This is a genomic window from Cupriavidus sp. 01L415 (genome assembly GCF_056400065.1).
In genome coordinates this window covers 1-56846 of the sequence record NZ_JBFTSP010000025.1, presented here as the reverse complement: position 1 = coordinate 56846, position 56846 = coordinate 1, and the positions used below count along the sequence as shown (strand labels likewise).

At 66.9% G+C, this 56846-nt stretch carries 50 protein-coding genes (1 of these 50 running past the window's edge); 18 read left to right on the top strand and 32 right to left on the bottom strand.

Annotation, left to right across the window (positions count from 1 at the left end; translation table 11 throughout):
* The 4 genes from AC1DOX_RS24915 to AC1DOX_RS24900 all read right to left on the bottom strand — a co-directional run.
* On the bottom strand, positions 1–152 hold the 5' end (the start) of the coding sequence (locus AC1DOX_RS24915) for a lactate permease LctP family transporter (RefSeq protein ID WP_441621787.1). It extends 1549 nt beyond the left edge of the window; only the first 152 of its 1701 coding nucleotides appear in the window; its start codon is at positions 150–152; its stop codon lies off the left edge, out of view.
* 61 nt (positions 153–213) lie between these two features.
* A complete protein-coding gene (locus AC1DOX_RS24910; RefSeq protein WP_441621785.1) occupies positions 214–1659 on the bottom strand; it encodes a LutB/LldF family L-lactate oxidation iron-sulfur protein in 1446 nt (481 codons plus the stop codon).
* Positions 1656–2369: a LutC/YkgG family protein gene (locus AC1DOX_RS24905; protein WP_441621783.1), complete on the bottom strand. Its 714-nt coding sequence runs from the start codon at positions 2367–2369 to the stop codon at positions 1656–1658. The genes AC1DOX_RS24910 and AC1DOX_RS24905 overlap by 4 nt, the downstream gene beginning before the upstream one ends.
* A complete protein-coding gene (locus tag AC1DOX_RS24900; RefSeq protein ID WP_441621781.1) occupies positions 2366–3139 on the bottom strand; it encodes a (Fe-S)-binding protein in 774 nt (257 codons plus the stop codon). The genes AC1DOX_RS24905 and AC1DOX_RS24900 overlap by 4 nt, the downstream gene beginning before the upstream one ends.
* A 146-nt stretch (positions 3140–3285) precedes the next feature.
* Here AC1DOX_RS24900 and AC1DOX_RS24895 point away from each other — a divergent pair, with 146 nt between their 5' ends.
* Complete coding sequence (locus tag AC1DOX_RS24895) at positions 3286–3999, top strand: FadR/GntR family transcriptional regulator (RefSeq protein ID WP_441621815.1); 714 nt, start codon at positions 3286–3288, stop codon at positions 3997–3999.
* A gap of 117 nt (positions 4000–4116) precedes the next feature.
* On the opposite strand, the gene AC1DOX_RS24890 is transcribed toward AC1DOX_RS24895, so the two are convergent.
* Positions 4117–5205 carry an AI-2E family transporter gene (locus AC1DOX_RS24890; protein WP_441621779.1) on the bottom strand — a complete coding sequence of 363 codons (1089 nt, stop codon included), beginning with the start codon at positions 5203–5205 and terminating at the stop codon, positions 4117–4119.
* Between the two features lie 178 nt (positions 5206–5383).
* Between AC1DOX_RS24890 and AC1DOX_RS24885 the strand changes: the two genes are divergently transcribed.
* Both AC1DOX_RS24885 and eutC read left to right on the top strand, forming a co-directional pair.
* Positions 5384–6766: an ethanolamine ammonia-lyase subunit EutB gene (locus AC1DOX_RS24885; protein ID WP_441621777.1), complete on the top strand. Its 1383-nt coding sequence runs from the start codon at positions 5384–5386 to the stop codon at positions 6764–6766.
* 15 nt (positions 6767–6781) lie between these two features.
* Complete coding sequence (eutC, locus tag AC1DOX_RS24880) at positions 6782–7585, top strand: ethanolamine ammonia-lyase subunit EutC (RefSeq protein WP_441621775.1); 804 nt, start codon at positions 6782–6784, stop codon at positions 7583–7585.
* Positions 7586–7638: 53 nt separating this feature from the next.
* Here the strand turns inward: eutC and AC1DOX_RS24875 are convergent, their stop codons facing one another.
* The 3 genes from AC1DOX_RS24875 to AC1DOX_RS24865 all read right to left on the bottom strand — a co-directional run bounded on the left by AC1DOX_RS24875 (position 7639) and on the right by AC1DOX_RS24865 (position 10532).
* Positions 7639–8112 (bottom strand): aminoacyl-tRNA deacylase, encoded by a 474-nt coding sequence (locus AC1DOX_RS24875; protein ID WP_092139273.1) that lies wholly within the window; start codon positions 8110–8112, stop codon positions 7639–7641.
* 30 nt (positions 8113–8142) lie between these two features.
* Positions 8143–9090 (bottom strand): LysR family transcriptional regulator, encoded by a 948-nt coding sequence (locus AC1DOX_RS24870; protein ID WP_441621773.1) that lies wholly within the window; start codon positions 9088–9090, stop codon positions 8143–8145.
* Between the two features lie 113 nt (positions 9091–9203).
* Complete coding sequence (locus AC1DOX_RS24865; RefSeq protein ID WP_441621771.1) at positions 9204–10532, bottom strand: MFS family transporter; 1329 nt, start codon at positions 10530–10532, stop codon at positions 9204–9206.
* Positions 10533–11114: 582 nt separating this feature from the next.
* On the opposite strand from AC1DOX_RS24865, the gene AC1DOX_RS24860 reads away from it, so the two are divergent.
* The 3 genes from AC1DOX_RS24860 to AC1DOX_RS24850 all read left to right on the top strand — a co-directional run bounded on the left by AC1DOX_RS24860 (position 11115) and on the right by AC1DOX_RS24850 (position 13330).
* Positions 11115–11342 carry a hypothetical protein gene (locus AC1DOX_RS24860; RefSeq protein WP_441621769.1) on the top strand — a complete coding sequence of 76 codons (228 nt, stop codon included), beginning with the start codon at positions 11115–11117 and terminating at the stop codon, positions 11340–11342.
* 125 nt (positions 11343–11467) lie between these two features.
* Positions 11468–12625 carry an acyl-CoA dehydrogenase family protein gene (locus AC1DOX_RS24855; protein ID WP_092139265.1) on the top strand — a complete coding sequence of 386 codons (1158 nt, stop codon included), beginning with the start codon at positions 11468–11470 and terminating at the stop codon, positions 12623–12625.
* Positions 12626–12757: 132 nt separating this feature from the next.
* Positions 12758–13330, top strand: coding sequence for a hypothetical protein (locus AC1DOX_RS24850; protein ID WP_441621767.1), 573 nt, complete (start codon positions 12758–12760; stop codon positions 13328–13330).
* A gap of 110 nt (positions 13331–13440) precedes the next feature.
* Here AC1DOX_RS24850 and AC1DOX_RS24845 read toward each other — a convergent pair whose 3' ends face one another.
* A complete protein-coding gene (locus tag AC1DOX_RS24845) occupies positions 13441–13824 on the bottom strand; it encodes a PHA-granule associated protein 4 (RefSeq protein ID WP_092139261.1) in 384 nt (127 codons plus the stop codon).
* A 182-nt stretch (positions 13825–14006) separates the two neighbouring features.
* The gene (locus tag AC1DOX_RS24840) at positions 14007–16841 is read right to left on the bottom strand and encodes a M16 family metallopeptidase (protein WP_477101554.1); all 2835 of its coding nucleotides are present in this window, start codon (positions 16839–16841) and stop codon (positions 14007–14009) included.
* 179 nt (positions 16842–17020) lie between these two features.
* Between AC1DOX_RS24840 and AC1DOX_RS24835 the strand changes: the two genes are divergently transcribed.
* From AC1DOX_RS24835 to thpR, 3 genes are read left to right on the top strand one after another with little or no spacing between them, the layout of a single operon-like run.
* Positions 17021–18523, top strand: a complete 1503-nt coding sequence (locus AC1DOX_RS24835; RefSeq protein ID WP_441621763.1) for an Ada metal-binding domain-containing protein — start codon at positions 17021–17023, stop codon at positions 18521–18523.
* Entirely contained in the window at positions 18520–19056 is a 537-nt protein-coding gene (locus AC1DOX_RS24830) for a methylated-DNA--[protein]-cysteine S-methyltransferase (protein WP_441621761.1), read from the top strand. The genes AC1DOX_RS24835 and AC1DOX_RS24830 overlap by 4 nt, the downstream gene beginning before the upstream one ends.
* 19 nt (positions 19057–19075) lie before the next feature.
* A complete protein-coding gene (gene thpR / locus AC1DOX_RS24825) occupies positions 19076–19630 on the top strand; it encodes an RNA 2',3'-cyclic phosphodiesterase (RefSeq protein WP_441621759.1) in 555 nt (184 codons plus the stop codon).
* Here the strand turns inward: thpR and AC1DOX_RS24820 are convergent.
* A complete protein-coding gene (locus AC1DOX_RS24820; protein WP_441621757.1) occupies positions 19614–20237 on the bottom strand; it encodes a LysE family translocator in 624 nt (207 codons plus the stop codon). The two genes, thpR and AC1DOX_RS24820, sit on opposite strands and share 17 nt — an antisense overlap.
* A gap of 127 nt (positions 20238–20364) precedes the next feature.
* On the opposite strand from AC1DOX_RS24820, the gene AC1DOX_RS24815 reads away from it, so the two are divergent.
* Positions 20365–21225, top strand: a complete 861-nt coding sequence (locus AC1DOX_RS24815) for a LysR substrate-binding domain-containing protein (protein ID WP_441621813.1) — start codon at positions 20365–20367, stop codon at positions 21223–21225.
* A 249-nt stretch (positions 21226–21474) separates the two neighbouring features.
* Positions 21475–22269 carry a flagellar brake protein gene (locus tag AC1DOX_RS24810; RefSeq protein WP_092139250.1) on the top strand — a complete coding sequence of 265 codons (795 nt, stop codon included), beginning with the start codon at positions 21475–21477 and terminating at the stop codon, positions 22267–22269.
* An 83-nt stretch (positions 22270–22352) separates the two neighbouring features.
* Here AC1DOX_RS24810 and AC1DOX_RS24805 read toward each other — a convergent pair whose 3' ends face one another.
* Positions 22353–23201, bottom strand: coding sequence for an IclR family transcriptional regulator domain-containing protein (locus tag AC1DOX_RS24805; protein WP_092139248.1), 849 nt, complete (start codon positions 23199–23201; stop codon positions 22353–22355).
* 241 nt (positions 23202–23442) lie between these two features.
* Complete coding sequence (locus AC1DOX_RS24800; protein ID WP_441621754.1) at positions 23443–25863, bottom strand: patatin-like phospholipase family protein; 2421 nt, start codon at positions 25861–25863, stop codon at positions 23443–23445.
* A gap of 223 nt (positions 25864–26086) precedes the next feature.
* Between AC1DOX_RS24800 and AC1DOX_RS24795 the strand changes: the two genes are divergently transcribed.
* From AC1DOX_RS24795 to AC1DOX_RS24785, 3 genes are all read left to right on the top strand, one after another.
* Positions 26087–26281, top strand: coding sequence for an oxidoreductase-like domain-containing protein (locus AC1DOX_RS24795; protein WP_441621752.1), 195 nt, complete (start codon positions 26087–26089; stop codon positions 26279–26281).
* A gap of 13 nt (positions 26282–26294) precedes the next feature.
* Positions 26295–27119, top strand: coding sequence for an NAD-dependent protein deacetylase (locus AC1DOX_RS24790; protein WP_441621750.1), 825 nt, complete (start codon positions 26295–26297; stop codon positions 27117–27119).
* A 300-nt stretch (positions 27120–27419) separates the two neighbouring features.
* Positions 27420–28346 carry a DMT family transporter gene (locus tag AC1DOX_RS24785; protein ID WP_441621748.1) on the top strand — a complete coding sequence of 309 codons (927 nt, stop codon included), beginning with the start codon at positions 27420–27422 and terminating at the stop codon, positions 28344–28346.
* Here AC1DOX_RS24785 and AC1DOX_RS24780 read toward each other — a convergent pair.
* The 3 genes from AC1DOX_RS24780 to AC1DOX_RS24770 all read right to left on the bottom strand — a co-directional run bounded on the left by AC1DOX_RS24780 (position 28333) and on the right by AC1DOX_RS24770 (position 29847).
* Positions 28333–28875: a DUF1439 domain-containing protein gene (locus AC1DOX_RS24780; RefSeq protein WP_441621746.1), complete on the bottom strand. Its 543-nt coding sequence runs from the start codon at positions 28873–28875 to the stop codon at positions 28333–28335. The genes AC1DOX_RS24785 and AC1DOX_RS24780 overlap by 14 nt on opposite strands.
* Positions 28876–29032: 157 nt before the next feature.
* Complete coding sequence (locus AC1DOX_RS24775; protein WP_092139240.1) at positions 29033–29236, bottom strand: SlyX family protein; 204 nt, start codon at positions 29234–29236, stop codon at positions 29033–29035.
* A gap of 188 nt (positions 29237–29424) precedes the next feature.
* Positions 29425–29847 carry a VOC family protein gene (locus tag AC1DOX_RS24770; RefSeq protein WP_441621743.1) on the bottom strand — a complete coding sequence of 141 codons (423 nt, stop codon included), beginning with the start codon at positions 29845–29847 and terminating at the stop codon, positions 29425–29427.
* Between the two features lie 369 nt (positions 29848–30216).
* Between AC1DOX_RS24770 and argG the strand changes: the two genes are divergently transcribed.
* The 3 genes from argG to AC1DOX_RS24755 all read left to right on the top strand — a co-directional run bounded on the left by argG (position 30217) and on the right by AC1DOX_RS24755 (position 36166).
* On the top strand, positions 30217–31542 hold the full coding sequence (gene argG / locus AC1DOX_RS24765) for an argininosuccinate synthase (RefSeq protein WP_092139234.1): 1326 nt from the start codon (positions 30217–30219) through the stop codon (positions 31540–31542).
* Positions 31543–31841: 299 nt separating this feature from the next.
* Positions 31842–32867 (top strand): aldo/keto reductase, encoded by a 1026-nt coding sequence (locus AC1DOX_RS24760; RefSeq protein ID WP_477114070.1) that lies wholly within the window; start codon positions 31842–31844, stop codon positions 32865–32867.
* A gap of 272 nt (positions 32868–33139) precedes the next feature.
* Entirely contained in the window at positions 33140–36166 is a 3027-nt protein-coding gene (locus AC1DOX_RS24755) for a transglycosylase domain-containing protein (protein ID WP_092139230.1), read from the top strand.
* A gap of 39 nt (positions 36167–36205) precedes the next feature.
* Here AC1DOX_RS24755 and AC1DOX_RS24750 read toward each other — a convergent pair whose 3' ends face one another.
* The 4 genes from AC1DOX_RS24750 to AC1DOX_RS24735 form a co-directional block, all read right to left on the bottom strand.
* On the bottom strand, positions 36206–36457 hold the full coding sequence (locus AC1DOX_RS24750) for a GlsB/YeaQ/YmgE family stress response membrane protein (protein ID WP_441621739.1): 252 nt from the start codon (positions 36455–36457) through the stop codon (positions 36206–36208).
* A gap of 244 nt (positions 36458–36701) precedes the next feature.
* Positions 36702–38810, bottom strand: coding sequence for an elongation factor G (fusA, locus tag AC1DOX_RS24745; RefSeq protein ID WP_092139224.1), 2109 nt, complete (start codon positions 38808–38810; stop codon positions 36702–36704).
* A gap of 94 nt (positions 38811–38904) precedes the next feature.
* Positions 38905–39852: a polysaccharide deacetylase family protein gene (locus tag AC1DOX_RS24740; RefSeq protein ID WP_255371346.1), complete on the bottom strand. Its 948-nt coding sequence runs from the start codon at positions 39850–39852 to the stop codon at positions 38905–38907.
* A 163-nt stretch (positions 39853–40015) separates the two neighbouring features.
* On the bottom strand, positions 40016–40240 hold the full coding sequence (locus tag AC1DOX_RS24735; RefSeq protein ID WP_441621737.1) for a hypothetical protein: 225 nt from the start codon (positions 40238–40240) through the stop codon (positions 40016–40018).
* A gap of 245 nt (positions 40241–40485) precedes the next feature.
* Between AC1DOX_RS24735 and AC1DOX_RS24730 the strand changes: the two genes are divergently transcribed.
* The gene (locus AC1DOX_RS24730; protein ID WP_441621811.1) at positions 40486–41175 is read left to right on the top strand and encodes a DUF3047 domain-containing protein; all 690 of its coding nucleotides are present in this window, start codon (positions 40486–40488) and stop codon (positions 41173–41175) included.
* Positions 41176–41231: 56 nt separating this feature from the next.
* On the opposite strand, the gene AC1DOX_RS24725 is transcribed toward AC1DOX_RS24730, so the two are convergent.
* From AC1DOX_RS24725 to AC1DOX_RS24670, 12 genes are all read right to left on the bottom strand, one after another.
* Entirely contained in the window at positions 41232–41972 is a 741-nt protein-coding gene (locus tag AC1DOX_RS24725) for a lipoate--protein ligase family protein (protein ID WP_441621735.1), read from the bottom strand.
* A 153-nt stretch (positions 41973–42125) separates the two neighbouring features.
* The gene (locus AC1DOX_RS24720) at positions 42126–43241 is read right to left on the bottom strand and encodes an acetoin dehydrogenase dihydrolipoyllysine-residue acetyltransferase subunit (protein ID WP_441621733.1); all 1116 of its coding nucleotides are present in this window, start codon (positions 43239–43241) and stop codon (positions 42126–42128) included.
* Positions 43241–44257 (bottom strand): alpha-ketoacid dehydrogenase subunit beta, encoded by a 1017-nt coding sequence (locus tag AC1DOX_RS24715; protein ID WP_441621731.1) that lies wholly within the window; start codon positions 44255–44257, stop codon positions 43241–43243. Before AC1DOX_RS24715 ends, AC1DOX_RS24720 begins: the two co-directional genes overlap by 1 nt.
* A 34-nt stretch (positions 44258–44291) precedes the next feature.
* Positions 44292–45293, bottom strand: a complete 1002-nt coding sequence (locus AC1DOX_RS24710; protein ID WP_441621729.1) for a thiamine pyrophosphate-dependent dehydrogenase E1 component subunit alpha — start codon at positions 45291–45293, stop codon at positions 44292–44294.
* Between the two features lie 72 nt (positions 45294–45365).
* The gene (locus AC1DOX_RS24705; RefSeq protein WP_441621727.1) at positions 45366–46424 is read right to left on the bottom strand and encodes an ATP-NAD kinase family protein; all 1059 of its coding nucleotides are present in this window, start codon (positions 46422–46424) and stop codon (positions 45366–45368) included.
* Positions 46425–46638: 214 nt separating this feature from the next.
* Positions 46639–48630 (bottom strand): sigma-54-dependent Fis family transcriptional regulator, encoded by a 1992-nt coding sequence (locus AC1DOX_RS24700; protein WP_441621725.1) that lies wholly within the window; start codon positions 48628–48630, stop codon positions 46639–46641.
* A 311-nt stretch (positions 48631–48941) separates the two neighbouring features.
* Entirely contained in the window at positions 48942–49958 is a 1017-nt protein-coding gene (locus tag AC1DOX_RS24695) for an LLM class flavin-dependent oxidoreductase (protein WP_441621723.1), read from the bottom strand.
* Positions 49959–50090: 132 nt separating this feature from the next.
* Positions 50091–52862 (bottom strand): patatin-like phospholipase domain-containing protein, encoded by a 2772-nt coding sequence (locus AC1DOX_RS24690; RefSeq protein ID WP_441621721.1) that lies wholly within the window; start codon positions 52860–52862, stop codon positions 50091–50093.
* A 100-nt stretch (positions 52863–52962) separates the two neighbouring features.
* Positions 52963–53934: a DedA family protein/thiosulfate sulfurtransferase GlpE gene (locus AC1DOX_RS24685; RefSeq protein WP_441621719.1), complete on the bottom strand. Its 972-nt coding sequence runs from the start codon at positions 53932–53934 to the stop codon at positions 52963–52965.
* Between the two features lie 175 nt (positions 53935–54109).
* The gene (locus AC1DOX_RS24680; RefSeq protein WP_441621717.1) at positions 54110–54286 is read right to left on the bottom strand and encodes an Hpt domain-containing protein; all 177 of its coding nucleotides are present in this window, start codon (positions 54284–54286) and stop codon (positions 54110–54112) included.
* A gap of 427 nt (positions 54287–54713) precedes the next feature.
* Positions 54714–55535 (bottom strand): hypothetical protein, encoded by an 822-nt coding sequence (locus AC1DOX_RS24675; protein ID WP_441621715.1) that lies wholly within the window; start codon positions 55533–55535, stop codon positions 54714–54716.
* A gap of 435 nt (positions 55536–55970) precedes the next feature.
* Positions 55971–56357 carry an OsmC family protein gene (locus AC1DOX_RS24670; protein WP_441621713.1) on the bottom strand — a complete coding sequence of 129 codons (387 nt, stop codon included), beginning with the start codon at positions 56355–56357 and terminating at the stop codon, positions 55971–55973.
* Positions 56358–56846: the final 489 nt, after the last annotated feature.

The window sequence follows — 56846 nt, the reverse complement described above, 5'->3', positions numbered from 1 at the left end:
AGCGACAGGATGAGCGTGACGGCGGCGGCGGCATGGCCCTTCATGCGCAGCACGGCCAGCGCGACGAAGAAGAACAGGATGGGTACGGCCGCCGCGAGCGCGGACAGCCACAGGCTGCCGAGCGGCGTGTAGATCTGGGTCCAGGGTTGCACTGGGAGTCTCCTAGTTGATGTGTTGTTGAATAGTTGTTGTTGTCGACGATGCGCCGTGGCGCTATTCCGGCTGCCCGCGCGCGTTTAGCAGATCCGTCAGGCTTTTCGGCGCGGGGGTCAGCGGCTTGCGGTGCTGCGTCCAGCCCATCTGCCGCGATGGCGTCAGCGCACGCAGGCGCGTGGCGGCCCAGCGGAACAGCCGGTACGTCGCCGGATGCGCAAACGCGCCGCTCCAGAAACGCCAGACCAGGTGCTCGCGCCGGCTGAACTTCGCGCCTTGCCCCTTCAGGGGATGTGGCACGGCTTCATCGGGATCGCGATTGGCCTCGGTACGCAGGCGCACCAGCAGTTGCGGGATAGGGATGCGTACCGGGCAGACTTCGCCGCACGCACCGCACAGGCTCGAGGCCGTGGCGAGGTCCGCAGTGGCGTCGAGCCCCAGCAGATGCGGCGAGATGATCTTGCCGATCGGCCCCGGGTAGGTCGTGCCGTAGGCGTGGCCGCCGATGCGCGTGTAGACCGGGCAGTGGTTCATGCACGCGCCGCAGCGGATGCACTGCAACGTGGCGCGCAACTGCTCGTCGGCGTAGGCCTGGCTGCGGCCGTTGTCGAGCAGCACCAGGTGCACTTCGCGCGGACCGTCCTGCTCGTCGCCCTTGCGCGGTCCGGAGATCAGGTTGAAGTAGGTGGTGATGGCCTGGCCCGTGGCGGAGCGCGTCAGCAGGCTGGAAAGCGGCACGATGTGCGACAGCTTTGCCACCACCTTTTCCATGCCCATCACCGCGATGTGTACGTCCGGCACTGTGGTGGAAAGCCGCCCGTTGCCCTCGTTTTCCACGAGCCACAGCGTGCCGGTGTCGGCCGCCGCGAAGTTCACGCCGGAGAGCCCGATGTCGGCGTCCACGAACGCCTGCCGCAGCGCCCGGCGGCCAGTCTGGATCAGGCTGTCGACGTCTTCCGTGTACGTCGTGTCGGGGATGTGCGCCTCGAACAGCGCGCCGATGTCGGCCTTGGTCTTGTGGATGGCGGGCATCACGATATGGGACGGCTTCTCCCCGGCCAGCTGGACGATGTATTCGCCCATGTCCGATTCGATGCAGTCCACGCCGCGCGCCGCGAGGTAATGGTTCAGCTCCATTTCCTCGCTGGCCATCGACTTGCCCTTGATGACTCGCGTCGCGGCATGGGCCTGCGCGATGCCGTGGATGACCGCGTTGGCCTCGTCGGCGGTCTCCGCCCAGTGCACGTGCACGCCGGCGGTGGTGAGGCGCGCCTCGAGCTGCACCAGCAGGTCCGGCAGGTTGGCCAGTGCATGCTGGCGCGCCGCCTCGCCGAGGTCGCGCAGGTGCTCCAGCTCGTCGCCGTCCGGAAACTGGACCGCGCGTTTCTGCTGAAGGAAGTCCATCGCACCGCGAAAGCTCTTGCGCAACTTGGGATCATCCAGCGCCGCGCGAGCGCGCGTGCGAAAGTCCTCGGTCGGGACGAAATGCAGGGTCTGCTGGCTCATTGCGCGGCGTCTCCGGTGTCGGTCACGATCACGACCCACAGGCGGCGCGGGCCATGTGCGCCGTAGGCCAGCGTTTGCTGGATGTCAGAGGTTTTGGAGGGGCCCGACACCATCACCAGGTTGGTGGGCATGCCGTCTCCCCAGCGTTCCGCGCGCGCGGCGCTGTGCAGGTCGGGGTGCAGTGTCCGGGCATGGACCAGGGCGATGTGCGTTGGCGGCACCAGCGACATCGTGCGCGGCGAGCCCCTGTCCGGTGCTAGCACCAGCGTGCCGGTGGCCGCCAGGCCGGAGCGCGCCACCGTGAAGCCGGCATCGACGGTATCGAACATTTCAGCCTTCCAGGTTTCGAGGGGGCGATCAAAGCCCACCGTGGCGACGCTTGCGGGCAGCGCAGCGGCCAGCGCCGCCCCTTCGGGACGGTTGCGGTCCAGCAGCAGCCGGCGCACGCCTTCGGCGGCCAGCCGGTCCGCGATCAACGCCGGCCAGGTGGCGGCATTGGTGCACCACACTTCGGCGTGCGAGGCGGTGAGCGCGGCCTGCATCGACGCCACCATCGCGGCGATGTCGGGTGGGCTGCCACGTCGGCTGTCGAAGTGGATGTCGATGCGGTGGTCGAGCGCGGCGGTCTCGGCGGCGAGCGAGGCACCGGAGGTCGGCACGGCGGCGCGCAGCCGGCCGAGCATGCGGTCACGTGCGGTCATTGTGCTCATTCGGCACCTCCGGTACGGCGCCACAGGAAGGACGCCAGGTGCTCCACGGGCAGCGACGCGCCCGCATGCGCGGCGGCGTGACCGATGTTCAGCAGGCAGCCGCAATCGGCGGAAACCAGCCGGTCGCAACCCGTGGCGCACGCGGAGGCCACCTTGTCGCGCACCATCGCGCCGGAAATATCGGCGTGCTTGAGCGAGAACGTACCGCCAAAGCCGCAGCATTCGGATTCGCGTTCGTGCTCCACCCGGGTCACCCCCGGCAGCGCATCCACCAGTGCCACGCCATGCGCCCGCGTACCCATTTCTCGACGGGCGGCGCACGACGTGTGCAGCACCACGCGCTCGTGCGGCGCGCCGGCCGGCAAGTCGTCAAAGCGCACGTGCATCACATTCAGGAGAAATTCGGCAAGCTCGTAGACGCGGCCGGCCAGTTCGGTGGCCCGGGCCGCGGCGTCGGGATCGTCGGCGAACAGGGCGGGCCAGTGGTGGCGCATCATGCCCGCGCACGAGCCGGACGGCACGATGATCGGCCACGGCTCGCGGAACAGGTCCAGCTGGGCGCGCGCCACAGTGCGGGCCTGCTCCGGATTGCCGCTGCTATAGGCGGGCTGGCCGCAGCAACTCTGGCCGCGCGGGAAGTGCACGGTCAGGCCTTCGCGTTCGAGCAGCCGGACGGCGTCAAGGCCGGCCTGCGGGACGAACAGGTCGACGAGACAGGTGCCGAACAGGTAGACCTGTGTCGGGGCGGTGGGGTACTGCCTGGGTTGCATTGTCTGCCTCCGGATGACGGCGCGCCGTGCGCACCGGGCCGCGCCTGCTGGCACGGCCTCTGCGACATTTTTGGGGGCATAATTCCGGCTCTCGCACCGGAATACAAATTGGTTGGACCACCGGGCGTCTGGAACAGGGGATGACCATGGCGTCAGGCAATGCGGCGCGCAACCGGGTGGAAGGCATCATGCGCAAGATGGAGACCGCGCTGCTGGATGGCACGTGGCCGGTTGGTACGCGGCTGCCGGCCGAACGTGCGCTGGCGGAGCAGTATGGCGTGGCGCGCAACACCATCCGCGAGGCCATCCAGCGCCTGGCGGCGCGCGGCTTGCTGCAGAGCCGGCGCGGTGCGGGCGTATACGTCACCGACCAGCTGCGTACCGGTATCGCATCGCCGTGGGGCCAGCTCGTGGCCGATCACCCGGCGTTGCGCGACGACATCCTCGAGTTTCGCCGCGTGCTGGAGGGGGCTACCGCGTACTTCGCGGCGCTGCGCGCGGACGCGTCTGACCTGCGTCGTATACGCGGGCTGATGAAGGAACTGGATCGCGCGCGCCTGGTGGATGACAAGGCCGGCGAGGCCGATGCCGATGCCCGGTTGCATGACGCCATCGCGCAGGCATCGCACAACACGATGTTCCTGCACCTGCATACCAGCGTCATCGGCATGCTGCGCGAGCACATCACGATCAATGGCACGGGTCTGCGCGAGGCGGATGAGGAGGCGTCAGGCCTGCTGCTACTCCAGCACCGGACGCTGTGCGAGGCGATCCTGGCGCGGCGGCCGGAAGAGGCGCGCACGGCCATGCAGACCCATATTGATTTTGTACGCAGCCGCGTCGAGCAAGACAGCGAATAGGCGGATACGTCGCCCACGGCGCAGCATTGGTCGTACCAGTTGCTGCGTACCTAAGATCAATGGATTCAACAAGTTAACAAAGCGCCTTGCAATCGCATTGCAAGGGGCGCGTCGCGCTCACACGAGCTCGGCGGTGCTCAGTTCGCGCTTCACGTACGCGTAGATGATGGGCCCCGCGATCACGCCGGGTATACCGTAGAGCGTCTCCATCACCAGCATCACCGTCAGCAGTTCCCACGCAGCGGCTTGTATACGCGCGCCGATGATGCGCGCATTCAGGAAATACTCGAACTTGTGGATGATCACGAGATAGAGCAGCGACACCACCGCGATGGGTAGCGACACCGCCAGCGACGCCACCACGATGGCGGTGTTGGAGATCAGGTTGCCCAGCACCGGCAGCAGCCCCGCGATGAAGGTGATCGCCACCAGCGTCTTGGACAGCGGCAGGTGCTGTTGGAACAGCGGCAGGACCACCAGCAGGTAGATGGCCGTCAGGGCCGTGTTGATCGAGGAGATCTGGATCTGCGCGAAGATGAACTGCGAGAACGCCGTCTGCAGCGTGCGGGCGCGCGCCACCAGCGCCGCGGCCAGCGGCCGACGGCTGGGGCGCGATACTGCCCGGTACAGCGCCACCATCGCGCCGATCACCAGCCCGATCAGGATATGGAGCAGGGCGCGCAGGATGTCCGTGCCGAGCTTCTGCGCCATCTGGGCGTGCTCGCGCATCGCTGCGATCAGCGCCGTGGCCAGCTCCTCGACGCCGTTGGGTAGGTAATCGCTCAGCCAGCCCGGCATCTGGCTGCGGGACTGGTCAATGATGTCCGCAGCATGGTCCAGCAGGCGCTCCAGTGTGTTGCCGTCGCCGCTGATAAAGCGTACCAGCGCCCAGATGCCGCCGGTCAGGGCCAGCAGGATGATGGCCGAAAGGATGGCCACGGCCAGCGCGTCGTGCCGCGGGTGCAGGCGCGTGAGGCGCGGCGCCAGGACATCCACCAGCGAATAGAGCAACAGGCCGGCCAGCAGTGCCGGAACCAGGTTGGCCTGCATCACCAGCAGCAAGGCCGCGCCCGTCAGCGCGTAGGACGCCGCGGTGACGCTGAACCAGCTGGCGGGCGTCAGGCGGCGGTTGGAGGGGGCGGTATCCGGCGTGGCGCCACTGGCCTGGGGGCGGCCTGTCGTACGTTCTTGTTCCACCTGCGGCATGGCTTGGATGTTGCGCGTGAGCGTTGTCGTTGAAAGGGTTGGCGTTCGATTGTCGGTGCGGCGCCTGACAATGGCAAGTCAGGATGACCAGACATGCGGCGCGGGCGTGAAACTTGCATTTCCGGTCGCTATATTGATGGACAGGCAGCGCGAAAATCCCCACAGGAGCCCGTACGACATGGCCTTCACCTGCACCGTCGGCGCCAGCCGGCATGTCTTCGCGGACCTGCGCACGCTGCTGGCCAAGGCCAGCCCGGCGAGATCGGGCGATGCGCTGGCCGGCATCGCCGCGGCGAGCGAGGAGGAGCGCATGGCGGCGCGGATGGCGCTGGCCGACTTGCCGCTGACCCATTTTCTCTCGGAAGCCCTGATCCCCTATGAGGACGACGAGGTCACGCGCCTGATCGTCGATGGGCACGACGCGCAGGCTTTCTCCGCGATTGCCGCGCTGACGGTGGGCGACTTCCGCAACTGGCTGCTGCGTCATGAGACCGACGAGGCCGTGCTGGCGCGCGTGGCGCCCGGCATCACGCCGGAGATGGCCGCCGCCGTCAGCAAGCTCATGCGCAACCAGGACTTGGTGGCCGTGGCGCGCAAGTGCCGGGTGGTGACCCGCTTTCGCGGCACCATCGGCCTCGCTGGCAGGCTGGCGGTACGCCTGCAGCCCAATCATCCGACCGACGACCCGCGCGGCATTGCGGCATCCATCATCGACGGCCTGCTGTATGGCTGCGGCGACGCGACGATTGGCGTCAACCCGGCCAGCGACAATCTTGGCGCCATCGTCACGCTGCTGAAGCTGATTGATGATGTGCGCGCGCGTTATGACGTGCCGACGCAGTCGTGCGTGCTCACGCACGTCACCAACACGCTGCGTGCGATCGAACTGGGCGCGCCGGTCGACCTCGTATTCCAGTCGGTGGCCGGCAGCCAGCGTGCCAACGAGGCCTTCGGCATTTCGCTGGCGCTGCTTGGCGAGGCGCGGCAGGCGGCGCTGGCGCTGAACCGGGGAACGGTGGGCCACAACGTGATGTATTTCGAGACCGGGCAGGGCAGCGCGCTGTCCGCCAACGCACATCACGGCGTGGACCAGCAGACCATGGAAGCGCGCGCGTACGGCGTGGCGCGCGTGTTCGAGCCACTGCTGGTGAATACGGTCGTCGGCTTTATCGGCCCCGAGTATCTTTACGACGGCAAGCAGATCATCCGCGCCGGGCTGGAAGACCACTTCTGCGGCAAGCTGCTGGGCGTGCCGATGGGGTGCGATGTCTGCTACACCAATCACGCCGAGGCGGACCAGGACGACATGGATACGCTGCTCACGCTGTTCGGCGTGGCCGGCATCAACTTCATCATGGGCGTGCCCGGCGCGGACGACATCATGCTGAACTACCAGAGCACCTCGTTCCACGATGCCTTGTATCTGCGGGAAGTCCTCGGCGTGCGTCCGGCGCCCGAGTTCGAGGCGTGGTTGCAGCGGATGGGGATCCTCGACCCATCGGGCCGCCTGCTGGAGCCAGCCGCGCGCCAGCCGCTCCTCGACATGGCGCGGTCACTCTGATACCGGGACCCCGTCATGCCCAAGCCTCCCGCATCGCCCCGCGTGTCTCCCACGTCTCCCTCCCCGGACCCCTGGGCGCAGTTGCGCCAGTACACGCGTGCGCGCATTGCGCTGGGCCGCGCCGGTCACGCGCAGAAGACCGAGTCCGTGCTCGCCTTCGGTCTGGCGCATGCGCAGGCGCGCGATGCCGTGCATTTGCCACTCGACGCCGGCGCGCTGGAAGCCGATCTGCGCGACGATGGCCTGACGGTGCTGCATGTCCATAGCGCCGCGCCGGATCGTGATCACTACCTGCGCCGCCCGGACCTCGGACGTCAGCTGGACGCCGACAGCCGCAGCCGGCTGGACGAGGCCCGGTCGGCGGCTCCCGATCGCCGCCCGGATGTGGTCTTCGTCATCGCGGATGGGCTTTCCGCGCTGGCCGCGCAGCGTCACGGCGTGCCGTTGCTGCGCGCCGTGCTGGCGCGGCTGCATGCGTGGCAGGTGGGGCCAGTGGTCATCGCGCGGCAATCGCGCGTGGCGCTGGGCGATGACATCGGCGAGCGGCTTGGCGCGCGCCAGGTGGTGATGCTGATCGGGGAGCGGCCGGGACTCAGTTCGCCCGACAGTCTCGGCATCTACCTGACCTACGATCCGCACCCGGGCCGGACCGATGCGCAGCGCAATTGCATCTCGAACGTGCGGCCGGAGGGACTGCCGTATGCCCAGGCGGCGGACCGGCTGGTGTTCCTGCTGCGTGGCGCGGTGGCGCTGGGGCGATCGGGGGTGGACCTGAAGGACGATAGTGCGGACGTCGCGCCCGCGCTGCCGCGTGAATGACTGCGGCCGGCCCGAGGGCCGGCCGCACAGGGTGTCGCGAGGACACGTGTCGACTACATCATGCGATGCGAAAAATGTCCGCGTTCGGCATCGGCCATCAGGGTCATGAACTGGTCGCGGCTCATATGCACCAGTTCCTGGTGGTCACCGGCCTCGAACCACACTTCGGGTTCCTCAAGCAGGCTTTCATCCACGAAGGTCTGCATGCCATACGACATGGCACACGGCGGAATGGCACCGAGGTCGCAATCCTTGAACACTTCGCGGATCTCGTCCTCATGGGCCAGCACCAGCTTGCGGCCGGTCTTTTCGCAGATGGCAGCCATCTGCAAGTGATGGCTCGAAGGGATCACAGCGGCCACGTAGCCGTCCGCATCCTCCAGCAACAGGGTTTTGGCCAGACGGTTTCCTGGTACATGGGCGGCCTGAGCAGTGGCCATGCTGCTTAGGCTGTACGGGTGACGAATGATGTCGAACTGGCTGTTCATGCGGCTAAGTCTGCCAGCCAGGGTGCCTGCCATTGCCATGATCGCCTTCCTCCGCGCCAGCACGCGCGGTTAGTCCTTGGTGTTCTCACTATAGGCTCTGGCGGCCCGCACGCGAGGCCAGATTGCCTGCAGCTCGGCCTTCAGGAACGTCAGCAGGTAGCGGGTGGCCATCGTCTGGTAGCGGTTGGGCATGGTCAGCATATAGAGCTTGCTGCCGAACACGCTGATGCGGTAGTCGCCCAGCAACGGCTGCAGCGCGCCTTGCTCCAGTTCCGGCCCGATGGCGTAGAGCGGGAAGATGCCGATGCCCAGGCCACTGACCACGGCGTCCTTCAGGAAGGCAAAGTTCTCGGAGCTCAGTGTGGGCGCCAGCACCACTTGTTCCCGCGTGTCGCCGCTCCCGGCGCGCGTGCCGGATGCCTTCAGCTTCTGGCCGATCGGCGACGCGCAGACGATGGCGTGCGCGGTCAGGTCCGCCAGTACCGTGGGCGCCACCTTGCCCGCCAGGTACGACGGCGCGGCGCAGACCACCCAGTCGACCTCGCCGATCTCGGTGGCAACCACCGAGTCGGGCGGCGTGGAAATGATGCGCAACGCCACCTCCACATCCTCGGAGACGAGGTTGTGGATGCGATTGTCGAAGACCACGTCCAGCGTGATGTCCGGGTAGCGCTGCTTGAACTGCACCAGCAGCGGCGACAGCAGCGCGTGGCCCAACCCGGTGGGCACCGACAACCGCACATGCCCCTGCAGGCTCTTGCCCATGTTGCTGATCAGCGCGTTGGCGGCGGCCACTTCGCCCAGGATGTTGCGGCCGTGTTCGTACAGGCCGGCACCCACGGGCGTGGGCTCCACATGCCGGGTGGTCCGCCGCAGCAGCTGCACGCCAAGTTCCTCCTCCAGCGCCTTCAGGTGGTAGCTGACGTTGGCGCGCGTCATCTTGAGCTTGCGGGCGGCGGCGCTGAGGTTGCCGGCATCGACGATGTCGACGAACAGTCGCAGGGCGTTGAGGTCCATGGCGGAGGCGAAGGGTGCGCCGGTCTCGGCGGCGCGTAACAAAAAAGGGGCCCGAAGGCCCCTTAGTGTGCCACGGGCGCCGTGGCGCCCAGGCATTCGACCGATCCGGCGGATCAGTGCTCGTGATGCAGGTACTTAGCCTGGCGCGGCAGACGCAGGCTGACGAAGAAGGCCAGCACCATCATCCCCGTGACATACCAGTAGAACGTGCTTTCATGGCCGACGGACTTCAGGCCAAGCGCCACATACTCGGCGGACCCGCCGAAGATGGCGTTGGCCACCGCATAGGCCAGGCCCACGCCCAGCGCGCGCACTTCCGGCGGGAACATTTCCGCCTTCACGATGCCGCTGATCGAGGTGTAGAAGCTGACCACGGCCAGCGCGATGGCGATCAGCACGAACGCGAGCTCCGGGCTCGTCACACTCTGGAGCGCGGTCAGGACCGGCACCGTGATCAGGGCGCCCAGCGCGCCAAACAGCAGCATGTTGTTGCGGCGGCCAATGCGGTCGGACAACGCGCCAAACACCGGCTGCATGCACATGTACAGGAACAGGCAACCCGTCATCACATAGCTGGCCGTCTTGATCGACATGCCGGCCGAGTTGACCAGGTACTTCTGCATGTACGTGGTGAACGTATAGAAGATCAGCGAACCGCCGGCCGTATAGCCCAGCACCGTGAAAAACGCGGCCTTGTGGTTGCGGAACAATTCGGCCACGCTGCCGGCTTCCTTGCTGTTGCGGGTCTGGGCCGTGGAGGTTTCATGCAGCGTGCGGCGCAGCAGCAGCGCGACGACCGCCGTGATGGCACCCACCACGAACGGGATGCGCCAGCCCCAAGCCTTCAGTTCGGCCTCGTTGAGCAATTGCTGCAGGATCACCACCACCAGCACGGCCAGCAACTGGCCGCCGATCAGCGTGACGTACTGGAACGACGAGAAGAACCCGCGACGTCCCTTGAGCGCCACCTCGCTCATATAGGTGGCCGTGGTGCCGTATTCGCCGCCGACCGACAGGCCTTGCAGCAGGCGCGCCAGCAGGAGCAGCGCCGGGGCAAGGTTGCCGATGGTGGCATAGGTCGGCAGGCACGCGATCATCAGCGAGCCGAAGCACATCATGATCACCGAGATCACCATCGAGTTCTTGCGCCCGTTGCGGTCCGCGATGCGGCCAAACAGCCAGCCGCCGATCGGTCGCATCAGGAAACCGGCGGCAAACACGCCCGCGGTGTTCAGCAGCTGCGCGGTGGGGTCGGATTTCGGGAAGAACGACGGCGCGAAGTAGATGGCGCAGAACGCATAGATGTAGAAGTCGAACCATTCGACCAGATTGCCGGACGACGCGGCGACGATGGCGAAAACGCGCTTCCTGGTTTCCTCGGGGGAGGGTGCTGCGGAGGGGGGTGCCACGGAGGGGGTGGCGGTTGGGGCGATATCTGTCATGGGACCTTCTTGATCTTGGCGGCGCGGGCGCCGCCTGGAAAGGGCTCGGGCGCTGGTGGGCGGGCGGGGCTGGCGGGAGGTGCCAGGCGGGCGTCGTACACCGGACCCGGGTGCCCGGCTAGCGTACCCCGGATGTCCCGCACTGCCCACCCGGGCGCGGCACGGCGCCAAGGCATCGATCGGGGCAGGTCTTGCCAGCATTGGGCTGGCAGGGAATTGTCCCGTCTTGTGGACAGTGTTTTCACGATAGACACATGGGATGCGCGGGGCATATGCCGGGGTCAGTCGGGAGAGGTGCGGGACGGATTCGGGATGCTGCGCGGGCGGGGTTCGCTAACGGCGTCTGCTAACGCCGTTTGCAAACGGTGTTCACCGTTGCTCGGGCGCGCATCGCGTCCTGTGCATGCCGTTCGTACGGCTGGCTTGCCTGACGCACGGCACTGGGCAATGATGCAGAGCGAATGATGAACCTCGTACCTTTCAAAAGCCTTGTCGATGTCCGTGTCGCGCTATCTGCTGAGTCTTCTGCTGCTGTCACCTCTCATGGCCTGGGCCCAACCCGACCTCGTGGAGTGCCAGCGCATGGACCAGGTACAACTGCGGGCGGCGTCCGAGGAGACGCTGCTGTTCCTGCGCTGCCGCGCGCGGCGCATTTCCTATGAGGCACCTCGACTGAAGGGTGTCTCGCAAAAGGTGCGTGATGACCTGGTATTCGCGTGTCTCGATCAGGCGGACGCCGCGGAGCACCAACTGCGCGTCAGCCACGGCTACACGCGCGAATCCCTCGCTCGCAAGAAATGCGACGAGTAGTGCCCTCGTGATGGATTGTCAAGTTTGATTATCCATTCTGTCCAAGCGACCGTGGATTGTCAAAACTCGTGGCCGGCGTACCATGGCGGCACATTGTGTTGTGCTGGATTTGAACGGAGACTCCCATGGCCCTCGACGCCGAATCGTTTTCCCTGCTGCGCGCCTCGGTGCAGCGTTTCATCGACGAACGCCTGAAGCCGGCCGAAGACACGCTGGAGGAACTGGACGACGTGCCGGCCGACATCGTTGCCGACATGAAGGAAATGGGCCTGTTCGGCATCTCCATTCCTGAGAACTACGGTGGCATCGGTCTGTCGATGTCGCAGGAATGCGATGTGGTCTATGACCTCGGCCACACCGCATTTGCGTTCCGCTCGGTGTTCGGCACCAACGTGGGCATTGGCTCGCAGGGCATCCTGATGGACGGCACCGAGGAGCAGAAACAGACCTACCTGCCGAAAATCGCCAGCGGCGAGCTGGTCATCTCGTTCGCCCTGACCGAGCCGAACGCCGGCTCCGACGCGGCATCGCTGCAGACCCGCGCGGAACTCGACGGCGACCACTACGTGATCAACGGCACCAAGCGCTTCATCACCAATGCCCCGCGCGCGGGCGCCTTCACGCTGATGGCGCGTACGGGCGGCCCCGGCGCATCGGGCATCTCGTCGTTCATCGTGCCCGCGGACACCCCGGGCATTTCGCTGGGCAAGCCGGACAAGAAGATGGGCCAGCGCGGCACCAAGACCTGTGACGTGGTGCTGGAAAACGTGCGCGTGCCGGCCGCCAACATCATCGGCGGCGTACCCGGCGTGGGCTTCAAGACGGCCATGAAGGTGCTGGACCGCGGCCGCCTGCATATCTCGGCGCTGGCCTGCGGCATGGCGCATCGGCTGATCACGGACGCCGTCGCGTATGCAAAGGAGCGCAAGCAATTCGGCCAGCCCATCGGCGACTTCCAGCTGATCCAGGGCATGCTGGCCGACAGCCAGGCCGAGCTGTACGCGGGCCTGTCGATGGTGCGCGATTGCGCGCAGCGCTACGACGCCAAGCCGGCCGGCAAGAGCGACCCCGAGGTCAGCATGCTGGCGTCCTGCACCAAGATGTTCTGTACCGAGATGGTAGGCCGCGTGGCCGACCGTGCCGTGCAGATTCACGGCGGCGCCGGTTACATCGCCGAATACAAGGCCGAGCGTTTCTATCGCGACGTGCGCCTGCTGCGCCTGTATGAAGGCACGACGCAGATCCAGCAGTTGATCATCGCCAAGCAACTGCTGCGCGATTGAGGTAGCGACTCGAGGATGGCTGGGCTCGGATGGCGGACTGACAGATCGCCATCCGAGAGCTCGCGAACTGAGATAGCGGACTGAGTCGGCGTTTGCATGCGCTACTCGCGCATGGCGCATGAGGGAGGCAGGATGAGCAAGTTCCAGGTAGCGGCCCCGGCGGGGCTGGCCACAACGGGGCCGCAGTCGTCGTCCCCGGACAAGTCGCGCACCACGCACCGGCTACGCGCCGTGGTGGCGACGTATCGCGCGGCACTGCAGGCCTACACGCTGGTGGTGTCGCCCGACGAGCTGATGCTGCTGTCCAATGGGCCCGAGCCGGCCCATTCGGCGCGCGACTATCGGGCGCAGGCACACCTGGACCGTCTGCGCGACACCGTGCGCGAGAGCGGCCTGGCTTTGCCTAGTGCGATCGTCGTGGCGGTCTCCGGTGGCCGCATGCAGTGCGAATGCGACCATCTGTACGCGCTGGAACTGCGCCCGCAGGCCGGCGACAGCCTGATCGTGCTGGACGGCCATGCGCATCTGGCCGCGCTGGCGGGCACCGAGCGCGGGCATATCAAGACGCTGGTCACGGCGGTGCTGTGCCGGACCGCGATCCAAACCGGACAGGAAACGAAGGCGCCCGTCTCTGAGGCGGAATGCACCGTGATGCACGCTTCCGCCGCAGCCCGCTGGGCCGGCGCGACGCGCATATGGCAGTGATCGTCAACCGCTAAAGCCGAGGTCGCCTGCGCCGGCTGATCGACTGGGGCCAGCCCAGTCGATTGACCCCGTTCCGTCTGCGCGCAGCGCAGCCTGAATGCCCCGCGTCGCTACGATGCGGGTTGGGGCCAGATGCCGTCGACGTCGCGCAGCAGATGACCCGCGAGGATGTAGTCGCCCAGGCGACTCGCCTTGGCTTCCAGATCCAGCAACTCGTGATCGGCCAACGTGCCGAGATCGAACTGGCAGTACAAATTGCGCTGCCGGAACGTTGTCTTGGGTTTGCAAAGCCCTTCGATCAGGGCTTCGCGGGAACGGACGGCGATGCTTTCCTGTCCGCGATACTGCACCTTGATTCCGCGCTTTTCTCCGAGCCGACCGAGTTCCACGGCATCCTGCCATCCGGTCTCGTAATCCAGCTCAAGCGCCAGCACCTGCTCCGAGGCCAGAAGCCGAAGCGCTTCCGCCTTGCTGCCAGCTCGCACGATTGACATCCACACCTCTTGTCTCAACGAATACTGTACGAATATACAGTGATTGCCGACCCGTCACAAGGACACTGACGGGGTAGGCCGGGGCGCCCGATGGCTCCGCCGGACGTGCTGGCGGAAGCATCGGGTGCTCCGCCCAAGGCCGGTCTCGCCTTAAATTCGCGTTCCTCCCTTATACCAGCTTCCTAAGGCTTTGATACCTCCGCCGGAGCGATTGCCGCGGACGGCCCCGCCGCGCCAGCGGGCACCGTCGCGGCGTCTCCGGTGGCGTTGAAGTCACCCGCGTACACCTGGGACAGGCCGGCTGGCCGCAGGTATCGCCGGATGGCATCGTTGACCGCCGACGGCGTGGCCGTGCGGATCCGTTCCTCGATCTCCGCCGTGTGGGCCATGGTCCGGCCCAGGTAGAGCTGGTTGGCGAGCGTGCCGGCCAGCGCCCCGTCGCGGGTCCGGCTGACCAGACCTTGCTGCAGCAGGCCGCTGACCGCCTCGGACAGTTCGCTGGCGGAGACGCCATCGCGCACGAAGCGCGCCATCTCCTCATCGACGGCCCGGCGCAGGCGCGCCTGGTTCTGGGGCGCATAGACCGCCCACAGTCCGAAGCGGCCCGCACGGTCCAGCGCGCCGACGGTCATCGAGCTGGATACCCCGTAGCTGATGCCCTCCTGTTGCCGCAGCCTGTCCGCTAGACGACTGCGCATGCCGGTGCCACCCAGCACGCGGTTGGCAATGAGCAGCAACGGGTAGTCGGGTGAATCGCTGACGAGGTCGATTGGCTGGGAAGCCAGGTAGACCGCGTTGGCCTTGCCCGGCGTGTCCAGCGTAAAGCTGGCGGCCGGAATGTCGATGAAGGGGCGGTCCACGCGCTCGAACGGCACCTGCGCGCGCCAGTCGCCAAACAGGAGCGCGGCCTGACGGGTGGCGTCGTCGGCATCGAAGTCGCCGATGATGGCCAGTTGCGCGTGCTCGGCCCCATAGAAGCGTGCATGGAAATCGCGCACGTCGGCGGCGGATACCGCCTTCAGTTCGGCCAGGCTCTCGTCGAAGGTGGGCGTATAGCGCGGATCCTCGGCGGGGTAGGGGTTGCCATGGCGGCCCAGCGCGTTGGGCGCCAGCGCATTGGGCTGGCGCTGCTGGCTTTCGATGCCCGCGATGCTGCCGGCGCGTAGCGTTTCGAATTCGCTGGCCGGGAATGTCGGCATGCGCAGCACGGTACGCAGCAATGCCATCAGGTCAGGCAAATAGGCGCGACGCGTTTCAAAGCGCACCGTGAGTCGTTCGGAGCTGCCGGAAAACGAGACATTGGCCTTCAACACCTCCAGGCGATCGGCAATCTGCTGGCGGCTGAATGCGCCCGCACCACGTTCCAGCATGCCGCCCGTCAGGCTTCCCACGGAGGATTTGCCTTGCAGCGCCTGCGTGTTGCCAAAGCGCAGGATCAGGGTGCCATTGACGGATTCTCCACGCGTGGGCTTGGGCAGCAGCGCCAGTTGCATCCCGTTGGGCAGCGTTTGCCGGACGGTGTGCGCGTCGATATTGGCCGGGCTCGTGTCGAATGTGGCGACGGGCCGGGCGGCCGGCTTGCCTGCGTAGTCGTGCACCAGGGCGGTCACGTCCGGCATCGCGGGAATGTTTGCAAGCTGGGGCTTGTCGCCCGGCAGGAACTGGCCCACCGTGCGGTTGGCCGGGCGGAGGTAGTTCTCGGCCACACGCTGCACGTCTTGCAACGTGGTGGTTTCCACGCGATCGCGGGCAATGAACAACAGTCGCCAGTCACCCTTGGCGATGGCCTCCGACAACGCGACCCCATAGCGCGTCGGATCGTTGAGAATCTTCTCGTAGGAATTGCGTATGCGGACGCGCGCGCGCTCCAGTTCGTCCTCGGTGGCCGGCCGGCTGGCCAGGCCTTCCACCTCGGCCAGCAGCGCGGCGCGCACGGCGTCGATCGAGCGATCCTTGCTGGTGCCCGCGGCAAAGACGATCACGCCCGGGTCCCGCATCGCGTTGAGCATGCCGGACTGCCAGGCCGCCTTGTGCGTGTCGACGAGCGCACGCTCCAGTCGCCCGCCCGGCGTGTCGGACAGGATGACCGACAGCAGCGCCAGTGCCGTGCTGTCGGGATGCGCCCCCGGCCCGACGTGATACTGCGCGGCGACGATGCTGCTGTCGCCCGGCCGCGTCAGCGTCAGGTCACGCGAGCCTTCCTGCGGCGGCTCCACGGTGTGCTCGGGCGCCAGCACGCGCGTCGGGCGCGCGATGGGCCCGAAGGCCTGCTCGATGCGCGCCAGCGTCCGCGCCGGATCGAATTGCCCGGTCACCACCAGCACTGCGTTGTCAGGCTGGTAATAGCGCCGGTAGAACGCCTGCAGGTTCTCGATGCCGACCTGCTCCACGTCGCTGCGCGCGCCGATCGGCGCCTTGGCGTAGTTGTGCCAGCGATACGCCGCCGCGGACATCTGCTGCAGCAGCATGCGCATCGGATTGTTCTCGCCGATCTCCATCTCGTTGCGCACGACCGTCATCTCGCTGTCGAGGTCGGCGCGCGCCACGAAGCTGTTGACCATGCGGTCCGCTTCCATGCTCAGCGCCCAGTCGAGGTTGTCTTCGCTGCCCGAGAATGTCTCGAAGAAATTGGTCCTGTCCTGCGACGTGGTGCCGTTGTACTGCATGCCGCGCCGCGCGAACTCGGTGACGATCGTCTTTCCCGGCAGGCGCGGTGTGCCCTTGAACAGCAGGTGCTCCAGCAGGTGCGCCATGCCGGTCTCGCCGTAGTTCTCGTGACGGCTGCCGACGAGGTACGTCATGTTGACGGTCGTGGTTGGCTGCGCATCGTCGGGCGCCAGCAGGATGCGCAGGCCGTTGGCCAGCCGGTATTCGGTGATGCCTTCCACGGTCGTCACGCGCGTCGCGGGGGCGATTGGCGCTGCCGCCGGTACAGTCGTGGCGGGCCGGGCGGCCAGCACCGGCAGCGTGAGGAAAAACGAGGCGGCCAGCATGATGCTGGCAACAAGACGGCGCATGAGGTCTCCGTGAGCAGCCGGATTCGGCCGCTGCTGTGGCGATTCTATCCGCACCGGGGGCCGCGCAAACGGGTCCCACCGCACTTTCAGATCCGGGGACACCCGCCAGGCCGGGCGGGTGGAGGAGAATGTCCGAATCCAGCGTATTTTTTATCGTGCGAAGCGCTACGATGCACGGCATGCACCTCGATCCAGACACCTGCTACAAGGCCATCGCCTCCCACGACCGACGCTTCGACGGGCGCTTTTTCGTCGGGGTGTCGTCCACGGGCGTCTACTGCCGGCCGGTCTGCGCGGTGCGCACGCCCAAGCGGGAGAATTGCACGTTCTACGAGACCGCCGCGGCCGCGGAAAAGCATGGCTTCCGCCCCTGCCTGCGTTGCCGGCCGGAACTGGCGCCCGGTCACGGCCTGGCCGATATTTCCGGGCGGCTGGCACAGGCCGCGGCCACCCTGATCGACGAAGGCTTCATGGCCGAGGCCGGCGTGGCGCAACTGGCCGCGCGCATCGGCGTGACTGAGCGGCATCTGCGGCGCCTGTTCGACGCGCAGTTCGGCGTCACAGTGCTGGAATATGCGCAGACACAGCGGCTGCTGCTGGCCAAGCGCCTGCTGACCGACACCACGCTGCCCGTGTCGGAGGTGGCGCTGGCCGCCGGATTCGGCAGCGTGCGGCGCTTCAACGATGTCCTGAAGGAACGCTATGGCCTCACGCCGCTGGCGATGCGCAAGCGCGCGGCAGACGGCATGGCGGACCGGCTCGTATTCGAGCTCGGCTACCGGCCACCGCTGGCGTGGGCGGCGTTGCTGGTGTTCCTTGGCACGCGCGCCGTGGATGGCATCGAGCAGGTGCACGGCGAGACCTGCACGCGCACGCTGGCGATGGATGCCGGCGGCCAACGCCACATCGGCTGGGTACGGCTGGAGCACGTCCCGAGGCGCACGGTGCTGCGCGTGACCCTGTCCGGCACGCTGGCTCACGTGATTCCGCAGGCGCTTGGCAAGGTGCGGCGGCTATGCGATCTCGGTTGCCGTCCCGACGTCGTCGACCGGCACCTGGGCGACCTCGCCGCGCCGGTTCCGGGCATGCGTCTGCCGGGGACGTTCGATGGCTTCGAGATCGCCGTGCGCGCGATCATCGGGCAGCTGATTTCGGTCGTGCACGCGCGACGCATCCTCGCGCGGCTTGTGCGGATCGCGGGGGAGCCGCTTCCCGAGGCCGCGCTCTCCGGCCTGGCCTGCCCGGAGGGACTGGCACCGCTCACGCATGCGTTTCCCACCGCGCGGGCCCTGGCGGATTTATCGGACGATTCATATCGCGAAGCCGGCGTGCCAGCGGGCAAGATTCGCGCGATCCGCGGGCTGGCGGCGCGTGTGGCGGCGCGCGAGATCCAGCTTGATCCGCTTGCGCCGCCCGAAGGCACTGTGGCGCAGTTGCGCGCCATCGACGGCATTGGCGACTGGACCGCGAAGTACATCGCCATGCGCGCATTGGGCTGGCCCGATGCTTTTCCGGCGACCGACTATGTCTTGCGCAAGGTGCTCGACGTCAGCACCGTTCGCGCGATGAACGCCAGGACCGCACAGTGGGCGCCGTGGCGCGCCTATGCGGCCATTCACCTCTGGTATCGCCACGATGCGCTGCGCGTGCCGGGCGGCCAGGTCGAGGAGCAAGCGGCATGACCAGCTACCAGATCATCGACAGCCCGCTGGGCGACATCCTGCTGCGCGGTCAGGACGGGGCGCTGACGGGGCTGTTTTTCGTGGGCCAGAAGTACTACCCGGCGGATGTCCGCCAACTGCCGGCTGCACCGGCTGCCGATTCGCGCTTGTTCGAACAGGCGTCCGAGGAAATGGATGCGTACTTCGCCGGGAGTCTGCAGGCATTCACGGTGCCGATTCGCTTTGGCGGCAGCGCGTTCCAGCAAGACATATGGCAGGCCTTATGCGCGATCGAGTTTGGCGATACGACGACGTATGGGCAACTCGCGGCCCGGCTGGGCCTGCCGTCGGGTCATGCGCGCGCCGTCGGGGGCGCGGTGGGCCGCAATCCGTTGTCGGTCATCGTGCCGTGTCATCGCGTGTTGGGCGCGTCGGGGGACCTGACCGGCTATGCAGGGGGTGTGGATCGCAAGCGCGCGCTGCTGAAACTGGAAGGCGTGGCCAGCGCACACGCCCTACCAGTCGTCCGACAGGCCATGCTGGCGTTCGGCTGACCTGTTGCACGACAGCGGCGTGGCAAGGCTCTTCATCGCCATCGAGACACCCGTCGGGGTGGCGGAGACCTTGTTGCGCACGCTGCCAGCGCATCGCGGCATCCGGCCGGTGCCGCCCGGGCAGTTGCATCTGACATTGCGCTTTCTCGGCGATCAGGACGAGGATGCCGCCGCGCGGATCGACGCCGCCCTGCGCGAAGTGCCTGCGCCCGCGATGTCGATGGCGTTGCAGGGCGTAGGCCGCTTTCGTGGCCGCCAGGGCGCGATCCTGTGGGCGGGCCTGGCAGCCGACCCCGCGCTGGCCACGTTATTTGATGACATCCAGTGCAGCCTCGCCACGGTCGGCATCGCTCCCGAGCGGCGCCAGTTTCGTCCCCACCTGACCGTCGCGCGATGCCGGGCCACCGTGCCGGAAGGAGTGCTGCGCGACTGGCTGGCGGCCTGTCGCGATCTGTCGACGCCGCCGTGGCGCGTCGAGCGCTTCGTCCTCTTTGAGAGTTTTCTGAGTCAGCAGGGCGCGCGCCACGTGCCGCGCGCCGTTTATCCGATGGCGGCGCTCAACCGAGGTTGCTGAAGCCGAGCGCCACGCCCAGCCCGCACAGGGCCGAGCCGATCGTCTTGTCGAGCAGGCCCTGGCGCCGCAGCATCGCCGCGCGCAACGCGGCGGCGCCGAAGCACCACGCCACCAGGCTGAACCACGCCCAGTGCGCCAGCGACATGAACAGCCCGTAGCCGAACTGCACCGTCAGTGGCGTGTGAACGTTGACCACCTGCGTGTAGGTACTCACCACGAACAGCGTGGTCTTGGGGTTGAGCGCATTGGTCAGGAATCCCATCCGCAGCGCGGCCAAACCGGACATGACCGGTGCCGCGCGGGTATCCACGGTCAGCCGGGTGCGGTTGCGAAGCGTCTGGATGCCGATCCATATCAGGTAGGCGGCACCCAGCAGCTTGACCACGGTCAGCAGCCCATGGGCGTGCCGCATCAGCACCGAGACTCCGAACATCGTATAGAAGACGTGGACCTGCACGCCCAGGGCGATGCCCAGCGCACAAGCCACGCCTGTGCGGCGGCCAGACAGGTAGCTGTTGCGGGTGACCATGGCGAAGTCCGGCCCGGGGCTGATGACGGCGAGAAGGGTAATGGTGGCGACGGCCAGCAGTTCGGCGAGTGGGGTCATTTCCAGTCAGTTTTCGTGAAGGAACGGGCAGGGAGTCGGCGCCATTCTGTCCCGCAGAAATGGGTACGACAACCGATATATACTCGCGGGTATCAGTGAGAAAACCTGACTTATATTCATGCAATCGATGCACTGGCTGGGCTGGATCCGGTTCTTCGAAGCCGCCGCGCGGCACGAGAGTTTCGTGCGCGCGGCTGACGAACTCCACCTGACCCACGGTGCCGTCAGCCGCCAGATCCGCCAGTTGGAGGACACGCTGGGCGTCGCCCTCTTCGAGCGGCGCAACCGCGCCGTCTTCCTGACCGAGGCCGGCCGCACCTTGCACGCGGCTGCGACCCAGTCGATGGACCTGCTGGCCGCGGCAGCGGAGAAGATCCGTGCGCCGGCGCCCCAGGCGGCGCTGGTGCTGTCCTGCGAGCCGACGATTGCCATGCGTTGGCTGATACCCCGACTGCCACGCTTTGCGGCGGCGCACCCGGACATCCCGCTGCACCTGATGGCTGCAGGCGGTCCGATCGATTTCTCCCGTAGCGGCGTGGATGTGGCGCTGCGGCGCAATGACTTTGCGTTCGATGCCGGCTGGCATGCGCGGGAACTGGCGCCCGAGCGCGTCGGCCCGGTCTGCCGGCCCGACCGGTCCGGGGAGGCGCCCGCTACCGCGACGCGGCTCCATACACGGACGCGGCCCGATGCGTGGCAACGCTGGGCGCGTGCGACGGGCGCCGCGCCCGCCGCCGGCGGCGACGCGTGGTACGAGCATTTCTACCTGTGCCTGCAGGCTGCGGCGGCCGGCCTGGGCTGGGCGATGGCTTCGCAGCTGATGGCGGCGGATGAAATCGCCGATGGCCGCCTGGCCGCGCCGCTGGGGTTTGTGGCCGACGGCTCGTCATACCATCTGTTGTCGCCGGTGTCGTTCGATGCGGATCCGCGTCGCCTCGCCCTGTTCGACTGGCTGCGCGCCCAAGCGCAGACGTCGCTGGCCGGTTAGCCGGGCACAACCGCCCGCCAGTCCGGCCGGGTGCAGTCCACGTCATTGCCAAGGCGGAAAGCGAAGCCGACGCTACCCCCCGGAAGTCGGTCGCTCAAGTTACGTCGTATTTTGCCGAAGGCCATGGCATGTGCTTGCGCCACCCCGGCGGCGGCGCTTACCATGCGGCGCTGGCGCCGCCAGCCTCTTTTTTGTGTCGCTTCCCCCGGGCGAGGCGCGGCGCAACCACCTTTCGACGTAGCGTATTTCATGAGTCTCCACGATTCCCGTGGGCCCCAGCAGGCCCAAACCCAGCCCCAGGTCGAGGGCGAGCAAGACGAGCAGGAAGGCACGCGGTCGGACGAACGCTATCGGCTCACCCACAGCTCGCAGATCGGCACGGTGCTGCGCGACATGGCCTGGCAGAAATGCCTGCTGAACGTGCGTTCGAAGGGCGGCTCGGAAATCGTGACGTCGATCCTGCACGTCGATCCGGCCAACAAGACCTTCATCTTCGATTGGTGCCGCGTCGACGGCGAGCGCCAGGCGCTGATGGCCTCCGAGCAGAATGCGTTCTCGGGCCTGCTGCGCGGCGTGCCGGTCAACTTCATGGTCGGTGCGCCCGGCGCCACGCGCTTTGAGGGGGGCCCGGCCTTCATCGCCGATTTCCCGGACAAGCTCTATCACTTCCAGCGCCGCCGCCATTTCCGTGCGCGCACGCTGCTGACTAAAGGCTATCGCTGCGAGATCCGCATGCCGGATTCCGCGGACAAGAGCGTGCTGCAACTCGATATCGCTGACTTGTCGCTGTCGGGCGTGGGGCTGCGTTCTCGCGCCGTGGGCGCGGACCGGCTCCCGGTGGGCACGGTGGCTAGGAAATGTTTGCTCGATTTCGGCGAACTGGGCCGGCTGGAACTCGACATGCAGGTGGTGGGGCACTGGATGGTCGGCTTCGACGACAACACCGTGCACCACTACGGCTGCGCATTCCTGAACCCGGACGGCCGCATGGAGAACTTCCTGCAACGGCTGGTGTTCCAGCTGGAGCTGGCGCACCGGGGCTGATCCCGGAGCTGCGGAGCTACTGGGGCGGCATTGCGGCGATCCCGCAGGCGCCCCGATCCCCCGGGGCGTGGATCAGACCACGATCAGGCCCCGATCAGTTTCCCGATCGCGGCGGCCGCCTCGCGCATCGGCGCGAGCAGGCGCGCAACCATTTCCCCCTCCGACACCTTGTTGGCCTTCACGCTGACGCTGATGGCCGCCAGCACCACGCCGGACAGCGACCGCACCGGTACGGCAATTGCCCGCAGGCCGGGCTCCAGTTCTTCGTCGATCAGCACGTAGTCCAGCTCGCGCGCGCGCTGGAAGGCGCCTTCCAGTTCCGGGCGGGAGATCTTGGTCTGCAGCGTGCGCGGACGCAGTTCGGCGTGCTCGAAAAACGCTTCGAGCACCGCGGCGGGCTGGTGGGCCAGCAGCAGCCGGCCGGTGGAGGTGCAATAGGCCGGCAGCCGGCTACCCATGCCGAGCGAGTGGGTCAGCACCCGCTGCACTTCGGACCGCACCAGGTAGAGGATGTCCGTGCCATCCAGGATCGCCAGCGCCGAGGTCTCGTGAATACGCGTGCTCAGGTTATCCAGGATCGGCTGGGCCAGCGAGACCAGCGACGTCGACGAGAAGTAGGCATGGCCCAGGTGCAGCACGCGTGGGCGCAGCGCAAAGTGTCCGTCCTGCTGGCTGACGTAACCCAGTTGCTCCAGGGTATAGAGGCATCGCCGTACCGAAGCACGCGACAGCTGCGTGCGTTGCGCGACCTGCGAGATCGTCAGCGGGCGTTTCCGTTCGGAGAATGCCTCGAGCACCGTCAACCCCCGCGCCAGCGACAGCATGAAATTGGGGTCGCCTGCAAAGCTGCTCAGGATGTCCGAGGGCGGCCGGGCGGCGCGGACGGTATCGGCTTGCGCCGGCTTGATACTGAGGGGGCTGGGGGCGTCCATTGGGCAGGAGGAGCGGATGCGGGCTGTTCGATAATCGCGCATCTTAACGCCCCGCACGCCTGCCTGCCGGCATTCGGGCAAAAAAATGTCGCCGATTGGGGCGGCGACGGGGAAGGGGTGTGTCAGTCAAGACGGGGGTCTTAACGACGAAACCCAGTATAGGCAGGCGCACATAGACATTACATACAACTTCGGTGGGGGTTGGGCGTAACGCACTTTGCGCTACGCGCGCCCTGCGCGATCAGGGTTTGCCGAGGAACAGATAGAAGGCATAGCTGCCGCCTGACGCCCTGCCATACGCCAGGTAGAGCGGGCCGATCGGACTGTCCAGGCCCAGGAATGCGGAGGCGGATTTCAGCAAGCCCGTCGGGCTGCCCGGCACCAGCGGAGAACCCATGTGGCCGGCTTCCAGCGAGAAGCCGGCGTAGACGCCTTCCAGGAAGGTCTGCCGGACCAGCTTGTTGTAATAGACAAGCCGCGCGAACTCCAAGTTGCCGCCAATCAGTTGCCCGGTGCTGTAGCCGGACTGCTGCAGGAAGCCGCCCCACTGGAACAGGTCATAGCGCGGCAACCCCGGCCCACCCAGGTTGCTGCCAGCCTTGATACCCAGGGCCAGGGTGTTGTTGCCGATCGAATAGGCGAACGTCGCAGTGATGTCGCCCTTGGTATAGGTATCGGTGGCCCCCATGCCGGCTTGCGACGCGTAGATATTCAGTGTCGCCCCATAGCCGGAGCGCGGGAAATTGATGCTGTCGAGCTGGTCGACCAGTATCCGGCCCTCGATGGCACGCCGGTCGACGCCTTCGGCCGGAGGGGCCAGGGTTGCCGGCCCGGTGGAAAGCGACGCGTTCTGGTGCCCGAACAGGACGCCCACGCGTGCCTCGCCGTACTTGGTGACCTGGCTGCCGACGTCCAGTGCCACGTCGATGCGGCGCAGGTCGTACTGGGCGAAGCGGGTGTTGCCATTGAAGATGTTCACGGGCCGGCGCTGCAATTCCACGCGCGGCGCGATGAAGAAATACTGGTGTGCGTCGAGCGGCTGGTAGAACTCGCTGATCAGACCCGACGTCTGCCCGACCTGTACATCCGTGCGCCACTCGGCGCCGAGCGAGTTGAGCCACGTACGGCGGTAGCTGGCCAGCACGTTGAAGTAGGCGTCACCGCGAAAGTCCGAACTCAGCCCCAACCCGAAGCGCAGGTAGCCCGGCCCATACGATTTTTCGATGGCATCGACGGACAGGATGCGCTTGCCGGGTTCTTCGAGGAAACGATAGTTCACATGCTCGAAATCGCCGGTGCCGAACAGCCGGCGCATGTCGCGGTCCAGCGTTTCCTGGCTGATGGGCGTATGCGGCTTGGTTTCCATCGTCGCGGCGGCAAAGTCCCGGTTCACGCGCTTCATCGGCGCGAAGCGGATTTCGTCCGCGGGGCGCAGGTCGGGCGGCGGCAGCGACTGCTGGGCGTTGCGCAGGCGGGCGTAGTCGGCCGGCGGCAGGGACAGTGCGGCCAGGCGGCCTTGTTCGCGGCGGGCGGCGGCTTCGCCGATCGGAATGGTCTTGACCAGGTTGTCGAAGTCGCCGGCGGAGAAGTCGCCCAGCTCCGGCAGGATCAGGATGTCCGCGGGCCGCAGCGATGCCAGCGATGTGCGGACGTTCTGTTCGGTCAGAATATTCAGCATCTGGCTGGTTACGCCGATCAAGGACGTCAGGTTCTCCCGCTTCATCAGCGGGGTGCCCAGGTTGACAGCGATGATGACGTCCGCGCCCATCTCACGTGCCACGTCGACGGGCAGGTTGTCCGTCAGGCCGCCATCCACCAGCAGCTTGCCCTGGTATTCGGTGGGTGCCACCGCGCCCGGCACCGACATGCTGGCGCGCATCACGTTGGCCAGCTCGCCCTGGCTGAAGACTACGGCGGTGCCGGAAACCAGGTCCGTGGCGACGGCGCGATAGGGGATCGGCAACGCGTCGAAATCCCGGTAGCCGGGCGCGTTGGCCAGCCGGCGCAGGACCGTTTCCAGCTGCACACCTGACACCGCGCCCTTGGGCAGCAGCAGGCCGTCCTTGCGCACACCGATCTCCGGCGTGAACAGGTTGGTCTGGTCGTCGATCTTGCGGCGGATGGCCAGGTCCTGGCGCGGCGGGCGTTCCTTGAAGATCTCCGCCGTGGTCAGGGTGCCGACGAGCTTTTCCATGTCGGCCGTGCTCATCCCGCTGGCATAGGCGCCCCCCACCAGGGAACCCATGCTGGTGCCGGCGATGCAGTCGACCGGCACACGCAGTTCCTCCAGGACCTTGAGCACGCCGATATGCGCGGCGCCGCGTGCGCCGCCGCCCGACAGGACCAGGCAGATCCTGGGGCGCCCAAGGGGAGGCGCGGCAGCGGCGGTGGCAACCGGTACGGGCGGGGCTGTCGAGCCCGTTGCGTCGGCCGAGCCGGCTGAACCGGCTGAACCGGCTGATCCGGGCGTTGGCGCCGGCGGCCCGGCCGGAACGAGGATGGGGGGCGCCGCGGCCGGAGGATTGGGCGCGGGCGAGATGTTGTCAGCCGGCGGCCCGGGCGGGGCCATGGGGGTGGGCGCCGCCGCCAGCGCCTGCCACGGCGCGGCAATCGCCCACGCGAGGAGTGGCAAAACGGAGGTGAGGCGCGACGCAACAGTCATGGCAGAGAGACGTCCGCTGTCGGCCGGCAGGCGGCCATCGTGCCACAAGGCTAGCAGCCCATCTCCAGACCAGTGCGGGCGGCATCCAACATTCGAAACAATTCATCATGGCGCGCAGAAGCATTCAGATCGGAGGACCGGACGCCGGCGCCGTTGGCGGCGTCCGGCCGGAATCGCCGGGGCGGCATATACTGGCGCCGTAACATTCCTTTCAGGCTTTGCCGTGCCTTCCCCCGTGACCGATGATCCACGCCCGCTGCCGCCCGAGCGGCCCGGTGACAATGAGTGCTGCCAGAGCGGATGCGACCCGTGCATCTTCGACTACTACAACGACGAGATGGACCGCTATCGGCAGGAGCTGAAAGCGTGGGAGGCCCGCCAGGCGGCCCGCGCGGAAGCCACCTCGCCGTCGTCGTAATCTCCGCTGGCCAGTGAGCGATCTTCTCGATTTCGTCCGCCGCCATCCTCGCCTGTTCGTACTGACCGGAGCGGGCGTCAGCACGGACTCCGGCATTCCCGGCTACCGCGACGAGCACGGCCAGTGGCAGCGCGCGGCACCCATGACCATCCGTGGTTTCCTGAGCGGCCATGCCGCGCGACAGCGCTATTGGGCGCGCAGCATGGTCGGCTGGCCCGTGGCGGCTGGGGCCCAGCCGAATATCAGTCACCACGTGGTGGCCCGGCTTGGCGAAGCCGGCCGGGTTTCGGCGCTGGTCACGCAGAACGTGGACGGCCTGCACCAGCGTGCCGGCAGCCGTGGTGTCATCGAACTGCACGGCAGCATCGGCAAGGTTATCTGCCTGTCCTGCCACACGCGCTACGAACGGTCCGACCTGCAGCGCTGGCTGTGGCAACACAATCCCGAGTTCCGTGATGTATCGGCCCTGCCGGCGGCCGATGGCGACGCCCACCTGGAATCGCCCTTGTTCGACAACTTCGAGGTGCCCGTTTGCGAGCGCTGCGAGGGTTTGCTCAAGCCCGACGTGGTGTTCTTCGGCGAATCGGTGCCGCGCGAGCGCGTGGAGGCCGGGCGGCAGGCGTTGGAACTGTCGGACGCATTGCTGGTGATCGGCTCATCCCTGACGGTCTTCTCCGGCTATCGATTCTGCCTGTGGGCCAGGGAGCGCGGCGTGCCGGTCGCGGCGCTCAACCTGGGCACGACGCGCGCCGATCCGTTGCTGTCGCTCAAGGTGGCCGAGCCGATCGGCCCCACGCTGGCGGGGCTGTCCGAGGCGCTGGGACTGCATGCCGGTTGACCGGCTGGCCGGCCGCGGCTAGCATCGTCCAACCGGTTGCCGGCGCGCTTTGACACCGCCACCGACCTCGACCCGCTATCCCTTCGATCATGCCCGCTTCTTCCGCCCTTGCCATTGTTGCTGCCGCGTTCGCCGGCATGCCGATGCGCGCGCGCGGCCTGCGCGGCATCACATCTGTCGCGCCGCCACGCGGCTGACTCCAGCCGTCTTGTTTCTCCGGCCGTTCTGACCGAACCCCGCACCGGGCGATATCCCGCCGTGCGCGCCGGAGCCTGCGTGGTTTTCGACAGGTGACAACTCATGACTTTCGACAAGAACGCCACGGCGGAAGATGCCGCCGTGGACGGGCGTATGCATACCCTCGCGGCGCATGGCGCCACCACACTGTTCGTGCTGCTGTGGAGCGGCGGTGCGATCTTCAGCCGATGGGGGCTCGCGCACGCCTCCCCGTTCGCCTTCCTGACCTTGCGTTTCGTGATCGCGCTGGCCGTGCTGGTGGCCATCGGGCTGGTGCGCCGGCGTCTGTTGCCAGCGCGCGGCACGCGATGTCGCGTGGCCATGACGGGCCTGCTGATGATTGGCGGCTATTCGATCTGCTATCTGCTGGCGCTGGATCGCGGCATGACGCCGGGCGTGCTGGCCACCGTGCTCGGCGTGCAGCCGATCCTTACGCTGTTGTGGATGGAGCGGCGCGTCTCGGTGGGCCGGCTGGCGGGGCTGGGCCTTGCGCTCGGCGGGCTGGCGATGATCGTCGCCAACAGCCTGGTGGCCGCGAAGCTGTCGGCGGCGGGTTTGCTTTGCGCGCTGGCCGCGCTGGCTTGCATGACCGTTGGCGCGATCCTGCAGAAGCGCATCCGGCAGGCGCCGGTGGAGATCCTGCCGTTGCAATACACGGTGGCGCTGGGGATGTGCCTCCTGTGCCTGCCGTTCCAGCCGTTCACCTTCGAGCGCACGCTCGGCTTCCTGATCCCGCTACTGTGGATGGGGCTGGTGATTTCGGTGGTGGCAACGCTGCTGTTCTACCGCCTGATCCGGGCCGGCAATCTCGTCAACGTCACCAGCCTGTTCTACCTGGTGCCGCCAGGCACGGCGATGCTGGACTACCTGGTGCTGGGCAACCGGCTGGCACCGTCGTCGCTGCTGGGCATGGCAGGGATCCTCGGGGGGCTGGCGCTGGTCTTCCGCGTGGAGAAGGACCGCCAGCGGCAGTCGACTAGCGCAGGTTGACCTGCACGCGGATACCGTCGGGCGCTACGGTGATGGCGCCCGGCTCGACGTCCTTGCCGTTGAAGCGCAGCTCGTCCGGCTTGAAGGTGTAGAGCGGATAGTCCTTGAGCAACTGCTGCGCCACGACCGCACCAATGGCGTTGAGCTGCTCGCTGTACTGACTCATTCCCTGGACCTGCACCTGCTGCACCGTGGGATTGTCGAGCACCACGGCGCGGCGCGTGGCGTCGTAGCGAATGCCGCTGTTCAGGGCCAGCGTGCCATTGATCGGCGGCGACGGCAGCACGGTGTTGGTGAGGGCCGCGTCCATCTGCGTGATGACGCGGTTGCCGGCCTCGTCCAGGACCAGGCGCGGGTGGGTCAGTTTTACGCTGACCAGTTCGCCGTAGCGCAGCGTGGTCGGGAAGCGCTTGTCCACCGCGCTCTGCAGTTCCGCTTTCGTGAAGGTGTACTCGCCGGTCCAGACGTTGTAGCCAGCATGGGCGAGGGCAGTGGTGCCGATGGCCGCGACGGCAGCCATCGCCAGCATCAGGCGACGCGTTCGGAAAAATGTGGAAAACAGGTGTCGGGGCATAGGCTCAGGGCGAGTCGGCACTTGGCAAGTGTGACCGGGCACGCGAGGGGATCGTTCCGGAGGTCGGACGAGGGTGATGTGCCCGTCGCATGGGCGCGGGCTTGTGGCCTGATCAGTAGTGCGGCGGGATTTCCTGCCGCGGATCGGTCTCGGCGCCAGTGGGGGCGCTCGCGCGCACCTGCTGGTAAAGCGCCCTGAACTGCGCCTGCAGCAGGTCAATCTGTTGCTGCTGGCGCGCGACCGCAAGGTTCAAGGTCTCGATCAGGTCTTCCTGGAAGGCAACCTTGATCTCGAGGTCGGTCAGGCGGGATTCCATGGTGTTTCTCCGGTTGGCCGCGCATTTTACGGCACGGCCTGACCGGACCTGTCGCGAGGATGCCGCCCGCAAGGGTTCCGGGCGCGATGTTGGGCGCGATTCGAGCGCGCTTTGGGTGCGCTTTCGGCGCTAAGCGGGCGTCATCCCAGGTGTCACCCGGACACGTTGCTTGCGTTGCCTTGCACGCGTTATTTCGGGGCGACCAGCACCATCCACGTCACGCCGAACTTGTCCGCCACCATGCCGAAGCGTTCGCTGAAGAACGTCTTCGCCGCCGGCATGACCACCTTGCCGCCGTTGGCCAGCGCATTAAGCGCCTTGTCGCACGCGGCCACGTCCGGCACGGTCAGCGACAGGCCGAAGCCCTGAAACGTTGCCTGCCCCTTGCATTCCCCGTCGGAGCCCATGACGACCGTATCGCCGATCCGGATCTCCATGTGCATGACCTTGTCCTCGTTGCCGGCGCCAGGCCCGCAGCCCGGCCCGGCTTCGGGGGCGTCACGGAATCGCATCAATGTTTCCACTTTGGCACCCAGAGCGGACTTGTAGAACTCGGCCGCTTCCTCGCTGCGGCCGTCAAAAAACAGATAAGACTGCACTTGCGTTGCCATCGATATCTCCTGGTGAGCGGCTGGCCGGGATTCCGGCGCCGCATTGGACAGCGGTTTGTGTACGCCGTCCACAAAAGCCTAGCAAACGAACTGGACATCGTCCACATCGAATTCTTTTCAGGCCGTAACAGACGGACAAGTTTTTGGGGACGATGCATGGCTAGGATAGCCCGCTCGTGCCGGGGTGACCGATCACCGAACGTGCCGACTGAGCCTCGTCCGGGGCCGGTCTGGCCGGCCTGTTTGGCGCGGGCGCCCGGGCGTGTCACAATTCACGGTTACGAGTTCGGGCGCCAAATACGGCTGGCCGCGTTGTCCTTCCCCCGCGGGGCGCCCCAAGAGCCGACAAATTCACCTAGATTTCTGGCGATGACTACCATCCTGCAGCACATTCCTTCCGGCCAGCGCGTCGGAATCGCCTTCTCGGGCGGACTCGACACCAGCGCCGCGCTCCTCTGGATGCGCCAGAAGGGCGCCATCCCCTACGCCTACACGGCCAACCTGGGCCAGCCGGACGAGCCGGACTACGAAGACATTCCGCGCCGCGCCAAGGCCTATGGTGCCGAGGCGGCACGCCTGGTGGACTGCCGCACCCAACTGGTGGCCGAAGGCATCGCGGCCCTGCAATGCGGTGCGTTCCATATCTCGACCGCCGGCGTGACCTACTTCAACACGACCCCGATCGGCCGCGCCGTGACCGGCACGATGCTGGTGGCCGCGATGAAGGACGACGGCGTCAACATCTGGGGCGATGGCAGCACGTTCAAGGGCAACGACATCGAGCGCTTCTACCGCTACGGCCTGCTGACCAACCCGGGTCTGCAGATCTACAAGCCGTGGCTGGACCAGCAGTTCATCGACGAACTGGGCGGCCGTGCCGAGATGTCCGAGTTCATGCGCCAGAGCGGCCACGACTACAAGATGTCGGCGGAGAAGGCTTACTCGACGGACTCCAACATGCTGGGCGCCACGCACGAGGCCAAGGATCTGGAGCAACTGGACTCCGGCATCCGCATCGTCCAGCCGATCATGGGCGTGCAGTTCTGGCGCGATGACGTGGAAGTGAAGCGCGAGGAAGTGACCGTGCGCTTCGAGGAAGGCCAGCCCGTGGCGCTGAATGGCAAGACGTTCGCCAACAGCGTGGACCTGTTCATGGAAGCCAATGTCATCGGCGGCCGTCATGGCCTGGGCATGAGCGACCAGATCGAGAACCGGATCATCGAGGCCAAGAGCCGCGGCATCTACGAAGCCCCGGGCCTGGCGCTGCTGTTCATCGCCTACGAGCGCCTGATCACCGGCATCCATAACGAAGACACCATCGAGCAGTACCGCGACAACGGCCGCCGCCTGGGCCGCCTGCTGTACCAGGGCCGCTGGTTCGATCCGCAGGCCATCATGCTGCGCGAAACCGCCCAGCGCTGGGTGGCTGGCGCCGTGACGGGCGAGGTGACGATCGAACTGCGTCGTGGCAACGACTACTCGATCCTGAACACCACGTCGCCGAACCTGACGTACAAGCCGGAACGCCTGACGATGGAAAAGGGCGAGTCGATGTTCACGCCGCTGGACCGCATCGGCCAGCTGACGATGCGCACGCTGGACATCGTGGATACCCGCGAGAAGCTGCAGACGTATGCCAAGAGCGGCCTGCTGTCGAGCAAGACCAGCGCCGCCCTGCCGAAGCTGGAAGACTGAGCGGCGGCACGCGTCAAACAGAAAAGAGAAAAGCCGGCACGAGCGATCGTGCCGGCTTTTTCTATTGCTGGCCGTCTGCCGATGGCGTCGCCATCAGCCTGCCCGCACGCGCGCTGACGGGCTTCCAGGGGGATCGGCTCCCCGTGCTGCCGGGATTCCAGCCAGCGGAATCGCAGGCTTTCCAGCCGGTGGTGTGTCATGCAAGGCGCGCGCCGACACGGCACAATGCGCGATGGCGGTCATCGGGGCCGCCAATTCCTTTCTTTTGCCTTCGGCATCGATCATCCGGGAATTTCGCCATGCCAGATTTCTCCATGCAGTACCGCCGCCTCGGCGCCAGCAACCTGAACGTGTCGGCACTGTGCCTCGGCACCATGATGTTCGCCGACCAGACCGACGAGGCCGAAGCCACCCGCATCGTCGCCAGCGCCCGGGATCACGGCGTCAACTTCATCGACACCGCCGACGTCTACAGCAAGGGCGGCTCCKAGCAGATGGTTGGCCGCCTGCTGACGGGCCATCGCCACGACTGGGTGCTGGCCACCAAGCTTGGCAATCCGATGGGCAGCGGTCCGAACCAGTCGCACTATTCGCGTACCTGGATCCTGCGTGAGGTGGAAGACAGCCTGCGCCGGCTGGCCACCGACTTTGTGGACATCCTCTACCTGCACCGTGATTTCACCGGCGCCAACCTGGAGGAACCGGTACGTGCGATGGGCGACCTGATCCGCGCCGGCAAGATCCGCTACTGGGCAGTCTCCAACTTCCGCGGCTGGCGTATCGCCGAGATCGCCAGCCTGTGCGATCGCCTGGGCGTGCCGCGCCCGGTGGCCTGCCAGCCGTACTACAACCTGCTGAATCGCATGCCGGAAGTGGAGATCTTGCCCGCATGCGAGCACTTTGGCCTGGGCGTGGTGCCTTACAGCCCCATCGCCCGCGGCGTGCTGACCGGCAAGTACCTGCCCGGCCAGCAGCCGGAAGCCGGCTCGCGCGCCGGCCGTGCCGACCGCCGCATGATGGAGACGGAGTTCCGCGACGAGTCGCTCGTCATCGCCCAGCAACTGAAGGCCCATGCCGAAGCGCGTGGCCTGACGCCGGGGCAGTTCGCCACGGCATGGGTGCTGGCCAATCCGGTCATCAGTTCGGTGATTGCCGGTCCACGCACGCTGGCGCAGTTCGAGGACTATTTTGGTGCAGTCGGCGTTGCGATCTCGCCGGAGGAAGAAGCGATGGTGGATGCGATGGTGCCGCGCGGGCATGCCTCCACGCACGGCTACAACGATCCCAACTATCCGTTTGCCGGCCGTCCCGTGGCGGAAGCGTAAGAAGTACACGATCCGCATACATGGACGTGTGCCGACGTGTGACGCGGAAGCTGCCTGTTGCGCAACGCGCACGGGCAGCTGTTTGTTTCCGTGCGTCAGGGCACTTGCGCGCGCCAAACCGGCACCGATACTAGTAATATCAAATACAGGTAGTGACCATCGGATGATGGTCACCTAGCCCGGGGCTGGAGCTGGTGATGCCTGCCGAAACGGCGGGCATCGGCGCAACTGGATGCCGTAACGTGTCTCGTCGTGGCTGGATACTCGCTGGCATGGCGGTCGCCGTATGTGGCGGCGCCTACATTGTCGTGAGCCTCGTGTCGAACGAGGTACGCACGTCGCAGTGGCAGGCTCGTTATATGAGCCGCCTTGGCAAGACATTGACGTTCGAAATCCAGCCGGGCCCCAGCGACAGCATTCGCTATCCCCATTCCGGCCCCTACGACGAACGCCTCGGCTACGAGCGCCTGCCCGAGTTTGGCGAGCGGCTGCAGAAGCGCGGCTTCGTCACGCTGGCCCAGGCCCGCATGTCGCCCGAGATGGTCCAGCTGATGGACGAGGGCATCTTCCCGCCCTATCGCGAGAAGAACCAGGCCGGTCTGCTCGTGCGGGACTGCAATGCGCTGACCCTCGCGTTCGAGCGCTATCCGCAGCGCCAGTATGACAATTTCGAGGCAATTCCCAAGGTGCTGGTGTCGGCATTGCTGTATGTCGAGAACCAGAACCTGCTGAATCCCGAGTATCCGATGATGAATCCGGCGGTGGACTGGCGCCGGCTGTCGCGCGCCGTGCTCGACCAGGCGGTGCGGCTGGCCGACAAACACCACGAATCGCCCGGGGGCAGCACGCTGGCCACGCAGATCGAGAAATTCCGGCATTCCCCGCAAGGCAAGACACAGTCGATTCCGGAGAAATTCCGGCAGATGACCTCGGCTTCACTGCGCGCGTACATGGCGGGCCCCGATACGCAACGTGCGCGCGAGAACATCGTGGTCGACTACCTGAACACCGTGCCGCTGTCGGCGCGCGTGGGCTATGGCGAGATCAACGGCATCGGTGACGGCCTGTGGGTCTGGTACGGCGAGGACTTCAGCGAGGTCAATGCGCTGATGCGCCACCTGGACCCGCGCCATCCCACACCGCGCGAGGCGCAGGCGTTCAAGCGCGCCCTGTCGCTGATCATTTCGCAGCGCCGGCCGTCGTATCACCTGCGTCGCGACGACACCAACCTCGACGCGCTGACCGGCAGCTATCTGCGCCTGCTGGCCGCGGCCAACGCGATCACGCCGGAACTGCGCGACGCCGCGCTGGAACAGCCGCTGGACAAGGCCGCGGCGCCGGAGCGCCCGGAGCAGGCGCCGTGGGTCACGCGCAAGGCGGTCAACCAGGTGCGCAACGATATCGCCCACCTGACGGGCACCGACAGCCGCTATGACCTGGACCGCCTGGACCTGACCGTGGACAGCAGCATCAACCGCGAAGCGCAGCGTATGGTCACGGACACGCTGCTGCGCATCCGCAACAAGACCGATGCGCACGAAATGGGCCTGTATGGCAAGAACCTGCTCCGCGAGGGCGACGATCCGTCGCGCCTGGTCGCCAGCTTCACGTTGTTCGAGCGCGTGGGCAACACCAGCCTGGTGCGCGTGCAGGCCGACAACGTTGACCAGCCTTTCGACATCAACAGCGGGGCACGGCTGAACCTGGGATCGACCGCCAAGCTGCGCACGCTCGTCACGTACCTGGAAATCATCAACGAGCTGCACGATCGATATGCCGGCATGGATCGCGCCGATCTCACCGCGCTGCAGGTGCCGCGCCAGGATGTGCTGACGCGCTGGGCCGTCGACTACCTGATCAAGGCGAAGACGCCGGCGGAGCGGGAGCGGGGTGCGATGCTGGATGCGGCCATGGAGCGCAAATACTCCGGCAACGCGGGCGAGGCGTTCTACACCGGCGGTGGCATGCAGAGTTTCACCAACTTCGAGAAGTGGGAAGGTGAGCGGCAGATGACGGTGCGCGTAGGCTTCCAGCACTCGGTGAACCTGGTCTTCGTCCGCATGATGCGCGACATCGTGCGCTATGAAGTCTCCCAGGCGCACCCGGAGGCCAGCACCTTGCTGGAGGACCGCTACGCGCCCGGCCGGCGCGAGTACCTGGAACGATTCGCCGACCAGGAAGGCAGCGCGTTCATGACGGCGTTCTACCAGCGGTATCGCGGCAAGAGCTCGGACGAGCGGCTCAGGATCCTGCTGGACCGCGTCAAGCTGCCGACGCCGCACCTGGCGGCGGTGCGGCTTTCGGTGACCCTGCTGAGCGCCCGCCCGAACACGGACTACGACACGTTCGCCAGCATTCTGCGCGCGCGGCTGCCCAAGCAGAAGCAGCCGTCCGACGAAGACCTGCGCAAGCTCTACGCAAAATACGGCCACGACAAGTTCAACCTCAACGACCGGGGCTACCTGTCGCGCATCCATCCGCTGGAGTTGTGGATGGTCGAGTACCTTGGCGATCATCCGGACGCCTCGCTCAATGACCTGCTCAAGGCCAGCGCGCCCGACCGCCAGTACGTCTATGGGTGGCTCTTCAAGACGCGCAGCAAGCTCGGGCAGGACGGGCGCATCCGCACGCTGCTGGAGCGCGAAGCGTTCGACAAGATTGCCCACCGCTGGCAACGGCTGGGGTATCCGTTCGATTCGCTGACGCCTTCGTACGCGACGGCCATCGGCGCTTCGGGCGATCGTCCCGCGGCACTGGCCGAACTGGCCGGCATCATCCTGGGCAACGGCGTGGACGCCCAGCCGGCCACGGTGCGCACGATGGCATTCGCCGCGGATACGCCCTACGCCACGACGTACGGCTTGCAGCCGGGGCCGGGCAAGGCGCTCATTGCGCCGGAAATCGCCGCGCTGGTCCGGCGGTCGATGCTGGATGTGGTGGAAAACGGCACCGCGAAATCGATTCGCGGCGCATTCGTGCCGACATACAAGAAAGGGCAGGGGCCGGGCACGCCGTTGCTGATCGCAGGCAAGACCGGCACGGGCGACCAGCGCTTCCAAACCTACGGCCCGGGCGGACGCGTGATTTCGTCGAGGTCGGTGAATCGGTCGGCGACGTTTGTCTTCCTGCTCGGCGACCGCTACTTTGGCACCGTGACGATTCACGTGCGTGAACCGTATGCCGCGCGCTACGTGTTCACGAGCGCGCTGGCGGTGCGCGTGCTGCGATCGCTGGCGCCGCAGGTCACGGCCATGGCCGCGCCGGGTGGCGACGCGCCGTTGCTACGCTGCCGCAATTGAGCCGCGGTAGCGCGGGCGGGTATCAATGCGCCCCGATTATCAGGTCTTGCGGCGCACCATGTCGTAGATCACCAGCAGCACGATGGCGCCGATGACGGACGCGATCCAGCCGGCGGCTTGCCCGGGCTGGTACAGCCCCATCGCGCGGCCGACGTAGCTGGCGGCGACCGCGCCGAGAACGCCAAGGACGATCGTCATGATCCAGCCCATCTTGTCATCGCCGGGCTTGATGGCGCGGGCGATAAGTCCCACGACAAGGCCAACTAACACGGTACCGAGGAATGCCATCATGGTGCGCTCCCGTTGGTGTGGATCGGGCGGCGCTTGACCGCCGCGGGACCCATCATGCCACGAATCGCCGCCCTGGCAACAGGGGGTTTGCGGGTATCGGAGTGTGGCAGGACACGCAGGCCCGCGCCGCCCGCCATCGGGGCAAGGCATGCGGCGGCCCCGGGTTCGGCGCGCGCCTTGCCCGGGGTGATCGTCAGGCCGGCATCCGGTGGGAAGCGCCGGCCGACATTCAGGTGGCTGGCAATCAGTTCGCCTTGCGCGAACTGATCACGGCCTCCGCCACGTTCGCGGGGGCCTCCGCGTAGTGCTTGAACTCCATCGTGAACGTGGCACGGCCCTGCGTCAGGGAGCGCAGCGACGTGGAGTAGCCGAACATGGTGGCCAGCGGCACCTCGGCGCGCACGATCTTGCCGCCACCGCCCGCGATGTCCTCCATGCCGTGCACCATGCCGCGCCGCGACGACAGGTCACCCATCACGTTGCCGGTGAACTCCTCGGGTGTCTCCACCTCCACGGACATCATCGGCTCCAGCAGCACGGGTTTGGCGCGACGCATGCCTTCCTTGAAGGCCATCGATCCGGCCATGCGGAACGCATTCTCGTTCGAGTCCACGTCGTGGTACGAGCCGAACACCAGCGTGGCCTTGACGTCGACCACCGGGTAGCCGGCCAGCACGCCGGATTCCAGCGTCTCCTTGATGCCCTTGTCGACCGCCGGGATGAACTCGCGCGGCACCACGCCACCCTTGATCGCATCCACGAACTCGTAGCCGCCGCCCTGCGGCATCGGCTCCACGTTCAGCACCACGTGGCCGTACTGGCCGCGTCCGCCGGACTGCTTGATGAACTTGCCTTCGACGTCCTTGGCCACTGCCTTGATCGTCTCGCGGTAGGCCACCTGCGGCTTGCCGACGGACGCCTCCACGCCAAACTCGCGCCTCATGCGGTCCACCAGGATTTCCAGGTGAAGCTCGCCCATGCCGGAGATGATGGTCTGGCCCGATTCCTCGTCGGTTGCCACGCGGAACGACGGGTCCTCCTGTGCCAGCCGGTTCAGTGCGATGCCCATCTTTTCCTGGTCGGCCTTGGTCCTGGGCTCCACGGCCTGCGAGATCACGGGTTCGGGGAAGCTCATGCGTTCCAGGATGATGACCTTGTCCGGATCACACAGCGTGTCGCCGGTGGTGGCTTCCTTCAGGCCCACCGCGGCGGCGATGTCGCCTGCCCGCACTTCCTTGATTTCGTTGCGCACGTTGGCGTGCATCTGCAGGATCCGGCCCAGCCGCTCGCGCTTGGACTTGACCGGGTTGTAGACGGTGTCGCCGGAGTTGACCACGCCCGAATACACGCGGAAGAAGATCAGCTGGCCGACAAACGGGTCGGTCATGATCTTGAAGGCCAGTGCGGAGAACGGCTCGTCGTCGTTCGGGTGGCGCTCGGCTTCCTTGTCGTCCTCGGTGTGGCCGAGGATGGCGGGCACATCGGCCGGCGAAGGCAGGTAGTCGATCACGGCGTCCAGCATGGCCTGCACGCCCTTGTTCTTGAACGCGCTGCCGCACAGCATCGGCACGATCTCGCCGGCGATGGTGCGCTTGCGCAGGCCGGTCTTGATCTCTTCCTCGGTCAGCGGCTCGCCGCTCAGGTAGCGTTCGAGCAGGTCTTCGCTGGCCTCCGCGGCCGCCTCGACCATCTTCTCGCGCCACTCCTCGGCGGTGGCCCGCAGTGCGGTAGGGATGTCGGTGTACTCGAAGCGCACGCCCTGGCTTTCATCGTCCCAGACGATGGCGCGCATCTTGACCAGGTCCACCACACCCTGGAAATGATCCTCGGCGCCGACGGGAATCTGGATCAGCACGGCGTTGCCTTTCAGGCGGTCCGCGATCTGCGTCTGCACGCGGAAGAAGTCCGCGCCCACGCGGTCCATCTTGTTGACGAACGCAATGCGCGGCACCTTGTACTTGTTGGCCTGGCGCCAGACAGTTTCCGACTGCGGCTGCACGCCGCCCACGGCGTCATAGACCATGCAGGCGCCGTCCAGCACACGCATCGAACGCTCCACCTCGATGGTGAAGTCGACGTGGCCCGGCGTGTCGATGATGTTGATGCGGTGTTCGGGATAGTTGCCGGCCATGCCTTTCCAGAACGCCGTGGTGGCGGCCGACGTGATGGTAATGCCGCGTTCCTGCTCCTGCTCCATCCAGTCCATGGTGGCGGCCCCGTCATGAACCTCGCCCAGCTTATGGTTGACGCCGGTGTAGAACAGAATGCGCTCCGTCGTCGTCGTCTTGCCGGCGTCGATGTGCGCGCTGATGCCGATGTTGCGATAGCGTTCGATGGGGGTCTTGCGGGGCACGGTGTTTCTCCTGGTTAGGGCACCACGGGCGGATAGCGTAGCACTTCCGCGCCAAACCTGTATGGCCCCGTGCGCGTCAGGGGATGCCCATCGCTCAGGGCCAGCTCTCGCGTGCATAGACCCCGCCCCTGGCACGCACCAAAGCGGCGCGTTCGGCGGCGCGGGTGTCCGTGTAGAACGGCGGATTGGCCAGTGGCAAGCCATTTTCGCGCGCGGCATCGACGAGGATCTGCAGATACTCGGTCATGTGCGACGCCGTGAAGTCGTTGGTGTCGTGAAAACTCACCACCACTGGGATCACGCCGTTCACCGGCTGAAGCCGATGGGTGCCGATGGCCTGACCCACCTGCTCGAGTTCGCTGACCATATGGGAGCGCCGTCGCAGGCTGATATGCCAGCCGTAGATCTTGCCGTCACGCGCATTGGCGTCCGACATCAGCATGCCCAGGCCAAGCTGCCGGTACACGGACTCGGTTTCCTCGTTGTAGGCCCAGTTGGGCGGTCGCACCAGTTGCGCGACGTGACGGCACTGCGCGGCGATGTCGGTCTCGCCCGAGCGCAGCGACGCGGCCAGCTCCGACGGTGACAGCTTCGTATGCGAGACATGGCCGCTGGCCAGCCCGCTGTGGACGGCCAGCAGGTGGCCGGCCGCGCAGGTGTCGCGCATCTGCGCCTGACCATCGGCCCCGCCGCCGCGGCGGGGATGGGCGGTCTGCACGAAGAAGATCGCCTTGATCCCGGGTGCGACGGGGTTGTCGGCCAGCTGGCGCAGAATCAGGGGCGTGCTACCGTCGGGGCCGCTGTCCGGGCCATCGTCGAACGTCAGCAGAAAGCGCAGAGGCGGGATCCTGGGGACGGCGTCCGGCACCCTCGCCAGCGCGACCGGGCGGATGCCCGCGAACGGGTCGCTGGCCTGGCCGATGGCCGTGACAGGCCCTTCGGCAAAGGCGGGTGTGGCAACCACGGAGGTTGCCAGGACAACAGCAGCGGCCAGCATGGCGCGCACCGCGCCGATAATCGGTCGATCAGGGGGATAAAGCATGCAGTAAGCGGGGGCGACGAAAGGACTTGCGGGCGGCCCTGTCTGCCGGACCGGCCACGCGAGGCAGCACCTTACCATCGGCACGCATCGATGCCGTGCCCTAGTTGTAAGCAACTGTGCGAAGTGATGTTGGATTAACCTGACACCGAGGCCGGTGACGTCTTCAGTGCGTGGCCCACCAGAACGTCAGCGCAATCGCCGCGATGGTGAACAGCAACCCCGCCAGCGCCACGTACTCGGCATCGACCACGCTCTCCAGCCCGCGCCATGGCCCCGGATGGCGACCCAGCGTGATGGCCTTGATCACCGCCCAGCCGATCGCGTAGAACAGCCCGTAGAAGATCAGCTCGACGACCAGCCAGCCGATTGCGCCCAGCAGCACGTCCATACCCGTTTCCCGTTCCTGAAGATCTTCCGCTTGTCAGTGCCCGTCTGAATGGGCTTTCGGCCGACGCCTCACGGCGCGCGCGGGATCGGCTTCCTACAATGGTGCAGTTGACACATCCGCAGACATCCACAAGGAAGCCAGCCACCATGCCGGTCACCCTGCTTCGCCCGCAATGTCGCCCTGAACGCCGCGGCTGGTTGCCGCGCCCCGCGTCCGGTTTTCTTGCCGGAATCCTGTCCTGTGCGATGGCGCTGGCCGGCATGCCCGCGCAGGCGGCCGACCCTGGCGTCGCGTTTTCCGCAGGCAAGCCCGGCGGCCCGTTGCCGGCTGGCTGGGAGAACAAGCCCGTGGTCCACGGCAAGGCGCTCACCGTCTATACGCTGGTGGCCGACCAAGGTAACACGGTGCTGCAGGCCGACGCCAACGGCGCGGCGTCCGGCCTGATCCACGAAGGCGACGTCGACCTGGCCAGGACGCCCGTCGTCAAATGGCGCTGGAAGGTCGCCGCGTCGATTCCCAATGCCGACAATCGCGTCGGCGACCGCGAGGACGCGCCGGCGCGGCTGGTGTTCTTCTTCGAGGGCGAAAGCAGCAACCTTTCCTTTGGCGATCGTGCCGAAAGTCTGGCCGCCAGTGCGGTAGGCGAGAAGCTGCCCTATGCCACGCTGATGTATATCTGGACCGACAGTGCCCCGCCGGGGACGGTCATCGCCAATCCGCATACCAGCCGCGTGCAGATGATCGTGGTGTCCGGAGCGTCCGGCGATGCCGGCAAGTGGCAGACCTTGCGTCGCAATGTGAGCGCGGACTTCCAGCGCGTGTTCCACGAAAAGCCTGGCAAGCTGGTGGGCTATGGCCTGATGACCGATACGGACAACACTGGCGCGATCGCCCGCGCCTGGTACGGCGATCTTCGTTTCAAGCCCGCGCAGTAGGAGGCACTATCAAAATGATGCTGGCGTCGTTGCCGGGGTTGCCTCGACTTCGGCCTTCAAAGGCCGGGCGGCGGAGTCCGTGATACGGCGTCGCGGAGCGCCGCGATGACGCGGCGCGTGAGGTCGGGGTCGTTGTCGATGCCCGCCGCCTCGCTGACGCTGACCACCTTGGCCGGGTCATAGTGGCGGCCGCTGCCGATGGCGGCCTCGAACGCGTTGGCGCGCGCGTTGATCTCGACCGGATCCGCGCTGACCAGCAGGATCGCGTGCGCCAGCACCAGATGCCGCTGACCGTCCGGTGTCTGCACGGCAGCCGGTGCGCGGCGCCAGTACTGGGCGGTGCCCGCGATCTTGCGCGCCGCATCGGCCGGGCCCCAGGCCAGGTTGTAGCGCCCGTCGCAGAACGATCCTTCCACGGCCTGCCAATGCGTATCCACGCCGACCTGGCGCAGGCCGTCGGCCAGCACCTCGCACAGGTGCAGGTAGACGGGTTCCATCCACGTGGCCGCGCCCTTCGGCACCGCATAGGCCAGGCTGACGTTGAGGATGCCGGGCCCCTGTGGAACCAGCCCGCCGCCCGACATGCGCAGCCACACCGGACAGCCCCTGGCCGCGAAATCGGCCCGTACGGCCTCGATGCCGGGCTGGCGCAGGTAGCTGCGCGGAATGACCAGCGACAGCGGCGCTTCCCACAACTGCGCTACGGGCCCGGTGTTGGCCGCGTGGTCCAGCAGCGCCAGTTCGCCCTGCAGCGGATCGGCTTCGCCGGGATCGGGGTCGATGAAGGTAAAGGGCATGGTGGCTTGGCTCAGCTTGAGCCTCGTGCCGGCGTCCGGCGGATCCCGGTATTCTCCACGCATTCTCCGCGCGGATCACGTGTTTCCGCGCTCGCCGTGCAGATCCGCATCCGGGCCGGCGCCCCGCGCTTGGCGCGGCGCCGGCGCTCCCGCTCAGCCGTCGATATGCCGCTTCAGCAGCGCGTTGACGTCACCGGCTTTCTCCATCTGGCTCATGTGGCCTGCGGCGTCGAACACCTGCACCGTGGCGCCTGGCGGCGCATGGGCAGCGTGCGCGCTCGGGATGATCTGGTCCTGCTTGCCCCAGATCACCAGCACGCGCTTGGCGGTCTCCGCCAGCCGCTGCCCGGGTTGCTCGCGCTGGCGGCCGTCGGCGAACAGGCTGGTGCCCAGCGATGTCAGCGCCTCCGGCACGCCGTCCAGCCGCTTGTAGCGCAACAGGTCGTCCAGCATCTGCCGGCTGACCAGTCCGCTGTCGGCGAACAGCAGCTCCACGACGGGCTTCAGGTCGCGCCGCGACTGCGCGCTGACAAAGCCCTCGGTGTAGGCGTTGTTCACCTCGTCACCGAACCCCACCGGGGAGATCAGCGCCACCGACAGCACGCGATCCGGCGCGTCCACCGCGAGTTGCGCCGCGATGCCGCCGCCCATCGAATGGCCGACGACGTGCGCGGCGCCGATGTCCGTCGCATCCATGAAGCGGGCGACGAATGCGGCTAGCTGCGCGAGCGTCGTCCCGGCCAGCCTGGGCGAGGACTGCCCATGCGCGGGCAGGTCCAGCGCGACGACGGTGTGATGGTCCGCCAGCGCGTCGAGGTTGAACAGCCAGTTGTCCAGATCGCCGCCAAATCCGTGCAGGAACAGCACGGTCGGCCCATCGGGATTGCCCCGGCGCGCGTAGCGGATGCGAAGCCCGTCCACGTCGACGAACTGGTAGGCCGGCGCCGCCTCCGCGCCATCGTCCTCGTCGGCCGGCGTCTGATAGGACGAGACATAGGCATCGATCTCCGCATCGCTGACTCCCGCTGGCGCCAGCACACCCAGCAAGGCCTTCACGGGCAGCACGTCGCCCGCATCGGCCACCTTGCGCCGCAGCGTGCCGGCGTCCGGCGCTTCCACCGCATTGGCGATCTTGTCGGTCTCCACGTCCAGGATCGGCATGCCGACGGCAATCTCGGAACCTTCGTCCACCAGCCACGCGTTGACGGTGCCTTCTTTCATCGACAAGCCCCACTTGGGCATGACGATCGGGGTAATGGCCGTGGTCATCAGTGCTTTCCTCCCTTCATGGTCTTGCGCGCGGCGTCGGCAATCTGCGCGGCGCTGGGGATGTAGAGGTCTTCCAGCGCCGGCGAAAACGGCACCGGCGTGTGCGGCGGGCAGACCATCTCGATGCCTGCCTTCAGGGCGCCGAACGCCTGCTGTGCTACCTGCGCGGCGATGTCGGTGGCGATATTGCAGCGCGGGCTGGCTTCGTCCACCACCACCAGCCGGCCCGTGTTTTCGACAGTTTCCAGCACGGTCTCCATGTCCAGCGGCGACAGCGTGCGCAGATCCACCACTTCGGCCTCGATGCCCTCCTTGGCCAGCGTGGCTGCGGCGTCCATCGCGCGATGCACCATCAGGCCATAGGTCACGATCGACACGTCCTTGCCGTCGCGCAGGATGTTGGCTTCGCCGAACGGAATCGCGTAGGGGCTCTCCGGCACCTCGCCCTCCAGGCCGTACAGGTTCTTGTGCTCGCAGAAGATCACGGGATCGTTGTCGCGGATCGCCTGGATCAGCAGGCCCTTGGTGTCGTACGGCGATGAGGGACACACCACCTTGAGCCCCGGGATGTGCGTGAACAGCGGCGTGAGCATCTGGCTGTGTTGCGCGGCCGCGCGGAAGCCCGCGCCGACCATCGCGCGGATGACCACGGGCGTCTCGGCCTTGCCGCCGAACATGTAGCGGAACTTGGCCGCCTGGTTGAAGATCTGGTCGAAGCACACGCCCATGAAGTCGATGAACATGAGTTCGGCGATCGGCCGCATGCCGCATGCGGCGGCGCCAATCGCCGCGCCGACGTAGGCGGACTCGGATAACGGGGTGTCCAGCAGCCGGTCGCCATGCTTGGCATAGAGGCCCTTCGTCACGCCCAGCACACCGCCCCAGGCGTCTTTCTCGCCGTCGGCACCGGCGCCGCCGACGATGTCCTCGCCCAGCATGATCACGGTGGGGTCGCGGGTCATTTCCTGATCGATCGCCTCGTTGATCGCCAGCTTGATGCTCAGTTTGCGCGCCATGGTTGTCTCCTTGTCTGTAGGGTGGGGCGGCCGATCAATAGCTCACGTAGACGTCGGTCAGAAGGTCTTCGGGGCCGGGCAGCGGCGCGGCCTTGGCTTCCTGCACCGCGTGCTCGATGAGCGCGGCGACTTCGCGGTCGATGGCATCGAGTTCCTCGCGCGAGACCACGCCGGCCTGGGTGACGGTGCGCGCGAACTGCTTCAGGCAATCCTTGTTGGCGCGGATGTCATCGAGTTCTCCCGCCGCGCGATACGTCTGCGCATCGCCCTCGAAGTGGCCATAGAAGCGGATCATCTTGCATTCCAGCAGCGAGGGGCCGCCGCCTTCCCGCGCGCGGCGGATGACCTCGCCGGCCGCTTCGTGGACGGCAAAGAAGTCGGTGCCGTCCACCGTGACACCGGGAATGCCGAAGCCGGCCGCGCGGTCCACGTAGCTGTCCACGGCGGTGCCGTACTCGCGCGCGGTGGACTCGGCGTAGCCGTTGTTCTCGATGACGAAGATCACGGGCAGGTTCCACACGGCCGCCAGGTTCAGGCTTTCCAGGAACGTGCCCTGGTTGGACGCGCCATCGCCGACGAAGGTAATGCCGATCTCGCCCTTGCCGCGGAACTTGGCGGCCAGCGCCGCGCCGCAGATCAGCGGTGCGCCGGCGCCCAGGATGCCGTTGGCGCCCATCATGCCCTTGGACAGGTCGGCGATATGCATCGACCCACCCTTGCCGTTGCACGATCCGCCCTTGCGGCCGTAGATCTCCTTCATCATCGCCACCGGGTCCACACCCTTGGCGATGCAGTGTCCGTGACCGCGGTGCGTGCTGGCGATGCGATCGCCATCACCCAGGTGGTGCAGGATGCCAACGCCGGCCGCTTCCTCGCCGGCATACAGGTGGACGAAGCCGGGGATGTCGCCGCGCCCGAAGTCGACATGCAGGCGCTCTTCGAAATCGCGGATCGTGCGCATCTTGCGGTAGACGCTGAGCAGCGTTTCCTTGTCGAGCGGCAGTGCGCCCGGGGTCTGTGACGAGGGGGCTGTCATGGTGATCTCCTTGATGGACGGGTGAGGCTACGGGTAGCTACGGGTGGAGCAATACTTGGCCGGCGGGCGCGGTTACGGGGGTGGCGGTATGCGCATCAGGCGGTGCCGCGCGGCGTGGCGCATGCAGGCGGCCACGTCGATGCTGGGAAAGGCGCGCTCGCGCAGCGTGACGGTGACGGTGTCGCCGGCGTCGAAGGCAAGCTCGCGTTCGCCGTCCAGCGCGACGATGCCGCTGCGCTGGCCCACGCGATGTGGCTGGCCGTGCGAGAGCCGGTGCCAGCCGGCGACCGGCACCGTGGCCATCAGTCCCGGGGCGATCGGCGCGCGCAGATCGAATTCGCCCGCGCCCGGCGCGGCGATTTCCACGGCCAGCCCGCCGGCTTCATGCCGGCCGACCGGCTCCAGCAGTCCGGCAATCGACGACAGCCCGATGGCTTGGGGATCGGCAAAGGCCACATAGAGCGCGGCGAGGGTGTCGGTCTTCCAGACTGCGCGGGCGCCGACGAAGTGCTCGCGCGAAATGACGGCATCGACCAGCGCGATGTCGCGCCGCGCGGCGCCATCGGCGCGGTCGATGGCGATGTCGAGCCGCTTGTTCCACTGGAGCGCCTCGTCGCGCGGCACGCGGCCGGTGGCGTAGAGGCCGACGGCGAGCCCGGTGATCGTCGGCTCGCGCATTTCGGGAAAGGCGTTGTTGGTGCCGGTGGACAGGCCGGCCACCGGCACGGCGCCGCATTCGCGTACGACGGCGCGGTGCGTGCCGTCGCCACCCAGCACGACGATGGCGGACACGCCTGCCTCGGCCATGCGGCGCGCGGCAAGGAAGGTATCGTCGACGCGCGCGGTGACGGGCATGTCGAGGTAGGTGACGGCGGGCAGCGCCGCGTCCGGTCCCTGGCGCCGCGACAGGTGCCGCGCCAGCATGACGCGCAGGCCCTCGCGGTCCGGCATCATCAGCACCTCGGCAATGCCGCATGCGGCCAGCGCCGCCAGCACGCGCAACACGATATTGACGCGATCCGCCAGCTGCAGGCTGTTGGCATTGGCGATGATGCGGCGGATATCGCGCGCGGAGATCGGATTGGCGATGATGCCGACGCGCGGCGGGCCAGCGTGGGCGGCGTCTGCCATGCGTGTCTCCTGTCGTGGTTGTCGACAGGGGTATTGCAACGGCTGTGCCAGTGCCCGGCGCGCGGTCAGGCGGGGAAAACGTCAGGGCTAACCCGCGGAAATTCCACGTCCGACGCCGGTTGGCGGGCATTGCCTGTGACAGGTGTCACAGGTCAGCTGTATCGGAGCGTGGACAGTCGTATCGCAGATCGCTCGGTGGTGGCTCGGTGATGACTCAGTGGTGCGTATCGCGCTGGTTTGGCGACGCGATGCCGTAGCGCGCCATGCGGCGGTACAGCGTCATGCGACTGATGCCGATTTGCCGTGCCACGGCGCTCAGGTTCCAGCCCGACGCGCGCAGGTACTGCATCAGCAGCATGCCCTCCGGCGGCAGGTGGTGAGGGTCGAACGCCGGCTGGCGGGGTTGCGCGGGCGCTGTCGCTGCCGGGGATTCGCCCGGGTCCGCCAATACCGGCGCCGGTCCGGCAAATCCATCGGGAAGATCCGGCAGGTCGATGCAGCCATCGCGGCAGACCGCGCGGGCGTACTCGAGCACGTTGCGCAGCTCGCGCAGGTTGCCGGGCCAGCGGTGCCGATGCATTTGCACCCGTGCGGCAGGGGACAGCATTACGGCCGGATCGCCGAGCAGCTTGTCGACCATCCAGTCGAGGTCGCGACGTTCGCGCAGCGGCGGCAGCGTAAAGCGCGCGCCGTTGAGGCGATAGAACAGGTCCTCGCGGAAGCGTCCCTCGGCCACCAGTTGCTCCAGCCGCTGGTGTGTGGCGGAGATCACGCGCAGCCGCACCGGCACGGGACGCGCGGCGCCGACCGGCAGCACCTCGCCCTCGGCCAGCACCCGCAGCAGGCGCGATTGCAGTTCGCGCGGCATGTCGCCGATTTCGTCGAGGAACAACGTGCCGCCGTCGGCTTCCTGGATCAGTCCGCGACGGCCACGCGGCCCCGCGCCGGAGAAGCTGTTCGGCAGATGCCCGAACAGCTCGGATTCGATCAGCGTCTCGGGGATCGCCGCGCAGTTGACGGCCACGAAGGGCTGGTCGCGGCGGGCGCTGGCCTGATGCAGTGCCTTGGCGAAGAACTCCTTGCCACTGCCGGTTTCGCCCTGGATCAGCAGGTGCAGCGGGGAGTCCGCCAGCCGCGCCGCGCGATCGAGTTGCTGCCGCAACGCCGGATCGCCGCCGCACAGCGCCGCCAGCGGTGCGGGCAGCAGCGCGGGCGCCTCGGCATCGACCGTGGCCCCGACGGGCCATCGCATGGCCGGCGGCAGCACGCTGAGGTAGAGCAGGGCGCCCGTGCGATTGAGCGCCAGCCGCCGTTGCTCGCTCGGGCGCGAATAGATGAAGCGGCCAAGGTCTTCCAGCCGCGCGCCGAACAGTGCCTCGAATGGCTGGCCGAGGACTGGCACATCGCGCCGCATCGCCTGCAGTTCGGCGGCGAGCAGCCGTTGCGCGGGACGATTGTGGCCGACGATCTGCCCGCCCGCGTCGAGTGCGACCAGGTATTCCGGATCGACGTCCACGAACTCCGGCGATGCATTGAGGCGCAGGATCCAGTCCCGATGGTGCACGCGCAGGAAGTTGGCGTTCTCGATATGGGCCGCGTAGATCCTGACGAGCTGCAGCGCCATGCCCTGGCTGGCCTTTGCCACCGGCGACGTCAGGGCCGAGATGTCCAGGATGGCGTGCAGCGTGCCGTGTGAATCGAACAATGGGGCGGCGGTGCAGGTCAGCGGAATATGCGTGGCGTCGAAGTGATCCGCCTGATGCACGGTCAGCGCTTCCCCCGTCGCCAGCGCGGTGCCGACCGCACAGGTGCCGGCGCCGGCTTCGCTCCACTCGGCGCCCAGGTACAGGCCAGCGCGCCGCAGGCTGGCGTCAGTGTTGGCATCGCCCAGGTAGTCGACGGTGACGCCTTGCGCGTCGGTCAGCAGGACCACGTAGCCCATGCTGGCGACCTGCCCGTGCAGGGTTTCCAGGCCGTGCCGGGCGATGCGCGCGAAGTCGTCGATGCGTTGCTGATGTTCGCGCAGCCGCATCTGCGGCAGGATGCGCGCCGCCTGCATGCGGGACGGGTCCAGTCCGTACTGGTGCACGCAGCGGCGCCAGGAGCTCTGGATGATGGCATCGTGCGCCACGCCGGGCGCGGCGAGCGGGGCGATGCCGGTGGCCTGGAATACGGTGTCGATGTGCGCACGTTGCCGCAGGTCCATCGCTGTCTCCTAGTCAGCGCGCACCGGTCCGTACATTGCGGGTGGCGTCGCGGGCTTTCTAATGTATCCGAGCCGCCGGCGATTGGTAAGGCGCGTCTGCGCGCGAAGGCACTGCTGCGACGCAGCGATGTGGTGGGCCCGGCACCCGATGCTGCCTGGGCGCACGGGCAGCCCGTCCGGCACTGTGCTATCGGCAGAAAGCAAAAAGCCGCGGCGATGGCCGCGGCTGGTTGGTGACGCCCACGTTGGCGCGGGATGTCGACGCCAGATGCCGACGTCCGATGTCGACACCTGTCTGCGCCGTGACGCGCTCAGGCCAGTTGCGTCGGTGACAGCGACAAGGCGCGCACCGCCTTGGCCGCGATCTCGAACGATCGCAGCCGTGCCGCATGGTCGTAGATCTGGCCGGTCAGCATCAGTTCGTCCGGACGCAGGTCGTCGACGAAACGCTGGATGCCATCGCGCACCGCGGCGGGATCGCCCACCACGGAGCAGGCCAGTGAACGGCGGATGTGATCGGCCTCGCTGGCATCCCACAGCAGCGAGATGTCATCCACCGGCGGCTTGAGCTGACCCGGCGAGCCGCGCACCAGCGCCAGGAACTGTTGCTGCAGGGAGCTGAACAGGCGACGGGCTTCCTCGCCGGTGTCGGCCGCGAACACGTTGAGCCCGAGCATCACGTGCGGGCGGTCCAGCTGTTCGGACGGACGGAAGGTGCGGCGATACAGGTCGACGGCCTGACGCATGAAGCCCGGCGCGAAATGCGAGGCGAACGCAAACGGCAGGCCCATCGCCGCCGCCAGCTGCGCGCTGAACAGGCTGGAGCCCAGCAGCCACAGCGGCACCTTGAGCCCGGCGCCGGGCACCGCGCGCAAGCGCTGGCCGGGCCGCACATCGTCAAAGTAGGCCTGCAGTTCTTCCACGTCCTGCGGGAAGGTATCGGCCGAATCCTGGCTCAGCTGGCGCCGCAGCGCACGTGCGGTGGACTGGTCGCTGCCGGGCGCGCGGCCCAGGCCCAGGTCGATGCGGCCCGGGTAGAGCGAGGCCAGCGTGCCGAACTGCTCGGCCACCACGAGCGGCGAGTGGTTGGGCAGCATGATGCCGCCCGAGCCAACGCGGATCGTCGACGTGCCATTGGCGACGTAGCCGATCAGCACGGCCGTGGCCGCGCTGGCGATGCCCGGCATGTTGTGGTGCTCGGCCAGCCAGAAGCGGCGATAGCCGAGCTGTTCCGCGTGTCGGGCCAGGTCCAGCGTGTTGCGCATGGCCTGGCCGGCATCGCTGCCTTCCACGATCGGTGAAAGGTCGAGCAGGGAATAGGGAATCATCGGGTGCGATGCGCGGGCTGGGCCGCGCGGAATGTGGCTACGGGGACGGGCTATAGTAGTGACCCCCGTCGAATCGTGCTGACGGCCGCACAGTAGCCATGACGCGCGTGGGGACTCCGGCGCGCCAGGGCACTAGGCGAACAGGCGCTGCGCCACGGCACCGCTGGCCACGCGGCGGCCGATGGTGAACCCCAGCGCGCGATAGCTTTCCCACTGGGCTTCGTCGAAGCACTGGTCGGCGGTGCCCTCCTGCGGGAAATCCGGATGCACGGCGCCATACTGCCGGACGTCCGCGGGGGCGGACGGCGTCAGACGCGGCTTCAGCAGCACGATGCGCGTCACCGGCGGGCCATCCGGCGCGCCAGCCTGGCCGGCCTCGTAGACGTTCAGCAGCAGCCCGACCTTTTCGCGGCTTTCGGCGTCTGCGTCCGCCGCGAAATCGTCGGACGTGCCGAAGACGGCACCGAGCACCGGGTCGAGCGCGGCTGCGGTGTCGACGGCGATCTCGAGTCCGAAGTCGATGCGCGCCAGCCGGATCAGGTTGGCAAGATCGCCGAAGCGATAGTCGGTGTCGCAGCCGCAATCGCACAGTACGATCAGGGCAACGCGGCGCTCCGGACGCAGGAGTTCATAGACGCCGGTGTTCTCGAAATGGCCGCCGTCGGACAGGTATTGCCAGCCGCGGCGCGTGCCGTGGAAGCGCGCGGAGAGTTCGCAGGCGAGGTAGTACTGGGTGCGGAAGATCTCCGCGATGGCACTCGTGGCCGGACGGCTGCGGCGCTCGGTGCCGACGGGGCCGCGCAGGCGTCCGCGTCCGGCGTTGGCGGTGCCACAGGGGATGCCGTCCGCCATGCACGACGGCCACCAGACGCCGAGGCGCAAGTTGGCCAGACCCAGCAGCAAGGACGTGCCCAGCGTGGAGGCGCGTCCGAGACCCGTGGAAATCGCCGCGCCGGAGATCGCCATCCAGTCGCCGACGGTGCGTGCCTGCGCCATCTCGCCAGCGCGGCGTGGCGCGCCGGTCTGGCCCTGGGACATCGCGCAGCAGAGCTGTCCATCGACGGTGAAGCGCGCGTAGGTATCGGCCGGTAGCTGTTGCGCGGTACCCGGCTGCACGAGCGCCGCGCCCGGCGACAAGCAAAGCGGCTTGCCCTTGCGGTCGCGCTGGACCAGTTGCTCGGCCGGGTCGACGGTCAGGTTGAGCGTGACGTTGATCAAGTGCAGGGGCGCGAGCACGCGGGGATCGTAGTAGTCGTTGAGGCTCAGTTGGTCATCCGGCGCGGGCTCGGCCACGCTGAAGCGCTGCGGGATTTCGCGCGCGCCCGGCGGCGTGCTGAACCGGTTGCCGTTGGATGCACCCAGGTAGGCACGCGTCAGCCGCGACGCGTAAAAAGACTGCAGCGTCGACAAATTGAGAAAGCCCGCGAATCGCCCGACCACGACCGCCATCATCAGGGTCAGCAGGGTGAGCGTGGCCAGTGCCGGGGTGGTCCAGGCCTTGCCGAAGACCAGCCAGTCCACCGGCTCGCCACCATCCCAGCGCACCCACAGGACGATCCACGACCACAGTACAAACACCAGCAGGGCCAGCAGCGCCGCCAGCACGCCGGCCAGCAGCGAGATCGGCAGCCGCGACAGCAGGGCGCGCAACGGGGAATCGACGGCGCCTTTGTGGCCGTCGTCGAGCAGCGTCGCGCCGTAGCGCACCAGCCAGACGAGGCCGCCGAGCGCCCCCGCCGGGCCGATCGCGGCCCACGGATGCGTCGTGACGTGACTGTAGAGATAGCAGGTGCGTGCCGCGGAATCGGCAATGCCCAGGGCGGCCAGCGCTGCCGTGACGGTCATCGCGCCACGCAGCGCACGCGTCGCGCGGACCCGATACATCGCCACCGTGCGCGGTGCAGGCATCAGCATGACCAGGCAGGTTGCCACACCGGTCCACGCGAGCAAGCCGACCGCCAGGCACGCGTAGGCCAGGTGCAGGGAGGGCTCCAGCCGCTGGAACCACCAGGCCGCGGCCAGGAAGGCGGCGCCGATCAGTGCGGCCAGCAGGACGGCGTTGTTGAGCACGCGCGCGGGCTGGCGTGGATCGTCCGAGCGCGGGTAGACCAGCCAGTACGCGATGCCCGGAGGCACGGCCAGCAGCAGCGCCGACGCGACGGGAAGCCACAGCAATTCGCTCCACCAGACCGCCAGCTGGCCTTCATTGAAAGCCTGGCGGGCGTCATGCAGCAGATCCATCTCGCTTCGGCCCAGGTCGGGCCAGGTGCCGGTGGCCAGGTGCAGCCCCAGCGCCAGCGCCGCCAGCAGGACCAGCAGTGCGCTGCCGATGACGTATTGCATGGCCAGCCAGTTGCGGACGACGATGGCGGCGGCATAAAGGTTGTCACCCGCGCCGGTGGGTGTCAGGTAGCGGCCGTTTTCGCGGAGCCAGGCGACGGCGGCCCGGCCGGGCGCATCGGCATAGGACACGGCGGTGCGGATGCGCCCAGGCGGTTCGTACTGGAGCGTGCGATAGGCGTCCTGCGCCGCCTGAACCGGACTGGTGCCTCGGCGCAGCCGGCCGGGGATGAACAGGCTGACGAAAAACGCACCGAGGTAGCCGCCGCCACTGACGGTGGACAGGTAGTCGAATTGCGCGAGCAGCGATTGCGTGCCCGGGATGGGGGCTGGCGGTGTGGGGGTGGGTGTGGGGGCGGGTGGTTCGGCGGCGGGCGCCAGGTGCGCTTCCGCCAGCGCCTGCATCACGCCAAGGCAGAAGGTGGCGCTGCGGATGCCGCCGCCCGACAGGGCGATCGCCCAGTTGCCGGTGCGACCGCCCGGTTGCGCGGGAATCTCCAGCGCACGGCGCCGGTGCGCCACGCGCAGGGCCTCGTCTTCCCAACCATGGTCTTCGCCTGACATGCAGCCCTCCGCGCACAAACGGTCTGGGCCAAGTATAGGAAGCGGCGGTTGATAGGGAAGGGCCGTGTGCGCCGCGCGCAATGGCCCGGCGGTGCTCCTGCTAGTGCGCGGCGGCCCGTTTCGGGGCGTCAGCCGATGGCGGCGCGTCCGTCAGCGCGCCTTGCAGGCGTTTCCATTCGTCGAATCCGCCCGCCAGCGCCCAGGTCTTGGGATAGCCGGCCTTGCGCAGCCGTTCGGCCAGCACGGCCGCCGACATTTCGTGCGGGCAGGCGCAATAGATGACGATGTCGTCGGAGGCGGGGTGCTCGCCGAGGGTTTCCAGTGGCGCATGCAGTTCCATCACCACGGCCCCGGGAATGCGTTCGAACGGGGTGTCTCCGTGCGCGCGGACGTCCACCACCAGCGGCAGGGTGCCCGCGACGCGGCGCTGTTCCAGTTCCATGACCGTCATGCGCGGAATCCGGCCCGTGCGGCGCAGCAGGCGCCAACGCAGCCAGAAGCGCCAGGCGATGAACAGCGCGAACGCGCCAATCACGACCAGGACGGCGATATGGCCGTAGGTGCTGAACGCCGCCAGGATCGTGTCGACGAAATCGCTGAACACCACGCCGGCGAGCAGTGCGCCGCCGGCCCAGACCAGGGAGCCGAGGGTGTCGTAGAACAGGAAGGTGGGCAACGGCGTGGCGGTCATGCCGGCCATCGCCGTCGACAGGGCGCCGGCACCCGGCAGCAGCTTGGCAAACACCAGCGAGCGCGGACCGACCCGCAGGTACAGCGATTGCGTCTGGCGAATGCAGGTATCGGGCGAAATGGAAACGCGGCAGATGGTGCGCAGCATTGGCTGTCCCAGCCGCTTGCCGGTGAAGTACCAGGCTGTGTCTGCAATCAGGCAGGCGCTGACGACGGCAAACAGCACCGCGCCAATGGACGGGCCGGACTCCTGCATCGACAGCGCGCCGGCGAGAAACAACATTGGATAGGCCGGCACCGGGAGCCCGGCCTGTTCGGCCAGCACGCTCAGGAACACGAGCATCAGTCCATGGCCGTCCAGCAAGCCCTGCAAATCACCCACGACAAATCTCCAGCCAGTAGTTGTTGGTCCTGCGGCGGCGAATTTGGGGGCGCTGCCGGGATAGACGTACAGTGTGCCAGTGGCAAGCTGGCAGTGCACGTTCCCGGTCCGGACAGCATCTTCAAAATCCTTGAATGTGGTGGGGGCGAGACGTCGGTTTGGGGGGGAACGCCGCTCACGCGCCGCTGCCCTTGAGCCGGTGCACGCTGCGTTGCACACCCGCCCTGTCCCGGAGGGCGGCGGCACGGCGCAAGTCGGTGAGATCGGCGGCGTTGGTGTCCATCAGGCGCGTCAGCAGCAGGCGGTACAGCAGGACGTCGTCGCGTGCCGCGTTGACCAGCGCGGGTCCCATTGCCGCAGCGCTCCGCTGCGGTCAGCATCGACGGGGCGCCACGTGGCGTCATGGAATCAGCCGGTACCGCCGCGCGAAATCGACCAGGTCCACGAGCCCCGTTGCGATGCGATGACGGCATGGATGGCGCCGTGGAAGCGCCATCGGGGATGACCTGGGTCCTACATGACCCGGCAGTATAGGGAGACAACGACGCGCCAATAATGCGACGCTTCCGCAATGCTTGTGGGAAATTTCCGCAGTTGCGGTGGAGGTGGCCTGAATCGGTTCCGAGCGCACAAAAAAATCGCGGCCCTCCGCGCACAACGGGGGCCGCAAATCGGGAATGCGAGGAGGTCAGATCCTCAAGGAGAGTTATCGGCGCACCGCTACGCTGCTCATCCCCTCTTAGGTGGGGTTTGCCGCACTTTCTAGTGTGGCCTGGCGATCAGGCGGTCAGGCGATCCGGGTGGTTGGCTGGCGAGGGCGGCGTGCGCAGGCGCCGGACGCCGGCTTCCATTTCCTCGTGGGCGGCATCGAGCCAGGCAATGCGATGCCGCACCGGATCGTTGGGGGACAGGTCGCGCTCCGTAATCTCCCGCAGGAAGTAGCGCACCATGCTGCCTGCCTTCGCAGGGACCGGCATCATGCCCAGCAACTGGAGCCGGTCGAGCAACCCCAGGCCGGCCGCATGCCGCAGGCCAGCCCAGGCGGTGCGGCCGAGTCCTATGTACAGGGCGTCCGGCCGGCACTGCGCGAGTCGGTCGAGGAAGTGCGCGTCGAAGATCGCGCGCAGCATGGGTACGTCGATCAACTCATCCAGCAGGCCATTGAAGGCCAGGCCGTGCCGGGTCGTCGCAAATGGCAGCAAGGCAAGGGGTTGGATCAGGTCAAAGCCGTCGTTCCATAACGCGGCGGCGTGGGGCTGACCAATCAGTTCCGGCACTCGGAAGTGGTCAAGCATCCGTATTAGGTTTGGCCGCACGAGCCGTCCGCCCAGTTCGACACGCCGCTTGTTTTCCCGCTGGATCGTCCGGCCGGGCGCGCGCGCGCGAATCAGTTCCTCGGTCACGGACGCGGCCAGCGCAACATGCGTGTGACCAGGTGTCGTACTCACCAGCACCAGGCGGGCATTGTCATTCCGGTGTTCGAACGGTACGTAGGTCATCGTGTAGGTACCGTCCTGATCTACCGCCACGGGCTTGTCCGTCACGCCCCGCGCGCCGCCTCGCCGAATGCGCGCGCAATACTCTTCGAAGTAATTCGCCAAGATGTCCCCGCTCCAATGCGATCCCTGCTTTTGCTGCCAATGTTTTCTTTTGGCTTCATGGTAAGCCGCGTCAGACGTGCCAACAAAGCGTGCGAGTGGCGTTTGGTTCCCCTTGCCACATGACGTTCGTGGGCCAGCGAACAAAGCCGGAAGTCGCCCCAAATGGATTGCGGATGCGAATCTGGGCTATTTCTGGTGCGCGCTGTCGAAGGATGTTGCGGGAGTACGTTGCGCGCGCAGTGGGGCAGGATGATGACGGCGATGCGTCTGGCGGAAAGGCCTGGGGAGTGAGGGGGCGGGAGGGCGCGAACGACAGAAGGAAAAAAGGCCGGACACGTGAAGTGTCCGGAAACCCATTTGCTGACTCAGGTCGTGTCTAAACCCGAGAATCAAACGATAACGATTATCATTTGCCGAGTCAATGGACCGATGCGATCAGACCAGCGTCGTCTCGATGGAGATCTGGGCGGACAAGGATTTGTGCACCGGACATTTGTTGGCAACGCGGAGCAAGTCTTCGCGCACTTCAGGTGCAAGTTCGCCGCGAAGCTCCACCGTGCGCATCAACTTGTAGCTACCGGTGGCTTCTTCGTGCTGAACGGTCACCCGGACCTCCTGCAGATCGTAGCCCCTGCGTTTGGCGTAGACCTGCAGGGTGAGCGTCGTACACGCGGCTAGCGCGGAGTCGAGCAGATCGTGCGGATTAGGCAGGGAGGCGTCGCCCGCGGGCGCGTCGAGGTCGGCTCGCCAATGGGCGGTGCCATTGCGGAGGTCGCAAACACTGGAGCCGGAATTGGCGAGCCACGTCGCTTCAATAGTCATAGGGATGCTTTCCTTGCATAGATGGGCGGAATCGGCCCGGGAAACCTGATTCTATACAGATGGGTTTGAAGCGATGGGTGATGTGCCGAAATCGGCTCTCTCATAAAATCTTAAAGGTTTGATGACAAAAGGCTTGCCAGTCGTGGAAGAGTCCCTTAATATCCGCCCCCTCGCAACACAAACCGCCGCTGCAAGGCAGCACTGGCAAGGGTTGCGGGGTCGATGGGGGGTCGGAGTCGCGAAGGAATGCGGCGCTGACCGAAGCGAAAAAAACTTCGCTGCCCTGTTGACGAAACGCAGGTTGTTCTTCATAATCTCGTTTCTCTGCTGCTGACGCAAACGACGCAGCGACGCAGACGGCAAAGCCGGMTGCGCAAGTTCTTTAACAACCAAACAACCGATAAGTGTGGGCGCTTGATGGCGAACGCGCCGGAGGCTTCGGTCTTCGGAATGCTTCAAAAGTTATCAGTGCTCGCACAGTAAAACATG

Bases quoted from the DNA above. Each gene is read 5' to 3' on its own strand.
- AC1DOX_RS24830 (WP_441621761.1), top strand. From the start codon at position 18,520: ATGACCAGCTACCAGATCATCGACAGCCCGCTGGGCGACATCCTGCTG.
- AC1DOX_RS24855 (WP_092139265.1), top strand. From the start codon at position 11,468: ATGGCCCTCGACGCCGAATCGTTTTCCCTGCTGCGCGCCTCGGTGCAG.
- AC1DOX_RS24720 (WP_441621733.1), bottom strand. From the start codon at position 43,241: ATGACCACGGCCATTACCCCGATCGTCATGCCCAAGTGGGGCTTGTCG.
- AC1DOX_RS24775 (WP_092139240.1), bottom strand. From the start codon at position 29,236: ATGGAATCCCGCCTGACCGACCTCGAGATCAAGGTTGCCTTCCAGGAA.
- AC1DOX_RS24705 (WP_441621727.1), bottom strand. From the start codon at position 46,424: ATGGCAGACGCCGCCCACGCTGGCCCGCCGCGCGTCGGCATCATCGCC.
- AC1DOX_RS24750 (WP_441621739.1), bottom strand. From the start codon at position 36,457: ATGATGGCATTCCTCGGTACCGTGTTAGTTGGCCTTGTCGTGGGACTT.
- AC1DOX_RS24890 (WP_441621779.1), bottom strand. From the start codon at position 5,205: ATGCCGCAGGTGGAACAAGAACGTACGACAGGCCGCCCCCAGGCCAGT.
- AC1DOX_RS24850 (WP_441621767.1), top strand. From the start codon at position 12,758: ATGAGCAAGTTCCAGGTAGCGGCCCCGGCGGGGCTGGCCACAACGGGG.
- AC1DOX_RS24725 (WP_441621735.1), bottom strand. From the start codon at position 41,972: ATGCCCTTTACCTTCATCGACCCCGATCCCGGCGAAGCCGATCCGCTG.
- AC1DOX_RS24875 (WP_092139273.1), bottom strand. From the start codon at position 8,112: ATGGCAATGGCAGGCACCCTGGCTGGCAGACTTAGCCGCATGAACAGC.
- AC1DOX_RS24885 (WP_441621777.1), top strand. From the start codon at position 5,384: ATGGCCTTCACCTGCACCGTCGGCGCCAGCCGGCATGTCTTCGCGGAC.
- AC1DOX_RS24805 (WP_092139248.1), bottom strand. From the start codon at position 23,201: ATGGACGCCCCCAGCCCCCTCAGTATCAAGCCGGCGCAAGCCGATACC.
- AC1DOX_RS24900 (WP_441621781.1), bottom strand. From the start codon at position 3,139: ATGCAACCCAGGCAGTACCCCACCGCCCCGACACAGGTCTACCTGTTC.
- AC1DOX_RS24840 (WP_477101554.1), bottom strand. From the start codon at position 16,841: ATGCGCCGTCTTGTTGCCAGCATCATGCTGGCCGCCTCGTTTTTCCTC.
- AC1DOX_RS24785 (WP_441621748.1), top strand. From the start codon at position 27,420: ATGACTTTCGACAAGAACGCCACGGCGGAAGATGCCGCCGTGGACGGG.
- AC1DOX_RS24895 (WP_441621815.1), top strand. From the start codon at position 3,286: ATGGCGTCAGGCAATGCGGCGCGCAACCGGGTGGAAGGCATCATGCGC.
- AC1DOX_RS24815 (WP_441621813.1), top strand. From the start codon at position 20,365: ATGCACTGGCTGGGCTGGATCCGGTTCTTCGAAGCCGCCGCGCGGCAC.
- AC1DOX_RS24740 (WP_255371346.1), bottom strand. From the start codon at position 39,852: ATGCTTTATCCCCCTGATCGACCGATTATCGGCGCGGTGCGCGCCATG.
- AC1DOX_RS24845 (WP_092139261.1), bottom strand. From the start codon at position 13,824: ATGTCAATCGTGCGAGCTGGCAGCAAGGCGGAAGCGCTTCGGCTTCTG.
- AC1DOX_RS24770 (WP_441621743.1), bottom strand. From the start codon at position 29,847: ATGGCAACGCAAGTGCAGTCTTATCTGTTTTTTGACGGCCGCAGCGAG.
- eutC (WP_441621775.1), top strand. From the start codon at position 6,782: ATGCCCAAGCCTCCCGCATCGCCCCGCGTGTCTCCCACGTCTCCCTCC.
- AC1DOX_RS24700 (WP_441621725.1), bottom strand. From the start codon at position 48,630: ATGGACCTGCGGCAACGTGCGCACATCGACACCGTATTCCAGGCCACC.
- AC1DOX_RS24690 (WP_441621721.1), bottom strand. From the start codon at position 52,862: ATGTCAGGCGAAGACCATGGTTGGGAAGACGAGGCCCTGCGCGTGGCG.
- AC1DOX_RS24910 (WP_441621785.1), bottom strand. From the start codon at position 1,659: ATGAGCCAGCAGACCCTGCATTTCGTCCCGACCGAGGACTTTCGCACG.
- AC1DOX_RS24730 (WP_441621811.1), top strand. From the start codon at position 40,486: ATGGCGCTGGCCGGCATGCCCGCGCAGGCGGCCGACCCTGGCGTCGCG.
- AC1DOX_RS24710 (WP_441621729.1), bottom strand. From the start codon at position 45,293: ATGACAGCCCCCTCGTCACAGACCCCGGGCGCACTGCCGCTCGACAAG.
- AC1DOX_RS24680 (WP_441621717.1), bottom strand. From the start codon at position 54,286: ATGGGACCCGCGCTGGTCAACGCGGCACGCGACGACGTCCTGCTGTAC.
- AC1DOX_RS24860 (WP_441621769.1), top strand. From the start codon at position 11,115: ATGGACCAGGTACAACTGCGGGCGGCGTCCGAGGAGACGCTGCTGTTC.
- AC1DOX_RS24780 (WP_441621746.1), bottom strand. From the start codon at position 28,875: ATGCTGGCGATGGCTGCCGTCGCGGCCATCGGCACCACTGCCCTCGCC.
- argG (WP_092139234.1), top strand. From the start codon at position 30,217: ATGACTACCATCCTGCAGCACATTCCTTCCGGCCAGCGCGTCGGAATC.
- AC1DOX_RS24695 (WP_441621723.1), bottom strand. From the start codon at position 49,958: ATGATTCCCTATTCCCTGCTCGACCTTTCACCGATCGTGGAAGGCAGC.
- AC1DOX_RS24755 (WP_092139230.1), top strand. From the start codon at position 33,140: ATGGCGGTCGCCGTATGTGGCGGCGCCTACATTGTCGTGAGCCTCGTG.
- AC1DOX_RS24810 (WP_092139250.1), top strand. From the start codon at position 21,475: ATGAGTCTCCACGATTCCCGTGGGCCCCAGCAGGCCCAAACCCAGCCC.
- AC1DOX_RS24865 (WP_441621771.1), bottom strand. From the start codon at position 10,532: ATGACAGATATCGCCCCAACCGCCACCCCCTCCGTGGCACCCCCCTCC.
- AC1DOX_RS24905 (WP_441621783.1), bottom strand. From the start codon at position 2,369: ATGAGCACAATGACCGCACGTGACCGCATGCTCGGCCGGCTGCGCGCC.
- AC1DOX_RS24820 (WP_441621757.1), bottom strand. From the start codon at position 20,237: ATGACCCCACTCGCCGAACTGCTGGCCGTCGCCACCATTACCCTTCTC.
- AC1DOX_RS24715 (WP_441621731.1), bottom strand. From the start codon at position 44,257: ATGGCGCGCAAACTGAGCATCAAGCTGGCGATCAACGAGGCGATCGAT.
- AC1DOX_RS24735 (WP_441621737.1), bottom strand. From the start codon at position 40,240: ATGGACGTGCTGCTGGGCGCAATCGGCTGGCTGGTCGTCGAGCTGATC.
- AC1DOX_RS24670 (WP_441621713.1), bottom strand. From the start codon at position 56,357: ATGACTATTGAAGCGACGTGGCTCGCCAATTCCGGCTCCAGTGTTTGC.
- AC1DOX_RS24800 (WP_441621754.1), bottom strand. From the start codon at position 25,863: ATGACTGTTGCGTCGCGCCTCACCTCCGTTTTGCCACTCCTCGCGTGG.
- AC1DOX_RS24835 (WP_441621763.1), top strand. From the start codon at position 17,021: ATGCACCTCGATCCAGACACCTGCTACAAGGCCATCGCCTCCCACGAC.
- AC1DOX_RS24870 (WP_441621773.1), bottom strand. From the start codon at position 9,090: ATGGACCTCAACGCCCTGCGACTGTTCGTCGACATCGTCGATGCCGGC.